Origin of the sequence: Agromyces sp. Marseille-P2726, assembly GCF_902809835.1 — a bacterium.
Taxonomy (GTDB): Bacteria; Actinomycetota; Actinomycetes; order Actinomycetales; family Microbacteriaceae; genus Agromyces.
In genome coordinates, this window is sequence record NZ_CADDWM010000013.1 from 223,816 (window position 1) to 277,108 (window position 53,293).

Below are 53,293 nucleotides of genomic sequence, written 5' to 3' on the forward strand. Positions count from 1 at the left end.
GGTCATCGCGGGGGCCCGCCACCACCCCGAGAGGTCGAACCGGGGCCGCAACCGAATCGGCGGCGCCGCACCGCCGCGATGATCGGGGTCTTCGTCCTGGCGGGCATTCTCCTGTTGGGCGGTGGAGCGCTCCTCATCGGCCTGCTCGGACAGAACTCCGGCACCGCGAGCGACACCACGGCCGACGAGACGCGGGCGGCCACGCCGACGGCGACGGAGACGGCGACGGCGTCGCCGCCCGCCGAGACACCCGACGCCCAACCGGCGCCCGCCGTTCCGTCACCTCCGCAGGAGGCGCCGCCGCCGGCAGCGAGCGCCGAGCAACGGATCGTCGATGCCATCACGTCGTACTACGCCATGCTGCCGTCCGACCTCGACAGCGCCTGGCCGATGATGACGGCCGACTACCAGGTGAACCACGTCGGAGGTCGTGACGCCTACGGTGCCTTCTGGGGCGAGGTCGCCCAAGTGGAGATCGCGGACGTGACGCCGTCACCTCCCGACGCTGCTCAGGCGACGTTGACCTACCACTTCACCGACGGCAGCGTCGTGCAGGAGGTCACGGCGTACCGCCTGGTCGACGAGGGAGGCGTGCTCAAGATCGCGGCCACCGAGGTGCTCAGCAGCGTCGAGCTGTGACCGCCGGCGCCCGGCCTACGTGGTGCCGCCCGCGGCATCCGAGGCGACGTCGATGAGCACCTTGCCGACCGTGCCCGCCTCGACCGCATCGTGCGCCTCGGCCGTACGCTCGAGTGGGAAGCGCGTGATCGGCAGCCCGGCATCCTCGCCGACGGGAAGCGCCCCATCGTCGAGGGCGCGCGAGATGTCGTCGGCGGCGGCCGCGAGCGCCCCGTCGCCGACCGTGTAGAGCAGCAGGAACTGGTAGCGCACGTTGAGCGAGAAGTGCCGGCGCACGTCGAGCGTCATGTCGGCGCCGCCGTCGGTCGCGTACACCGAGATCGATCCGTGATTCGCGATGATGCGGGAATCGAGCTCCGCGTTCCGCGCGGGCGAGACCTCGACGATCTGGTCGACGCCGTCGGGTGCGATCGCGCGGATCGCCTTCGCCGCGTCATCCGCCCGGTAGTTCACGACGTGGTGGGCACCGGCGGAGTTCGCGAGGACTTCCTTCTCGGGTGAGCTCACGGTCGTGATGACGCTCGCACCGGCCCAGCGGGCGAGCTGGATCGCGGCGTGCCCGACCGCTCCGGCGCCGCCGGCGACGAGCACCGTGCGTCCGTCGAGTGCGCCCGGTGCCAGTCGCGTGGGCCCGCCCTCGTGCACGGTCAGCGCTCGGTGCGCGGTCATCGCGGGGACGCCGAGGGATGCCCCGAGGTCGAAGCTCGCGGCATGCGGCAGGTGCACGACCCGGGTGGCCGGCAGCACGGTGAGCTCTTGGGCGGTGCCGGACGGACGCTCGTGAGCGGCGAGGAAGACCCACACGCGGTCGCCGATCTCGAACCCGGTCACCCCGTCGCCGACGGCGTCGACGACGCCTGCTCCGTCCTGGTTCGGCACGACCTCGGGGAAGGGAGTTGGGCGTCCGGCGCGTGCGCCCGCTCGCGCCTTCCAGTCGGTCGGGTTCACCCCCGACACGACGACGCGCACGCGCACTTCGCCCGCCCCGGGATCGGGAACGTCCCGGTCGACGAGTCGGAGGACCGAGGACGGGCCGGTTCGGGAGTACGCGATCGCTCTCATGATTGTGGCAACGCGAGGCGGGCGACGGTTCTTCCGTCGAAGCTCAACCGAGCCAGCTGGGCTCGGCGACCAGCCCACGGATGTCGCCGATGAGCCGTGCCGTGTGGAACCCGTCGGCCGATGCGTGGTGGATCTGCACGCCGAGGGGCATGAACGTGCGCCCGTCGCGTTCGACGTACCGGCCGAGCGTGAAGATCGGCAGCAGGTGGCGGCTGCCACCGTCGATCTGCAGCGAGAACCCGGTGAAGCTCGTCCACGGCAGGCTCGACACGTCGAAGACGTCGGGTGGCAGCTCACCCAGCGGGAACATCGTGGTCGCGGATGCCGCATCCGCGAGCAGTTCGGCCGCACGATCGTGGAACGCGCCGAAATCGGCGTCGTACGGCGTCCACACGGCTGCGAAGGTCTCGCGCGCCGGGTTGAACACGGTGAACGCCGGATGCACGACGGGCCAGGTCGCCGGTGCTCCGGCGTCGGTGACCGCCATCCGGAACTCCGGTCGTCGGTTCACGGCGTCGGCGATCGCCCAGATCTGGGCGACGTACGTCTTCCGGCCCGTGCGCCGCAGCGCCGCGACGAGCTCGGTCACGTCGATCTCGACGGTGATCGCGTAGGTGCACGGCACGCGCTCGCGGTAGTGCTCGAACGTCTCGCGGCGCGGCCAGGTGCTGAGGTCGATGGGTACGGGCGTCGTCATCCGTCGATCCTCTCAGCCGTGGATGCGGGATGCCGCGACGCGGGCGGCGCACGGGCGGAATGCCCGATCGGGCAGCAGCCCCTGCCCGCAAGGGCAGCCGTCGCGCGAGTCGTCGGTACGCGCGGTAGCGTCCGAACATGCGTGATGCGGCGGGCGCGAGGCTCGGCGCGGCTCCCGGTCGCTCCAACCCGAGTCGGGCGGCGGGCGCAGCCCTGGCGCTGCACTCCGCCGCGGGCGGGCGAGTCGCCGCGCGTTCCGCGTCGACGGGGCTGCCCAGGATCGCGAGGGATGCCGCGCTCGGCGTCATGCGCATGCCGGGGACCGAGCTGCTCGCCCTGCAGCGTGCGGGAGGGAACGCCGCTACGGCGCGGGTCGTGGCATCCGCCCACCGCTTCGTCGATGGGATGACCCCGCCGGTCGTCGCGCGCCAGGCGACGCTCACCATCCCGCCCGAGCTGACGCTGAGGCCGGCGACGCCCGCGAATCCGAACATGAGCATGGCGCCCTGGGCCACCGCGCCCGCGTCCGGGACCTCGGGCGCGGGCACCGCCAGCACGCCACGACCCGCGCCGGTCGGCGCCGATGGGATGCCGCTTCCCGATCGCTACTCGTCACTGCTGCGCCCGGCGCTCGACGAGGCCGACTCGAACCGGCTGCGGCAGGCCACGGGCGGCAGTGAACTCGTCGCCATGATCGAGCGCCGCGACGCCGCACGCCGGTCGCTCGCCGACATGGAGGCCCGGGCGCGCACGCCGGGCGGCGACCAGGGCGGCCTCTTCGAGGAATACGACCGGGCGCACAGCTACGAGGCGCAGCTCACGCAGCAGATCCAAGCGCGACTCGCGAAGCTCGGCGTGGCCGACGAGGCGGCACTGCTGCGGCTGGTGAACGAGGAGTTCCCCCGGATGTTCCTTCGTGAGGCACGACTCGTGGCCGACGGCATGCTGACCGCCAACGAACAGCAGGCCCGCGCTGAACAGGAGCGGTACTCGCAGAACGTGTGCAGCCCCGACATCGACGGGCTCTTCGACGCCGACCGCACGCTCGCCGAGCTCGATCCGCATCCGGTCGAACTGTCGATCCGAGTCGCCGAGGACGCGATGCGCCGATTCGCTCCCGCCGCCGGCGTTCCGACGCCCGAGGAGTTCGAGGCGATGATCCCCGAGCACGAGCGCAGCGTGCTCGTCGACATCGCGAACCTCGAGAAGAACCGCAAACTCGCGCCGCAGCGGCGCGCGGTCTACGACGCGGCGCGCTTCGGGTTCGGCCGTGACTACCCGATCCTGCTGCACTCCACGTACCGGCCCGGCATGTTCTCGATGGCCTCGTACGAGCAGCTCAGCGAGGTCGTGCGCGGGCCGGTTACCGAGATCCTCGAGAACATCACCCGCGTGCGCCGCGCCATCGCCGACGACGAGCTCAAGGTGTGGAACCTGCGCAACGTGCTCCAGATCACCCTGCAGCGGCTCGGCGTCGAGGATCCGGTGCTCATCGGGGCGGTGCAGCGGCGCATCGCCGAGATCGAGTCCGACGAGACGTTCCTCAGCTGGGTCAAGGTCGCGCTCGCGATCGTGACGTCGGTGGTCGCGGGTCTCGTGTTCACGCCGGCCGCCGGCATGGCGGTCGCCGCCGCCTGGGGTGTCGGCAACCTCGCCGGCAGCATCACGGAGTACCGCAACGAGACCGCGGCCGAGAACGTCGCGCTCGAGGAATCCGAGGCCGACATCTCCCTGAAGGAACCCACGCTCACCTGGGTCATGATCGACGCCCTGACGCTCGGACTGGAACTCGGGCCGCTCGCGCGGGCGATCCGTCCGAGCGCGCGGGCGCTCGCCGCGTTGCGGAGCCCGGAGGCGCTCGTGGCGTTCCGGGCTCGGGCCGCCGCCGTGGTCGGCGATGACGCGGCTGCCGAGCTCAGCCGCAAGGCCGCGACGCGATTCGGGGTCACGGGGGAGGCCGCGGCATCCGCCGACACTGCTGCCGCCGGCGCTGCTGGAGACGTCGCCAAGGCCGACGAGCTCGCACGGTTCCACAAGCCCTCCGTCACGGGCGACGTGTCGAAGCAGGCCGGAACCGGCGGCACGAATCGGTACGGCGACTACTGGTATTCGACGCAGGGCACCGTCACCGAGCAGAACCTCGCCAAGTACCACGAGCAGGTGCACTCGATCCTCAGTCCGAAGCTGCTGGCGTTCCGCGAGTTCCGGGCCAGCGTTCGCATGACGCTGTACCAGAAGTCGTTCATCATGCGCGGACTCGAGGAGGCGCTCGCCGAGACGGTCGCGCAGCTGCGGGTCCGTGGCCTCAAGGGCCTGCCGACGGGCCTCATGTTCCCGATCAACAACGGGTACCTGACCGTGTCGACGCTCGGCCAAGCCGCCCAGTTCGGCGGCGAGATCGTGCTCGGCACGATCATCGTCTCGGGTTACACGTACACGGTCTACTGGATCGCGACCCGCGACACCTCGTCGGGCGAGGACTGAGGCGATCTCGTCGGATCAGGCGCTGAACCGCCGCGGGTCGAGGAATGCGGCATCCGTGAAGTGCGGCTCGCCCACGACCGATTGCGCGACGAGCTCGCCGAGCGCCGATGCGTGCTTGAAGGAGTGCCCCGAGCAGCCGCCGCCGACGAAGACCCGAGGATGCTCGGTCGCGCCGATGAGGAACTGCCCGTCAGGGGTGTGCGCCATGATGCAGGTCGTCACGTCGGACGGCTCGGGCTCGAGGTCGGGGAACGTCGCGGCGACGAGATCGCGGATCTCATCGGTCTCGCCCGGATGCACGACCCGGTCGATCGCGTCGGGGTCGTCGGCGGTGAACGGGCCGTCGAACTCGGGACCGACCTTCGCGTCGAAGCCGCCGAACTCCCTGGGCGTCTTCGCGCCGTCGGCGGGTACCACGCCGTGCCCCCAGATCCACGTGTCGTGCCCGGGCACGCTGCGGATGAACACGGGCAGCCGGTCGAGATCGGCGGAGTGACCGTCGCGGGCACGGAACCACGTCATGATCACGCGGTGCGGGGTGAGCGGCAGTTCGGGCAGGAAGTGGCCGATCCACGGGCCCGAGGTCACGGCGACCTGCCGCACGCGGTACTCGGCGGCATCCGTTCGCACGGTGATGCCCTCGGCGTCGGGCTCGATGGCGACGACCCTCGTGCCGGTGAGGATCCGCGCCCCGGCTGCCCGCGCGGCGGCGGCCGCGGCGACGATCGCCGCCTCGGGGCGCAGGATTCCCGCCTCGGGATCCCACACGCCGACATCGCCCGGGTTCATGAGTGCGTGGGCGGGGAATCGCCTCGCGATCTCGTCGGCATCGAGTCGCTCGACGGGCAGGTCGTGCGCGGCGGCCGCCGCGAGCGTGCCCTCGATGATGTGGGAATCGGGCGGGCCGATCATGAGTCCGCCCGTCTCGAGGAACAGGCGCTCGCCAGCGGATGCCTCGAGCTCGCGCCAGAGGTCACGCGCACGCCGCGCGATGGGCGGTAGGCCCGGATGCTCGAGGCACGCGACCCGGAACAGGCGCGTCTTGCCGGTGGATCCGCCCCACGCGTTGCCCGGCTCGAACTGCTCGAACCCGATGACGTCGACCCCGCGCGTGGCGAGCCGCCACGCGGCGCTCGACCCGATCGCGCCGAGGCCGATCACCGCGACATCCGCGTCGAAGCCGCCCTGCTCGTCGGTCGTGTTCATCGTTCGATCTCTCCTCCCTCGATTCTCCCCCCGCGGGCCAGGCGGCGGTGGTTGCCGTGGACGCACCGTTCCCACTGCCGCCACGCGGCGTCGGCGTCGACGACCGCCCGGTTCCCGCCCGATGGATGCCGCGGCCAGTGCGCCCTGACGCTGTGCCTGCCGCCCTCGAGTGCTCGTCCGACGGCATTCGCCGGCATCTCGATGTGGAGCACGCCGTCGTCTTCGACCGGCTCGCCATGGAAGCGCAGCGCACTCGCACACGCCAGACGCCCGCCGAAGCGGCACGCCCGAATGGCGTCGGGATCGGCGTGCGGGAGCGCATACCAACCCTGACGGACCCGAACGACGCTGCCGTAGGCGACCAGCATGCGGACCATCTCGTCGTCGAGACCCATTCGCCGCAGATCGGATCTCGTCGCGATGCCACCGAGTTCTGCCATCTCGCGCCGGTATCTCACTGTTCGAGTCTCGACGTGGGCGAGTATGCGGTCACCCGACCAGCGCTGAATGAAGGAACCCGGAACCAGCATCCCCCTGTGGAGGCCGGGTCGACTCGCGGAAGCGCGGGCTGCCCGGTGGCTGCGCGGGCTGCCCGCCGGTGGCTGCGCCGGCTGCCCGGTGGTTGCGGAAACGGTTCGGCCTCTCGGCGACTCCTGAAATGAAGGACATTCTGAAGCGTCCTTCATTTCAGGAGTCCACGAGACCGAAGCAAATCCCTCAGCTCGGAGAAGCCGGCTTCGGCGTCCCGTGGGAGGTACGCTGGCCCCCGTGGCAGAGCCGTCGGTCAAGCGAGTCGCGATCCTCGACGATTACCAGGGCGTCGCACTCGATTCCGCCGACTGGTCGACGCTGCCGGGCGAGATCACGGTGTTCCGCGAGCCCCTCGGCGACGCGACCGCCGTCGTGCAGGCGCTGGCCGGATTCGACGTCATCGTCGCGATGCGCGAGCGCACGCCGTTCCCTCGCGCGGTGCTCGAAGCCCTGCCCGCGCTGCGGCTCCTCGTGACGACCGGCATGCGCAACGCGTCCATCGACCTCGCCGCCGCGCGCGACCTCGGCATCACCGTGTGCGGGACACGCGGTGGGACGACGCCGACGGTCGAACTCACCTGGGCGCTCATCCTGGGGCTGGTTCGCGACGTGGCATCCGATGATGCGGTCGTTCGCGACGGCGGATGGCAGACCGCGCTTCCCGGAGACCTCGACGGTGCGACGCTCGGGTTGGTCGGACTCGGGCGGCTCGGCCAGCGCGTCGCCGCGATCGGTCGCGCGTTCGGCATGCAGGTGATCGCGTGGAGTCCGCACCTCACCCCCGAGCGGGCGAAGGCGGCCGACGTCGGCGCCGTCGCCGTCGCGCGCGCCGAGCTCTTCGAGCGCGCCGACATCGTCTCGGTGCACATGGTGCTGAGCGACTCGACCCGCGGGCTCATCGGCGCCGATGACCTTCGGCGGATGCAGCCCGGAGCGCTCCTCGTGAACACGTCGCGGGGGCCGATCATCGACGAGGTCGCGCTTCGGCGGGCGATCGAGGAGGGCTGGATCGCGGGCGTCGGGCTCGACGTCTACGAGATCGAGCCGCTGCCCCCCGACCATTGGGTCCGCCGAGCGGATGCCCCGGGGCAGGCGCGCGTGCTGCGGTCGCCGCATATGGGCTACGTGACCCGCGGCAACTTCCGCACCTTCTATGGCGACGCCGTCGAGGACATCCTCGCGTTCGCGGCCGGCACCCCGGTCAGGGAACTCTCCGCCTGACTTCGGGCCAGACGACCGAGAACCGCTCGAAGAGGATCTCGTGCGTTTCGGACCATTCGAGTCCGATGGCCGCCGCCGCCCGCCGCCAGTAGCGGCTGTGGTTCTCACGCCATGACTCCAGCGACCGATCGTCTTCGCCCTCATCGAAGGCGAATGCCGCATCCACGCTCGAGAACGGACCGAGGCGAAGTTCGGTGCTCCGGAGCACGGCGCGGGGCGCACCGGTCGAGTCGCAGGCGATCCAGTGGCTGCCGACGCGGGGGAGCGGTTGCCCCTCGGCCTCGAACTCGGCGACGAGAGTCGCGGTCGCACGCTTGGTGCCGTCGAGCACGAGTGCGAGCAGCGCGTCGGTCAGTTCGGGGTGGTCGCCGAAGAACTCGGCCGTCGGCGGTTCGGGGTCGGTGGCATCGCCGGGATATGCGGCTCGGTATTCATTCCACATCGCGTCGGCGGCGGCTCGGTCGATCGGTGCGTTGCCCATGGCCTCAAGTCTCGCAGCGCCACCCCTCGGAGGTCCGATCCGAGGGACTACGCCAACTCGACCGCGGTACCCGTCGCCCGCAGCAACTCGATCTCCGCGGCATCCGCTCGTGCGCTGGTGATCACGACGTCGACGTCGGTGACGGAGCCGTATCGCCAGAGCGACACCGTGCCGAGCTTGCTCCGATCGGCGAGGAGCACCGTGTGGCCGCTGATGCGAAGCATCTCGCGCTTCACGTCGGCCTCTGATTGGTCAGGTGTGGTGAGGCCGTGCTCGACCGAGAGGCCGTTCGTCCCGAGAAAGGCGGTATCGACGTGGATGTCGCGAAGGCTGCGCAGGGCGAAGCTGTCCACTTCTCCCAGCGTGACGGGACGGACGCGGCCACCGAGGGTGATGACGGTGGCATTGGGCCGCTGTGCCAGGAGGACCGCGACCGGCAGCGAGTTCGTGAACACCGTCAGCGGCACATCGTCGGGGAGCGACTCCGCGAGCAGCAGCGACGTGGATCCCGATTCGATGAAGATGGATCCTCCCGGGGGCACGTGGGCCACCGCCGCCCCGGCGATCGCTCGCTTCTCGGCGGAGAAGGTGGTGCGCTCGGTCACCCGCGGTTCGATGAGTGTTCGATCCACTGGAACCGCCCCGCCGTGCGTCCTGCGGATTACGCCCGACTCCTGGAGCGAGTTCAGGTCCTGACGGATGGTCTCGGTGCTCACTCCGTACTCGGTGGCGAGCGACGACACCTCGACGCGTCCCGCCGCCCGCACCCGTTGCAGGATCTCGTAACGACGCTCATCGGCGAACACCTTCTCGTCGGTCACCGTGCCTCCGCTCTGGGTTTGCTTGGGTTTCCGCCACAGTATCACTGCCGTTGATTGGGGTCACTTGTGATTGGCCGCGTTGACAACTTGCGGTCACCTGTGTTTGGCTGTGATTCCCTTCCATTCAAAGGTGAACCATGAGACATGAAGCTGTCGTGATCGGACTCGGTGCCGCCGGTGCCGGCGCCCTTTGGGCGCTTGCGCGCCGCGGGGTCAGCGTGGTCGGCATCGAGCAGTTCGACATCGCACACGACCGCGGATCTTCGCATGGCCGATCCCGCCTGTTCCGCGGCGGCGCCGCCGAAGGCGTCGCCTACGTCGACCTGGCACGCCGATCGCTCGAGATCTGGCGCGATCTCGAGGCCAGCGCCGGGGTCGAGCTCGTCAGCCTCGTCGGCGGCGTCACCATCGCGACCGCCGAATCCGAGCTCCTGCGCCGCACTGAAACGGCCATGCGCGAACGGGAACTGCCGGTCGATGTCTTCGATGCCGATGAACTCCGCCGGCAATTCCCGCAGCACCGCATCCGCGATGAGGATCGCGGTCTCTTGGATGCCGCCACGGGCGTCGTCCGGCCTGAGCTCGCCATCACGACCGCCATCGATGCCGCCGTCGCTGCGGGAGCCGTGGTGCACGGAGGCATCCGAGTCGATCGCATCGAACAGCTGGCAGGTGGCGGACACCGGATCATGCTCGACGATGGCGATGAGATCGAGACCAGCCGCGTGATCGTGGCGGGCGGAGCCTGGACGGGCCGGTTGGTTCCCGAGCTTTCGAGTGACTTCATCGTGCGACGCGCCGTGCTCAGCTGGTTCCAGCCGAAGCCGGGTCGCGAGTCCGAGTTCCTGCCCGACCGCTTCCCCGTCTTCACCCGCGAAGACCAGTCGGTGACCGGCTGGGGCGCACCGACGATCGACGACTACGGCGTGAAGATCGGGCTGCACGATCAGGCGGGGTACGAGATCGACGACCCCGCGGCGAACCGTGCCGACGTTGCAGCGTGGGAACTCGAGGGCGTCGAGGCGTTCTGCGCTCGGCAGTTCGACGGCCTCGAGCCGGTGGCGCGGCATCCGCGCGGCTGCATGATCACGGTCACGCGCGACGAGCACTTCTCGATCGGCACGCTCGAGTCCGGTGTCGTGCTCCTCGCTGCGTGCTCAGGGCACGGGTTCAAGCACTCGGCCGCAGTCGGCGACCTGGGTGCCCGACTCGCCATCGACGAGGACCCCGAGCTCGACCTCAGCCTGTTCGACCCGTATCGATTCCGCACGACCCAGCAGTAGCCCAACCAACCACAACCATTGGAGTAGAAACACATGAAGCGCAAGCACTTGCTGTCGACCGCCGTCGCGGGCCTCGCCGCGGTCGGCCTCCTCGCCGGATGCGCCGGGCAGCCGGCGGAAGCCGACGGCGACGCCGCCGTGGCCGACGCCGGCTACGAACTCGCCGGCGGGGACAACACCCTGCAGCTGCTCGTCATCGGAGACGCCGCGCCGTTCGCGTCGGTCAACGACGACGGCGACTACGAGGGATTCGATGTCGCGCTGCTCACGGAGGTCACCGAGCGCCTCGATCTCGACCTCGAGATCCGGTCGCAGGAGTTCGACACGATCCTGCCGACCGTGGCCATCGGGCAGGCGGATGCCGCGGCATCCTCGATCGCCGACACCGATGAGCGGCGCGAGACCGTCACATTCTCCCTGCCCACGTACACCGGCGTGATGTCGGTCACCGTTCGGGAGGACTCCGACATCGCCGACGAGAACGACCTTCCCGGCCGCAAGGTCGGCGTCATCTCGGGAAGCCGCAACGCCGAGTACGCCGAGCAGTACTTCACCGAGTCGGAGCTCATCTACTTCCCGGCTGAGTCGCCGCTGTTCAACGCCCTGCAGTCGTCGACGATCGATGCCGCATTCTTCGACGGCCAGGTCGCCGACAAGTACGTCCAGCAGTACGACGTGAAGATCGTCTTCTCGGGCGTCAACGACGACAACCGCGGTGCGGCCATCGTGCTGAACCAGGATGCCGAGAAGCTCCGTCAGGACATCAACGCGACGCTGCGCGAAATCCTGGACGACGGCACCTACCAGGAGATCTTCGAGACGTGGGTGACGACGGAGTCGGTCGAGCCGCAGCTCGACTTCCTCACGAAGTACTACGCCGAGCACCCGAGCGACGACTACCCCAACGAGTGATCGGGAGCGGCTGGGCCGGCAACGTCGGCCCAGCCGCACCCCTGACGGAACGGAGCGGACATGGGCGATTTCCTCGGCATGTTCTTCAATTGGGAGTACATCTTCAAGGTGCTCCCCGACCTGGTGCTCGTCGGCCTGGTGAACACGCTCATGCTTGCCGCGGCCGCGACCATCATCGCGCTGTTCATCGGCATGCTGGTGTCGATGGCGCTGCTCTCCAAGCGACGGTGGCTCCGGGTCCCGGCGCAGGTCTACGTCGACGTCCTTCGCGGGCTCCCGACGATCCTCACCATCTTCCTCATCGGGCAAGGACTGCCCTACGCCGGGTTCACGTTCCTCGGTACGAGCGCATACCCGTACGGCATCGCCGCCCTCGGGCTCATCGCCTCGGCCTACACCGCGGAGATCTTCCGCTCCGGGATCCAGGCCGTGCACCATGGCCAACTCGAAGCCGCTCGAGCTCTCGGCATGCCGTACGGCACCGCCATGAGCCTGATCGTCGTACCTCAGGGCGTACGCAATGTACTGCCCGCCCTCACGAACCAGTTCATCAGCATCGTGAAGGATACGAGCCTCGTCTACGTCCTGGGCCTCGGAATCGGCGAGCGCGAGCTCTACCGCATCGGCCAGGACATGTCGCAGCGGGTCGGCAACCTGTCACCGCTCGTCGCGGCCGGAATCATCTACCTGCTCATCACCGTGCCGCTCACGCACCTCGTCAACTGGCTCGACCGGCGCCTCCGTTCCGGCAAGGTTCCCGTCGTGGTCGAGCAACCCGCCGATGCCGAGCCCACCGCCCAGAGGACGTTCGCATGACCACCACCATTGCGCCAGGCACGACCGCCGTCAGCGTGCGGAACCTCCGGAAGAGCTTCGGCCAGAACGAGGTGCTGAAGGGCATCGATCTCGATATCCGCCAGGGCGAGGTCGTGTGCATCATCGGCCCATCGGGTTCGGGCAAGTCGACGTTGCTCCGGAGCCTCAACCTTCTGGAGGAGCCGACCGCGGGCACGGTGCTCATCGGCGAGACCGACCTCACCGCGAAGGGCACCGACATCAACGAGGTGCGCCGACGCGTCGGCATGGTCTTCCAGAGCTTTAACCTCTTCCCGCATCTCACGGTCGAGCGCAACATCACCATCGCGCTCGAGCGAGTTCGCGGCATCAAGGGTGCCGAGGCCCGGCGAATCGCGGGCGAACGGCTGGCAGACGTCGGCCTCGCCCAGAAGGCGACTGCACGCCCCGCAAGCCTCTCGGGTGGGCAGCAGCAGCGCGTCGCGATCGCGCGTGCGCTCGCGATGGCCCCGGAGATCATGCTCTTCGACGAGGTCACGAGCGCACTCGACCCCGAGCTCGTCAAGGGCGTCCTGAACATCATGACCAAGCTCGCCGAGGGCGGCATGACCATGATCGTCGTGACCCACGAGATGGGCTTCGCACGGCAGGTGGCCGACCGCGTCATCTTCATGGACCGGGGTCAGGTCGTCGAGTCGGGAACCCCCGATGCGATCTTCAACAGACCCGAGTCGCCCCGACTGCAGGCATTCCTCTCCGAGGTGCTCACATGAGCGGCGCGAACGTGCCGGTCACGCCGAGCGCCTGGCCGAGGCCGCTGCCGACGGTCAGAGTCGTGGGGCCCAACCCCGCCATGGATCGACTGCAGGTCGTCGACACGCTGAAGCCCGGGGCCGTCCACCGGGCGACGGAGGTTGCCGCACGGGCCGGCGGCAAGTCGTTCATCGTGGCTCGCACGCTTCGCCGGCGCGGCGTCGGCGTCGCGATGTACGGATTCCTCGGCGGAGTCATCGTCGACCTGGCCGCGGCGGAGTGCCGCGCGCTCGGCATCGACGACCGGCACACGAGGGTGAAGGAGTCCACTCGGATCACTCCGGTGATCGTGGAGGCCTCCACTGGGCGATCCACCGTCATCAACGAGCCGGGGCCCAGGATCGAGCCGGCGGAGGACGCCGTGTTCCGTGAGTCCCTCGTCGCCGACCTTTGCGCCGGCGACGTGATCGTGTGCACCGGCAGCTTGCCGCCGGGGGTCGACACGGGCCTGTACGCGACGATTGCGCGGGAGGCCGCCGCACGTGGAGCCTACGTGGGCGTCGATGCGAGCGGCGACTCCCTCCGGCTCGCCCTCGAAGCGGCCCCGTGGCTGGTCAAGTGCAATCGTGCCGAGTTCACCACCGTGCACGGGCTTGCCGCGGATGCGGACGACGCGGAGGTCGTCGCCGCGATGTCGGCCCAAGTCGAGCGAGGCAGCACCCTCGTGATCGTGACCATGGGAGCGGCGTCGTTCCTCGCCGCCACGCACGACGGAATCTGGAGGGTCGGGGTCCCGGTGACCGAGGTTGTGAACGCCACGGGCTCGGGCGACACCTTCCTCGGCTGCTTCGTCGCAGCAGTGGCCCGCGGCGACGGATTCGCCGACGCCCTGCGCGACGCCACCGCCGGCGGGGTCGTGAACGCGGGTCAGCTCGAAGCGGGGCTGCAGCCCCATGCCGAGCTCGAGCCGTTCCGGTCGCAGGTGACGTTCGCGGTCGAGCCTGCTGTCGTGGGGGTTCCGTGACCATCACGCTCGGGCTGGACATCGGCACAACACGCATGAAGGCCGTGGTCTACGACGCGGCCGCGGGCATGGCCATGGCGAGCGTCTCGCTGGCGACGCCCGTGGTTCGGGATGCCGCGGGCGACCGCCGGGACCCCGAGGCGGTGTGGCTCAGCACGGTCGAGCTCTGCCATCGGCTCGCCCACGAGGGTGCGCCGCTCGATCGCATCGACGGCGTCTCGGTCGCTGCCGTCGGCGAGGAGATCGTGTTCCTCGACGAGCAAGGGCGGTCGACGGGTCCCGTGTCGTGCTGGTACGTCGACCATTCGTCCGACGTCGACGACGTGACGGCTCCGCCTCACGCACTCGCGAGCTGGTACGCCGTGCGGGCCGCGATTCGTGGAGAGGATCCTGCCGTCCGTTCGGCGGTCGCCTTCACCGACTTGGGCAGCTCGGTGCTCCTGCGCCTCGCCGGGGCCCGGCTGCCGATCATGGACCGCACGCATGCCTGCCGCACCGGGCTGCTCGACGCGGATCACGGTGGATGGTCGTCGGCTCGGCTCGCGTCATCCGGCATCGCGCACCTCCGCACACCCGAGCTCGTCGACAGCGGCGCGCGGATCGGGGTCGTCGATGCCGGCGCTGCCGAGGAGCTCGGCATCCCGGCGGACATTCCGGTGCGCGCCGGCGCACACGACCACCTCTGCGCCGCCCTCGCGGCAGGCGTGAGTGAGCCGGGTGACGTCCTCCTCTCCGTCGGCACGTCGGAGAGCCAGCTCATGCTCGTCGATGCCTCGTGGCCCGAGGTCGCAGCCCTCGAACGCCCGGGCCTGGAGGTCGGCTACTTCGTCGATGGCAGGCTCCGATACCTGCACGCGGCGCGTCCCTCGGGTCGCCGGGTCGCCGACCTCGTCGCTGCCGACCCGGCCGGGCGTGGCATCGCCGAGATGTACGCGGCGCTCAGCGCGATCATCGACCCCACGGCATCCGATGCGCCCGTGCTGCTCCAGAACGCCGAGGGGATCGACCCCTCAGCGGCGGCGTTGTTCCATGAGCTGCATCGCCAGGCGACGGATGCCGCGGAGCTGACCTCGATGCTGGAGCAGGCCGCCGGCCGACCGGCCGGTCGGATCCGCATCACCGGCTCGCCCGTGCAGCACGAGATCTGGCGGCGGCTGCGACGCTCGACCGCCGGGCGACCGGTCGAGTTCGTCGGCGTCGAGGAGCCCTCCGCCGTCGGCGCCGGCATCCTGGCCGCTTCCGCGGCATCCCGTCGCCCGGCATCCCGTTCCGCGGCATCCCGCCTCGAGGCGACGCGATGACGCGGGTCGGCACGCGCGCGCTCATCGACGCGTCGCGAACCGCGGGTATCGGCACCGCCGCGCTCAACGTCATCCAGATCGAGCACGCCGAAGCCATCGTCGAGGGCGCGGAGCGCGTCGGCGCCCCGGTCATCCTCCAGCTCAGCGAGAACGCCGTGCGCTACCACGGTGCGCTGGAGCCGATCGCCGCAGCCTGCAGGAACGTCGCGGAACAGGCATCCGTGCCCGTCGCCCTGCACCTCGACCACGCGACGACCGCCGAACTGTGCCATCGAGCCGCCGACGCCGGGTTCGACTCGGTGATGATCGACGCATCGGCAGCACCCTGGAGCGAGAACGTCGCGATCACGGCTGAGATCGCCGTGTGGGGCCACGACCGAGGGCTCTGGATCGAGGCGGAGATCGGCGAGGTCGGAGGAAAGGGCGCGCACGTCACCGGTGCGCGCACCGACCCGGTCCAGGCCGAGCGCTTCGTGGAGCAGACAGGGGTCGATGGCCTCGCCATCGCCATCGGATCGTCGCATGCCATGCGCACTCGAGACGCGACGCTCGACCTCGACCTACTCGCGCGAATCCGCGCTCGCGTCGCCGTTCCGCTCGTCCTGCACGGCTCGTCGGGGGTCTCCGATGCGGGGATCGCCGAGGCCATCGACGCCGGCATCACGAAGGTCAACGTGGCCACGCAGCTCAACATCGCCTTCACGGGAGCGGTGCGCACCCTGCTCACCGACGACGCCGGTCTGGTCGACCCGCGCACGTACCTCGGGGCCGGGCGCGACGCGGTCGCACGCCGGGCCGCCGAACTCATCACCACCATCAATCGCACGCACGCTCAGCAGGAAGAGAAAGTAGGAATCGCATGACGACGCTCACGACTCGCGCCTTCGGTCGGACCGGATGGCAGACCACCACCGTCGGACTCGGCGCCTTCGCCATCGGCGGACCCGCATGGTCGTACGGATGGGGCGCGCAGGACGATGACGAGTCGGTCGCCACCATCCGCTCGGCCGTCGAACAGGGAATCAACTGGATCGACACCGCAGCGGTGTACGGGCGCGGGCATTCGGAACGCGTCGTCGGTCGGGCGATCTCGGCGTTCAGCGCCGAGGAGCGGCCCCTCATCTTCACCAAGGGTGGCCTGGTCTGGTCGGACGACGACACGCTCGAAACCGGCGAACGGAAGGTCGGTCACCCGGCGAGCCTGCGGCGCGAGGTCGACGACTCGCTCGAACGTCTCGGTGTGGACGTCATCGACCTCTATCAGATGCACTGGCCGGCTCAGGACGGCACGTCGCTCGAGGACTACTGGGGGACGCTGGTCGAGCTTCGCGACGCCGGAAAGGTTCGCGCCATCGGACTCTCGAATCACGACGTCGACGAGCTCGAGCGTGCCGAGCGAATCGGCCACGTGGACTCGCTGCAGCCGCCGTTCTCGGCCATCCATCGTGGAGCGGCCGCCGACGTCATCCCGTGGTGTGCCGCCAACGGCACCGCCGTCATCGTCTACAGCCCCATGCAGTCGGGCCTGCTGACCGGGTCGATGACCGCCGAACGCGTCGCGGCGCTTCCGTCGAACGACTGGCGCTCCCGGCACGAGGACTTCCGTGGCGAAGGGCTGCGACGCAACCTGGCCGTCGCGGACGCCCTCGGCGAGATCGCCTCGTCGCGCGGCGTCACCACCGCGGAGGTCGCGATCGCCTGGACGCTTGGTTTCCCGGGGGTGACCGGGGCCATCGTCGGCGCACGCCGACCCGAGCAGATCCGTGGTTGGCGGTCGGCCGGTGACATCGAGCTGACCGAGGACGAGTACCGCGCGATCACCGACGTCATCGAGCGGGAGGGCTGCGGCGAGGGACCCTCGCTCCCCGCCGTCTCGCTCTCCGCGCGCTGAGCGGCGTCGTCGCCGGCGATCCGCATTCACCGCTCGCCGGCGGCGCCCGCTCCCGGTCGGTAACGACCTGCTGGTGCGCATGCCGCGGACGGCGTCCAAGGCAGCGTCGCTGCGTACGGTGCGCGAATGGCTCCCGCGGCTCGCGCCGGGCCTGAGCTTGCAGGTGCCCGACCCGGTCCACGCGGGTTCACCGTCGCCCGAGTACACGCTCGAGTGCGCGGTCTACCGTTGGATCGACGGATCCGCGCCCGACGCACGCAGTGTCGACGACTGGACGTCGTTCGGCGCCCACCTCGCGGGGTTCGTCGGCGAGCTTCACGGCCTCGACCTCATGGGCACCGCGTCTTGGGCATCCCGTACTACTGGCAGACCTTCCACGAGTTCGTCGCCGAGTGCCGGTCGAGACTCGAGGCCATCCTGACTTCTGCCAGCCCGGCGACCATCCCCGGGTTCTAATCGTCGAGGCTCTGCGCGACGCGAAGCCACGGCACGGAGGCATCAGGCCGCGCGGCCGGGCCCCGCGCCTCGCCGTCGCAGCGGACGACGACGGCCCAATCCTCGAGCGAGGTGCCGGCCGCCTCGAGCCGGTCGCGCACGCGGCGCACGGCCTTCGCCGACGGTTCGCCCCGAACAGACACGTGCGCCATGTGGGTCTCGGCGATCGCCGCAGCCGCGCGCACGAGCGGGTAGGGAAGGCTGAGTCGACGACCCATCGACCGGATCAGCTCGGCACCGCGCTGATCGTGGCCGTGGGAGCTGATGCGGCCGTTCCGGTGCCGCGTCGTGTCGGGTTTGCCGAGGTCGTGGAACAGCGACGCGAGCACGAGCAGTGCGCGCCGATCGGCATCGAAGCCCTGCTCGTCCGCATGGGCCGCGGCGAGGTCGGCGGCCCACAGCGAGTGCACGAGCACGTCGCCCTCGGGGTGCCAGTACGGGTCCTGCGGCGTCTCCGCGAGTGCGGCCAGCTCGGGAACGGCGTCGAGGATCGCGTCATCCCGGATCGCTTTCGACGGCACCGCGTCCTCACGCGCGATGCGAAGCAGTGCGGCTCCGACGTCTCGATCCGAACGGATGCCGCGACCAGCCATCTCAGCACTCTGCACGCTGGCGCGCCGACCCGCAACGGCCCGCCGCCGCGCGCGGCGGTGACATCCGTCGACTAAGCAGGCATGCTGGGCGAATGGGCACCGTGACGATCTCCTTCGAAATGACCCTCGACGGCGTGTTCGACCAGATGGAGCACTGGTTCAACGTCGATGATCCGGAACTCGTGCGGCACTCCGACGAGCTGGTCTTCGGTGCCGACGCGGTGCTGCTCGGGAGGGAGAGCTACGAGTTCTTCCGCGAGTACTGGCCCGCGCAGACCGACGACCGCGGCTTCGCCGCGCACTACAACGCGCTGCCGAAGTACGTCGCCTCGACGACGCTCGAGGGGCCGCTCGACTGGAACGCCACCCTCATCGAGGGCGACGTGGCCGAGGCAGTGCGGGGCCTTCGCGACCGGTACACGTCGATCATCTCGCACGGCTACGGAGGCTTGGCCGCCGAGCTCGTCGACGCCGGCCTGGTCGACGAGATCCACGCCGGCATCCATCCGTTCCTGGTCGGCAATGCCGAGCACCGGCTGCGCACGCCGCACCCCGTCGGCCTGCGACTGCTCGACCTGAAGGCGTACGAGTCGGGCATCATCGCCGCGAGGTACGCGCCGGCCTGACCGACGGACGGGTCAGGGCTGCGCCGTCAATCCGAGACGCGAGCGCTCACGACGCTGATCGTGTCGCCGTCGACGCGCACGACGCAGCGGAGTTGGGCGTGATCGGCGTCGCCGGAGTCGTCGACGGAGGTCACGGTGCCCGACACGCGGTGGCCGTCGTCGGCCTCGGTGACCCGCAAGGACTGCGCGACGTCGATCTCGGAGTGCCCGCGGGACTCGAGCAGGCTCTCGATGGCCGGCCTGCACATCGATTCCACGGTCGCGGGTGACTGCGAGCCCGCCATGACGACGCCGGCGATCACCGCCGCCCCGCCGACGACGACCACGACGGGCACGGCGATGCGCATCCACAGGGGCACTCGCGCGAGCCGAGCGGACTGCTTCTCGGGAGCCTTTGTCGCGGGCTCGCCTGTTTCAGGTGTCATGGGAGGAAGCTACGCCGCACGCGGCCTCGCGGCATCCGTATGCTGCACGGATATCCGTCGACGTCAAGGCCGGTCTGCATCTCTGGCATGCTTCGTAGCATCGAGGAATGTTCTTCTTCATCGGCGTCTTCCCGCGTGAGCGCGAGGTTGCGTCCGCGAGGTTCCGCTGCGACCACTGCCATGAGGATGTCGCCCAGCACTTCGTCGAGAGCGGAAGCCGTCTCTGGCTGTTCTTCATCCCGCTGTTCACCTTCGGCCGCCGCTACGTCATGATCTGCTCGAACTGCGGATGGACCACCGAGGTCAGTCCCGACATGGCGAAGCGCGTCACCGACCTCGCGGCGCACAACCGGTAACCGCCTCTGGTGGTCGAGTCGTGCGTTCGGATGACACGGGCGAACGGATGCCGCGAGCCGACGTCGTCGGGCTGCGGATCCCGCGGCCCGACGGCGCGGTGATCGCGGCGGAGCTCATCGGCCCGGCGGGGCATCCGCTCGTGCTGCTGGTCGCCGGCGGCGAGTCGTCGATGGACTGGTGGCGCCCCGAATTCTGCGACCTGCTCGTGGACCGCGGGCTTCGGGTCGCGCGGTACGACCAGCGCGGCTTGGGGGAGACGACGCTCGGGCCGATGGGCACGCGGCATGACGGGCTGGCCGTTGCGGTCGGTGATGCGCTCGCCGTGCTCGACGCGGCCGGCGCGGGCGAGGCGCACTGGCTGGGGTTCTCGGCGGGCGGGTGGGTGTGCCAGCTGGCCGCGCTCGACCACCCCGACCGGGTGCGTGCCCTGACGCTCGTGTCGACGACGCCGACCATGTTCGGGGGCGACGCCGACCTGCCCGGACCGGTCGCACGGCTGCGTGAGGCGTGGGCGAACCCGCCTCCCGATCCTGATTGGAACGATGCCGACGCGGTGATCGAGCACCATGTCGAGATCGATCGCGACTACGCGGGCGACGAGTTCGACGAGGCCCACGACCGGGGGATCTGGACCGACACGGTGCGCCGGTCGCCGGGCATGCACCGCGACGAGGACGGAACGGTCGAGTTCGAGGATGCCCCCCGCTGGCGGGAGCGGCTGAGCGAGATCCGCCTGCCGACGACGGTCGTGCACGGCACCACCGATCCGATGTTCCCGATCGGCAACGGCGAGGCGCTGGCGCGCGACATCCCGGGCGCCCGGCTCGTGGCGATACCGGGCGGCGGGCACGAGTTGCCACCGAGCGCGTGGCCGTTCGTGGTGGACGCGGTCGCCGGCCTGTGAGGCCGCCTCCGATCCGCACAGGAACCCCGGTGCACTCCGAACGGGGGCCTGCGCAGAGCCGAGGATTCATCGAGAATCGGAATGTCGGCCCCGCGTTTCCGACCGACGTGGGCGGCCACGTGATACCAGGACACGGATCATGACCATGGGAGTGCAGCGGAACACGACGGACGACCAGCCTGCGCTCACGCGAGGACCGACGGGCCGCGCGGCTCCGCGGCATCCGGTCACTGCTGTCGTCGCCGTCGTCGGGATCGGAATGCTGACCCTGGCCGGATGCACCGCCGGCACGCCGGCCGAGGATGCCGCCGAGACCGGCACTGGCACCGACATCTCGACGCCGGCCGCGTTCGACGCTGACACGGTTGCGCAGTTCGACGCACTCGTCCGCGAGTTCCAAGACGTCAACCAGACCCCCGGCGTGCTGGTCGGCGTGTGGAGCCCGCAGGGAACGTACGTGTCGGCGACCGGCACATCCGACCTCGCAACCGGAACCCCGCTCGAACCCGACATGCAGTTCAAGATCGCCAGCCAGACGAAGACGTTCACCGGCAACCTCATCCTGCAGCTCGTCAGCGAGGGCGAGGTCGACTTCGACGACCACATCTCGGAGTGGGTCGAGGGCGTGCCGAACGGCGACGAGATCACGATTCGTCAGCTGCTCAACCACACAAGCGGGCTCGCCAACGGCTTCACGGCCCCGACGATCCAGGCGAAGACGCCCGAGGGATGCACCGTGGAGGAACTCCTCACGCTCGAGGCCGAGTTCCCGCCGATCGCCGAGCCCGGTGAGGAGTGGTCGTACAGCAACTACGGCTTCAACCTGCTCGGGCGCGTGGTGGAGGTGGTCGAGGGCGAGGACCTGAGCACGGTGCTCGAGCGGCGCATCACCGAGCCGCTGGGGATGACCCGCACATCCCTGGTGACGTCGGGCAACGGGCTGACCGAGCCGTTCACCCGCGGCTACGGCGCGGGCGAGCTCGGCCCCACCCAGGCGGCGACGGCCGAGAACGATGCGACCTGGGTGCCGCTGTCGTGCCTGTGGGCCCACGGGGGCATGGTCTCGACGCTCGAGGATCTGCACGTCTGGCTGAGCTCGATGTCGACGCTGGTCTCGCCCGAGGTGTGGGAGGAGGCGAACGCCGAACCGGTGCCCTTCGTGTTCGAGGGCGACTACAACGGCCCGGGTGAGTGGTTCAACGCGCTCGGCTTCGTCGTGACCGGCGGGTTCGTCGTCGCCGAGGGCAGTTTCGCCGGGTACGAGTCGTCGACGATGTACTCGCCCGAGCTCGATACGACGATCGCCGTGGTGACGACGAAGATCTGGAACGCCATCACGCCGCCGCCCATGATGCAGGCCCTCGCCATGACGCTCTACGGCGACGAGGTCGACTTCGGGCTCACCATCGAGCAGGCGATGGAGCCGAACCTCTCGATCGGCACGGCGGCCGAGTAGATCGGCAGTGGCCGCTGTGCCCGAATGGGTCACACTGGAGAGGTGACCTTGGAGGAGCGTCGCGACGGAGCGGTCGTCATCGACCGGCTCGTGGCGGCGATGAATGATCACGACCTGGATCGGATGGTCGCGCTCTTCCACCCTGCGTACGACAGCCGGCAGCCGGCTCACCCCGGCCGAGCGTTCGTCGGACGCGAGCAGGTTCGGGCGAACTGGGCTGCGATGTTCGGCGGCATTCCCGACTTCAGGGCGGAGGTGGTTCGCTCGGTGCAGGACGGCGACCTGAACTGGAGCGAGTGGGTCTGGCGTGGCATCCGATCGGATGGGCAGCCGTTCGAGGTTCGCGGTGTCACCCTCTTCGAGATCCGCGACGGACTCATCGTCGCGGGGACGCTGTACGTGGAGGACGTGGAGCGCGCGCCGCTGGGGATCGAGGACGCGGTCGAGGGCATGTCGGGCGCCCGCCCTGAGTGAGGTCGGATCGGCATGGTCGAGCTCTCCGACGACGACTTCGAGCGAATGGTCGGCGAGGTGTTCGACGCTCCGGTTTGCTGCGAGATCGCGTTGTGCGGGGCGACTGCAGCCAGCGGCATCCGTGAGCCCCGCACTCCTGAAAACTAGGACGTTCGGGAATGGAACGCCGGGCAGCGAATGGGCCGGGCCGCTGGTATCATGCTGATACCAGCGCGCTGGACTGGGCCCCGACGGGAGGAACTGCCATGGCGATGACGCTGCGTCTTGACGAGCACCACGACCGCCTGCTCGAGGCTCTCGCCGCGAAGCTCGGGCGCTCGAAGACCGAGGTCGTCGAGATCGCCCTCGATGAGCTCGCGGCTCGAGCCGACAAGTCGGCTCGTACGCGGGCCGCCTTCGACCGCATTCGTGCCCGCGACGCGGAGCTCCTCGACCGCCTCGCTCAGTGACGGAGTTCCTCGATCCTGAAGACGTGGAGGCTCTCCTCGAGGAGGAGGGCTTCCACTTCAAGGACGGCGGGCGCGGCCGAAATCTGCTGCTCTCGGCGCTTGCCGCACCGATGCCGGTGTTCGGCGAAGACGTACATCCGACCCTCGATGAGAAGGCAGCGACGCTCCTACTGGCGGTGATGCGCAATCACGCGCTCGCCGACGGCAACAAGCGCCTCGCGTGGCTGGTGACGGCCGCGTTCCTCGAGCTCAACGGCGTCGACCTGGTGGTCGACGACGTCGATGCAGCGGATCGGTTCCTGCGCTCGGTCGCGTCGGGAGACGTCGAACCGGCAGACGTCGCGGAGTGGGTTCGACAACGGATGAATCCGCTCGCGTAGCGGCGACACCACACCACCCCTGCCCTGAGGTTGGGTCACGCCTCGAGCTGATCGCGACGTCGGGAGAGGGTGGCGGCCTCGGCGGTGTTGCCGGCGAGGGCGATGGCCCGATCGAAGGCCTGCCGGGCATCCGCACGGCGACCCACGCGACGAAGCAGTTCTGCCCGAGTGGCGTGAAAGGCGTGGTAGGCGTCGAGTGCGGAGCCGAGGGGCTCGATGATCTCCAGCGCGGCATCCGCCCCCTCGACCTCGGCGACGGCGACCGCGCGGTTGAGGGCGACGATCGGCGAGGGATCGAGACGCACGAGCTGGTCGTAGAGCGCGAGCACCTGCGACCAGTCCGTGTCGTCGGCGGTCGGTGCGTCGGTGTGCACGGCGTTGATCGCCGCGAGCAGTTGGTAGCGGCCGGGCGCAGCTGCGGCATCCAGTCGCTCGCGCACCAGCCGATGTCCTTCGGTGATGAGTGAGGCGACCCACACCGTGCGGTCCTGCTCGGCGAGCGGCGCGAGCGACCCGTCGGCGGCGATGCGCGCCGGCCGACGCGCCTCGGTGAGCAGCATCAGGGCGAGCAGGCCCGCGACCTCGCCGTCGTCGGGGAGCAGCTCGCGGACGAGCCGGGTCAGCCGGATCGCCTCGGCGGTGAGGTCGGCTCGGAGCGGGTCGGTGTCGGCGCTGGTCGCGAGGTAGCCCTCGTTGAAGACGAGGTACAGCACGGCGAGCACTCCGGTCACGCGCCTCGGCAGGTCGGCGGATGCGGGGACGCGGTAGGGGATGCGCGCGGCCGCGATCTTGCCCTTCGCCCGCGTGATCCGCTGACCCATGGTGGTCTCCTGAACGAGGAAGGCGCGTGCGATCTCGGCGACGGTCAGGCCGCCGACCAGGCGCAGCGTGAGCGCGACGCGCGCCTCCATCGACAGGGCGGGGTGGCAGCAGGTGAAGACCAGTCGCAGCCGGTCGTCGTCGATGGCGCCGAGCGGCTCTGGCGGGTCGTCGTCGTGCAGCATCAGCGCCTCCCGGTGCTTGTCGGCGCGCCGCTGCTCGCGCCGGATGCGGTCGACCGCCTTGTGGTTCGCGGTGGTCGTGAGCCATCCGCCGGGGTTGGGCGGCACACCGTCGGCCGGCCAGCGCTCGACCGCGATCGCGAACGCCTCGGCCGCGGCATCCTCGGCCACATCGAGATCACCGAATCGCCGGGCGAGCGAGGCGACCACCCGGGCCCACTCCTCGGAGTATGCGCAGGCGAGGGCCGCCTGCGCGTCAGGGTCGCTGCCGCTCACGCCGTCGATCACGCCTCCGACGCCGGCGGCGGCAGCACCGGCCGCACCTCGAGGCGCCGATTGCAGGCCTTCGACCCCTCGGCCATGAGCTCGAGCGCGATGTCGAGGTCGGGCGCCTCGATGATCCAGAGGCCGGCCATGTGCTCCTTCGACTCGATGAACGGGCCGTCGGTGAAGATGGGCTGCTCGCCGCGGCCGTCGATGACCGTGGCGGTGCTGGGTGCGGCGAGGCCCGCCGCGAAGACCCAGTGCCCTCCGGCACGGAGCTTCTCGTTGAACGCGTCGATCGCGACCATCTCCTCGGGAGTGCCCGAGTTCGTGCGGTCGTCGATCACGGAGACCAGGTACTGCATGTCACACCTCCTGCATGTCTCGGCTGCGGCATCCGTTCATGCATACACGGGCCGACCGACCGGCCGGAAGGTCTGCGCGGTGATGCCGGCGGGGAACGTGCGCGACTCGAGCAGTTCGAGCGCGACGTCGGGCCCGTCGTCGGCGAACAGTCGGATGCCGCCGCCTCCCACCACCACCGGGAACACGATCAGCGTCAACTCGTCGACGAGGCCGCGCTCCAGCAGCCATCGGATGAGCTGTCCGCTGCCGTGCACCTGCAGCTCACCGCCGGGCTTCGCCTTCAGCTTGCGAACCGCCGACTCGAGGTCGTCTCCCGGCAGCACGGTGGTGCCGGCCCAGGTCGCGTCGCTCATGGTGTTCGACGCAACGTACTTCGGCCGCGAGTTCAGCGACGACACGAACGGGCTGTCGTCGGTGCGCACTCCCCAGTACCCAGCGAAGAGGTCGCAGGTTCGCCGGCCGAACAGGAACGCGTCGGCACGCAGGTAGGAGTCGCCGATGAACTGCTCCGCCTCAGGGTCGTCGATGCCCATCGCCCATCCGCCGCGTTCGAAGCCGGGGTCGAGCACCGGGTCGTTCCCGCCGTTCGCCTGCATCACGCCGTCGACGGTGACCTGGGTGTTGGTGACGAGTCGCATGATCGAATCCCTCCCGTGGCCACCCCTCGTGGGCGGCCTCTCATCACTGCCACGAACGGGGATGCCTCGATTCGACAGGTCGGCGAAAGATTTCGAGATCCGTCGTCGTGTCATGCCGCCTGCCCTTCGCGCAGGTCGAATCGCGCACGGCCGCCGAGTCGTGGGACTTGAGCCGGGTCGACGTGCGGCGGCGGAATGAACCACACTTCGCTCGGGCCCGCGTCGATTCCCCACCCCTCCCGGTGGATCATGTGGTGGCAGAAACTGCAGAGCAAGACTCCATTCGACAGGTCGGTCGGGCCGGTATCTCGCTCCCACCATCTGATGTGGTGCGCTTCGACGTAGGCGATGTTCTGGCCGCATGAGGCGCAGCCGCCGTCGCGCTCGCCGAGCGCGAGTCGTTGCGCTCGAGTGAAGAGTCGGGCTCCTCGTCCGAGATCGAGCGGGAGACTCTCGCCGCCGAGCACGGCCGGGATGAGCTCTGCGTCGGCCGCCATGCGGCGTGCCGTGCCTGCGGAGATCGGCTGATCGAGACCGTCGGTGCGGGCGTGCCCGAGCCCGCTGACGAGCGTGTCGAGGTCGACGCGGACGACCACGGTGGTCTTCGCGAGCGGCGTGATCGTCTGGGTGCAGCCGAGCGTGTGGCGGGCAAGTGCCGCGAGCGCGTCGGCCTGAATCTGCGGGATCGACCGTTGGTCATCGACGACGGCGGTTGGATCGCCGTCGGTGGTTTCGCGGCGGCGAAGCGCGTCGCTGACGAGCGCCCCGATCGCGGCCTTCACCGGGGCGGCGCTTTCGGGGTCGAGGCGCGCGTGCAGATGCACCATGCCCCGCCCGTCTTCGCGCATCGTCAGCGAGCGCTCGGTGCGGAGCAGGTCTTCGCGTGGCTCGACGCCGTCTGGGTCCAGCCTCGCCTCCGCTTCGCGCACTCCGCGAATGAGTGTCTCGAGCGAAACCCGCGTTGCCAAGTCGACGAGCGCCGCTTCGACGATGTCGACCCTGCCCGCCTCGGCCCTCGCCGAGGCCCGGTCGAGCATCGAGGTGATCGCCGATGCTGCCCCAATACTGATCGACGCGGCCTCGAGGGCCGCCGCCACGTGCGGATGCCGTGACGGCAGGCGCTCACCGCTGAATGACTGGCGCTGCGCGGTGGCAGTGCCGACCGCGATCAGCCGCTGCGCGTCGACGCGGGACCCTCCGGTGGATGCGGCGATCAGTCGCACCGGGTTGTGGAAACCCTGCGCCTTCGCCAATCCGGTATCACCGAACTCCTGTCCGGATCGCTTCGTCACCTCGGCGGCGACCTTGGCGAGCACGACCTCGATGTCGCGGCGCACCCTGGCGAGCGCGTCGGTGACCTGGATGAGCCCGGTGTCGCTCATCTGCTCCACCTCCACCTGCGCGGCCCCGCGTATGGCGCCGCCCGCCGGCATTGAGCCCGCCCACGCCTCGCACAGCGCCGCGAAGTCGCGCTCGAGCGCGGCGAGCGGCTGCGGCTGCGGCTGCGCCTGCGAACGCGAGGTCGTGCGCTGTTCCATGCTTCGATCCTGCACCCACCCGCTGACATCGGATGACGCGCAAAATCCAGCGTCATCAGGGATTTACCTGTGGAGAACTTCGACTGAGCGCCTCCTGTGGAGGACGAGTCGCTGGCCCGGTTCCCAGAGCCCGGCTGGCGTCAAGCGGACGCCGCATACCCGCGCCGAGCTTCAAGCGCCCAGTTGATCTAGCGGGGGCCGCCCTGAGCTCACGGATGCCGCCGGCCGGCGCCGCAGCCTGATGACCGCCCCCCTACGGTCGGCGAGCGCATCGAGGCGCTGCCGCAGCCGCGCGCCTCGCCAGGCTCGTGACCGCTTCGCCAGCATAGGGTTGTCCCGTGACGCGACCGACCGAAGCCATCCCAGGACAAATCGACGTTGCCTTACACGCTCGCCGCGGGATGAGCCTGTCGGTTTGGCTGGTACTGCTTGCTGTTGCGGTCGCCGGGATCGCCATGCTCGTGTGGGCGTTCCAGGTCATGTTCGACGATCTCGACGCCAGCACATGGGGCCCTCCGCTGGTCGCCGTGGGCGGCTTCATGCTCGTGCTCATGCCGATGATCTTCGCCGGGTTCGAGGTCGGTCGCGTCGTGCGATTGCACCGAGCCGAATCAATATGGCCGGGGTCATTCGTCATCCCGTTCGTCATCACCATGCAATTGCCCAACCAGGTGGATCGGGCTGCAGCTGCGTTGGGTCAGAGACTGTACATGCCCGGGAGAGGCTTCGGCCTGTTGGTTGGGGATGCGGGAGGCGTCCGGGTTCTGTCCGGTTGGGGGTTCGCGACGGACCTCATGATTCCGCAAGCGTCGTTGAGAACCGTCGAGCTCGGTTCAATCCCGTTCCCGTTCGGAAGCGCGATGTCTGTTGATGTCGTCCTCCATACTCCCGGCGAGGAGCGGATCTCGTTCATGCCGGTACGTACGAGTCGGCCCTTCTCTGGCAAGGAACGACCTGAGATCATCGGCCAGTACGTCGAGGGGCTGAGCAAGGTCCTCGAGCTAAGGGCCACCCCGGCTTAGCGGTCGTCCTTGCACGGTCACATGTCCTCGGCCATCCGACTCGCTAGCGCTCGAGCAGGCGTGCTGCGTACGCGTTGGAGGCTGGTGCCGTGCCTGACTGCTTCGGTCGCCAATGGCCGGTGGAGTGCGGGATCGACGCGGAGGTTCACGCGCCCGGAGTACGTGCGGTCGGCGAGTGGTTCGGGGACCTCTTCTCCGGAACCGACCATGTTCGCGATCACCGACCGCACCAGGTCTTCCAGACCGCGAAGTGCGTCAATCTGCGTGGAGGCCAACCACAACGCTGGGAACTCGGCAATGGTGGCGACGAACTCACCATCGGATGTGCTCCACTCCACAGGAATAGCGGTAGTGCTCGACTGCCGGACGTTCGATCGTCTTGGTGGCGATGGACTTCGGCGATCTTCGTGCCTATTGTTTGATCTTCTCCGCCGAGGTCACGACGCCATCGGGGGCCAGAAATGGCACGACTCCTCAACGCACGCCGGGGGCGGCCCTCGCTAGCGCGGCCCGCGCCGGCCGAACAGGCCCGCGAACACCGCGTGCAGGAACGGGATCACCGACAGCGCGATCAGGATGCCGCCCCACACCGGCTCGTCGACACGAAGCAGGATGCCGCCGAGGAACAGGCCGACGAACACGACCGCCGAGACGATCCGCCCCGCGGTTTTCTCGAGCCGCGTGACCCGCTGCTCGAGTTTCGGAGCGTTCGCAACCAGGCGCCCCTCCTCGATGCGGTCGGCCAGCGCGTCGAGGCGCTGCGGCAGCCGCGCCACCGTGCCCGCGACCGACAGCGCCTGACGCCCCACGGACTGCACGAAGTTGCCGCGCTCGTCGCGCAGGAGCTGCGTGGCGTAGGGCTCGACGGCGTCCCACATGTTGAAGTCGGGGTCGAGCGAGCTGCACATGCCCGAGGTGAGCGACATCGCCCGGATGATGAGTAGGAAGTTCTCGGGCAGCGTGAACGGCAGCGCCCGCGTCACCTCCCCGAACTCGATCGCGAAGCTGCGCAGCTCGCGCTCGTCGACCTGGCGCACCTCGGCCAGGCCCATGCCGCCGAAGCGTGCGAACAGCTCGGTCATCGCCCGCTCGAGTTCGGCCGTCTCGGCCGACGGCAGCAGGATGCCGACGCTGCGGATGCTCTCGACCAGCCGCTTTCCGTCGCGCGCGGCGACCGCGAGCATGAGCTGCTGCAGGCCGCGGCGCAGCGTGTCGGGCACCTCGCCCATCATGCCGAAGTCGATGAAAGTGAGCTGGTAGGACGGCGAAGCTGATGCCGCGGCATCCGTCATGTTCGAAGAAGCCGCGGCCGCGGCATCCGTCACCCGCTCGACCGGAGAGACGGGCGTGACGAAGATGTTGCCGGGGTGCGGGTCGGCGTGGAAGAAGCCGTCGCGGAAGAGCTGGTCGAACATGACGGTCGCGAACTGCTTGGCGACGGCCTTCGGGTCGATGCCCGCCGCCAGCAGGGCGTCGCGGTCGTTGATCTTGATCGCCGTCACGTCGGCGAGGGTCAGCACGCGGCGGGTGGTGCGCTCCCACACCACCTCGGGCGCGGCGACGCGCGGATCGCCGGCGAAGCTCGCGGCGAACCGCTCGGCGTTCTGCGCTTCGTGCAGGTAGTCGATCTCCTCGAGGCTCGTGGCCGCGAACTCCTCGACGAGCGCGGGAACGTCGACGTGCCGCGCGACGAACCCCACGCGGCTGAGCCATCCGGCGACGCGGCGCAGCGCCGACAGGTCGACGTCGACGATCGTCTCGATACCCGGTCGCTGCACCTTGACGACGGCCTCATCGTATCCCACGTCGGCGGCGTCGAGCGGCGAGAGCCTGGCGCGGTGTGCTTGGCCGAGGGATGCCGCGGCCAACGGTGTCGGATCGAACTCCGCGTACGCCCGCTCGAGCCGCACGCCCAGCTCGGCCTCGGCGAGCCGCCGGATCGCGTCGAACGGCACCGGCGGCACCTCGTCTTGCAGGCCGGCGAGCTCGCGCGTGATCTCGGGCGGCAGCACGTCGAGGCGCGACGAGAGGTACTGGCCGACCTTGATCATGAGGCCGCCGAGGTCGACCGCGAGCGCGTGGAAGCGCCGCGCGATCCGCGTCAGTCGCGCCGTGCGCCCCCGCTCGGCGACCGCCCGGAACCCGATGCGCGGCAGCAGGAGCTCGTACCACCACGTCTGCGCGATGACTCGCGCGGCGAACCACAGGATCCGCCGGTAGCGGGCGCGCGTGTTCCCCACATCGGGCATCCTGCCTGCTGGATGCCGACGTGTCGAGGGCACCGGGTTCAGTCCTGGGCGAGGATCGAGTACAGCTTGCGCCGCGCGTCCTCGAGCACCTCGACTGCCTGCTTGACCTGTTCGGGTGTGCCCGTGCGGCCGACCTGGGCCGCCGCCTGCGCGAGCTCCATGCCGGCCCTCGGCAGCTCACCCGACATCCAGTGGTCGCGCGTGCCGCCGCCGCTCGCCGTGGGCCACGGTGCCGGACGATCAGCGGATGCCTCGGCCTCGGCTCTGCCCGCCTGGGTCAACGAGTAGGTCTTGCGGCCGCCCTCCTCCTCGGCGGTGATCAGCCCCTCGTCGGCGAGCAGCTGCAGGGTCGGATACACCGAGCCCGCGCTCGGCTTCCAGGCGCCGCCGCTGCGCTCGGCGATCTCGCTGATGATCTGGTAGCCGTGCATCGGCTTCTCGGCGAGCAGCGCGAGCACCGCCGCGCGCACGTCGCCGCGGGCCATCCGCGGCCCGGCCTTCTGCTCGAACATGCCGCGAAGTTGATTCAGGGCATCCCAGAGGTTCGGGCCCGGGCCGCCGCCTTGCCCCCAGTTGCCGGATGCGCCGGTGAAGCCGCCGCCGCCCATGTACGAACCGTTCATGATGACCTCCCGTGTGCGGGGCCCTGCTCGGGTCTCGACGATATATCAACGATATATCGGTTCATCGGCCGAGTGGTCGTGAGTTCTCTGTGAAGCTCGCTTCTACGATCTGCCCGACGTGCGCCACCCGCACGTCGACTCCGCGGAGCGCATCATGCCGCCCGGTCTTCGCGCAGCTCGAAGCGGGCTCGGCCGCCCAGTCGTGGGATCTGTGCCGGGTCGATGTGGGGTGGTGGGACGAACCACACCTCTCGCAGACTCGCGCGGATCTGCCATCCGTCGCGGTGGATCATGTGGTGGCAGAAGCTGCACATGAGGACTCCATTGGCGAGGTCGGTCGGACCGGTATCTCGTTCCCACCAGTCGATGTGGTGGGCTTCGACGTACCCGATGTTCTGGCCGCAGGAGGCGCAACCGCCGTCGCGTTCGCCGAGCGCGAGTCGCTGAGCCTTGGTGAACAGGCGGGCGGCTCGTCCGAGGTCGAGCGGCAGGCTGTCGCCGCCGAGCACAGCGGGAATGAGCTCGGCGTCGGCGGCCATGCGGCGGGCGGTGCCCGCTGAGACGGGCTGTTCGAGACCGTCGATGCGGGCGTGCCCGAGTCCGGTGCGCAGCGTGTCGAGATCGACCCGGACGATCACGGTGGTCTTCGCGAGCGGGGTGAGGGTCTGGGTGCAGCCGAGCGTGTGGCGTGCAAGTGCGGCGAGTGCGTCGGCTTGAAGCTGCGGAATCGTACGGTGGTCATCGATGACCGGGCGCGGCTGGCCCGCGCCCGCCGGGGCCTCGCCGGGTTCGCGTCGCCGCAGCACGTCGCTGACGAGCGCTTCGATCGCCGCCTTCACTGGTGCGGCGCTCTCGGGGTCGAGTCGCGCATGCAGGTGCACCACACCGCGGCCGTCTTCACGGATGGTCAGCGAGCGCTCCATGCGGAGCTCGTCTTCGCGGGGTTCGACGCCGTCGGGATCGAGCCGCGCTTCGGCTTCGCGCACTCCACGCAGGAGGGTCTCGAGCGGAACCTGCCCCGCGAGGTCGACCAGCGCGGCTTCGACGACCTCGGCGCGGCTCGAATCCACGCGCATCGACGCCCGGTCGAGCATCGTGGCGATCGCGGAGGCCGCCTCGATGCTGATCGCGGCCGACTCGAGGGCACTGGCGATATGCCGATGCCGCGATGGGAGCCGCTCGCCGGTGAAGATCTGCCGTTCTGCGGTGGCGGTGCCGACTGCGACCAGCCGACGCGCGTCGGCGCGCGATCCTCCGGTAGCCGCGGCCACGAGGCGGATCGGGTTATGGAACCCCTGTGTCTTGGCGAACCCAGTGTCGCCGAACTCGGGCCCGGACCGTTTCGACACCTCGGCGGCGACTCTGGCGAGCACCGCATCGACATCACGTCGCACCCTCGCCAGCGCATCGGTGACGTGCATGAGCCCGGCATCGCTGAGCTGCTCGACCTCGACCTGCGCGCCCGCGCGAACGGCGGCCCCCACCGGCGACCCGCCAGCCCACACGTCGCGCAGCACGGCGACATCTCGCTCGAGCGCAGCCAGCGCAGCGAGCTGGTGCTGCGAGACCGGGGGCTGTTCCATGCTTCGATCCTGCACCCACCCACCGACATTCAGGCGTGCCAGAAATCATCGCTGATCGGCCCGTTTCCCTGTGGAGAAGCCCTCCGCAAGGCTGCCTGTGGAGGACGAGTCGCTGGGAAGGGGGGGGGCGCCCGCGTCATCCGTCTCGCTCCACCTCCCCGGGGCCCGCCTCATCCGTCTCGCTCCACCACGCCGGGGCCCGCGTCATCCGTTTCAGGGTCACCTGGGCCGGGCCCCGACCGTCTCCAACCCGGATGCCTCCGCAACCGTCGCCCGCCGCCGCCCCGGCGCATTTGCAACGAACACCCCGGCCACGAGCACCGCCCCGCCGACCGTCTCCCACACGTTCGGCACTTGCCCGAGCAACAGCGCCGCCGACACCATCGCGACGACCGGCGCAAGCAGCACCCACGGCACCACCGACGCCGACCGGTTTCGCGCGAGCAGCCCGTGGAAGATCGCGTAGCCGACGAGCGTGCACAGCCCCGCGGTGTACAGCGTCGAGAGCAGGGGCCGCCACCCGAACGCGGCGATGCCGGCAGCGATGGCATCTGGCCCCTCGATGAGCGCCGACAGTCCGAGCGCGGGCAGCGGCACGACGAGCGACGACCACACCGTGAGCGACAGCGCGCCGAACCGCCGCGCCGGCGCGACCGGCCCGGCCCGGCGCGCCACCATGTTTCCAAGAGCCCACGACAGCGCAGCGAGCAGGCACAGCACGACCGCCAGCGCAGGCGCGTCGCCACCGCGGCCGAGGGCGACGACGCCGAGCCCCACCGTCCCGAGCAGCACCCCCGCGACCTGCAGCCGCGTCGGCCGCTCGCGCAGCGCGAGCGCCGCGACCAGGATCGTCAGCACCACCTGCGCCTGCAGCAGCAGCGCCGCGATGCCGGGCTGCAGCCCGAGCGCGATCGACGTGTAGAGCAACGCGAACTGGCCGAGGCACATGAAGAGGCCGACGCCGACGACGGTCTTCCAGCTCGCGAGCGGCCGCGGCACGACCACGACGGCGAGCGCAACCACCGCGAAGCGCACGGCGACGAAGAACAGCGGCGGGATGCCATCCATGCCCCAGTCGATGACGACGAAGTTGAAGCCCCACATCGTCGCCACCAGGGCGGCCAGCAGCATGTCGCGTCTCGTCATGTGCATTACTCTGCGCCCGCGGCATCCGGAACCACCAGCGACCATTACTGCGCCTGAATCGGTAGCATCGCTGCATGATCGATCTCGAAGCCGTGGTCGCGCTCCGGGCGGTGGCCACCAACGGCAGCGTCGCGGCAGCGGCGGACGCGCTCGGCTTCACGCCGTCGGCGGTGTCGCAGCAGATCAAGCGCCTCGAGCGCGGCACGCGGGTCGCGCTGCTCGAGCGGGCGGGTCGCGGTGTGGTGTTGACGGATGCCGGTCGCCAGCTGGTCACGTCGTCGGCGACGGTGCTCGCCGACCTCGAGCGCATCGAGGCCGACCTGCATCTCACAGGCCAGACGATGGGCCCGGATGGCGCGCCGGCGCGCCGCATCACGGGCGAGGTGCGCATCGGCGCGTTCTCGACCGCGGTGCGGGGCCTGCTGGTCGACGTGCTGCCGCGGCTGCGGGAGGAGCATCCGGAGCTACGGGTGCCGCTGCGCGAGAGCGAGCCGTGGGAGACGATCGCGCTCGTCGCGTCGGGTCAGCGGGATCTCGGCATCGTGCATCGGTGGGGTGGCGTCGCGCTCGCCATGCCCGATCACCTGGTCGAGACGCCCCTGTTCACGGATGTCGCGGACGTGATCCTGCGCCGCGAGCACCCGCTCGCGGGCCGCACCGAGCTCACCCCGGCCGACCTCGCCGAGCAGCAGTGGATCGCGACGTTCGACTCGACGATCTGCCGGCAGTGGCTGCGGCGCCTCTTCGACGGCGTCTCGAACGCGCCGCGCATCGTGCACGAGTCGATGGAGTTCGAGAACCACCTCGAGCTCGTGCGCGCCGGGCTCGGGGTGGCGCTGGTGCCGCGGATGGGGCGTCCGCCGCTGCCCGACGACCTCGTGGCGATCCCGACCGTGCGGCCGGCATCGACCCGCGGGGTGTCGGCCGTGCACCGCCGCAGCCAGGCGGACTCGCCGGCGCTGCAGGCGGTGCTGGACGCGGTGCGGGCGGGTTCGGCTGGGCCGCACGCGCCCTGAATCGGCCGGTCGTCGACGGTATTCGAGGCCCCGGACAACGCAGCGGGGCGCGTGTCCTCGTCGGGACGCCGGGCGCCTGCATGACGCCGTCGAGCGTGACGCTCTCGAACACGGTGATGGTGGCCATCGTTCGCTCCGTTGTCCGGCCGCGCGGTGCGGCCTGTCATGGGATGAACGATCGAGGGGCGGCCGAATGGACATCCGGAGGAGGAGGAGGCGGACTGCGGCGCCGCGAGGTCGCCGGAGACGGCGGTTCACCCGTCTCCAACCGCCCGCGGGTCGGCCCCGTCGCGCGCGTCGGCATAGGGCTCCCGCCGGTCGGCGTCCCACTGTGCAGCGATGCCCGCCGCCTCCGCCTCCCGCTGAGGATCGACGATGAGCACGAGCCGGTTGTCGTGGTCGCTGTACTGTACGCGGATGTCGATGCCGGCGGCGGCCAGCCGCCGGGCGAATGCCCCCAGTTGCCCGGGGCGGCCCTGATCGAGTCGAAGCATGACCACGTCGCTGATGGCGACGGGCCGGATGCCCGCCGCCTCGAGCGCGATGCGTGCGCCCTCGGCACCGGCGACGAGGAAGTGGGCGACCGCGACGCCGCCCGCCGAGAAGACTCCGCCGCCCTCCAGACTGATGCCCGCGGCGCCGAGGATCTCGGCGAAGTCGGCGAGCGAGCCCGTGCGCGGATCGAGCTCGACCGAGACATCCTGCATCGCCGCCCTCATCGTTCGGTCACCGTCTCGGTCACCGTCTCGGTCACCGTCGCGTCGATCGTGATCTCGGAGGTGAGCGAGTTCGCGATGAAGCATCGCTCGTGTGCCGTCTCGAGAGCGTGGAGCACCGCCTCGCGATCGGTGCCCGCGGGAACGCCGATGATCGGCGACAGGACGATACGGCCCACGCGAGCGGGGCTGTCGGTAAGGTCCATCGTGCCGATCGCGCGGTCTTCATAGCTGCGGATGTCGATGCCGGCTGCCGCCGCGACGGCGAGGAACGACAGCAGCTGGCACGAGCTGGCGGCCGCGACGAGCAACTGCTCGGGGTTGAGCCGTGCGTCGTCGCCGCGGAAGCGCGCATCGGCGCTGAGGTGCAGCGACGCCTCGGCCGGCGTGGCGTAGACCGTGTGGGCGCGGTCGTAGGCGCGGTAGCCCGCGCCGGTCGACCCCGACCAGGCGAGGTTGGTGAGGTGGTCGTGTCTCATGGATGCGACGCTACGCAGGAACGTTTCGGCACGCGCCGAAGTGTTCCCGAGTACCGTCGAGGCATGCCGCGGGACTTCACCACGATCGGGCGCGCGCTGTCGGCGCCGGCCCGCTCGGACATCGTCAACATCCTTATGGACGGTTCGTCCCGCCCGGCGGGCGAACTGGCGTCCGTCGCCGCCGTGAGTGCCTCGACCGCGAGCGAGCACCTGGCGGTGCTCGTCGAGGCCGGCATCCTCGTCGTGGAGACGAACGGCCGTCGACGCCTGTACCGCATCGCCGACGGCGGCATCGCCGCCGCGCTCGAGCAACTCGGCCTGCTATGCCCGCCCACCGAGGACCTCACGTACTACCGGGCGAGGGACGCGCGTCGACTCGCGGACGCCCGATTCTGCTACGACCACCTGGCCGGTCGACTGGGCGTCGCGGTGACCGACTCGATGAGCGATGCCGGATGGCTCGGGGGCGACCTCGCACTCACTGCCCGCGGCGAGACCGCCCTCGCCGAGCGCGGCATCGACCTCGCCGCGCTGCGCTCGGGACGGCGACGGCTCACCCGCGCGTGCGCGGATTGGACGGAACGGCGACCGCACCTGGCGGGGTCGCTGGGTTCGGCCGTGGCCGCGCACTTCCTCGCGCAGCAGTGGATCGAACGCGAAGTGCCGCGGGCCGTGCGCATCACCCGGGCGGGCCGCACTGCCCTGCCGAAGGAGTGGGGCGTGCCCGCGGACGCGCTGCCCGTGGCGCGCTGAATCGCGCTGCCGCGCTGAGGGCTTCCGCTTGCGAACACACCGGCGCCGCGGTGCAGTCTGCTCCGCTTATGATATGGTTTACCGGAGCATAGGAGTCGTAGTGACTGACATCGCCACGCTGGTCCGTTCGGCGCGCCGATCGCGCCGTCTGACCCAGCGCGAGCTCGCACGACGCGCCGGGCTGCCGCAGAGCCGGGTCGCCGTCGCCGAGAATGCGCACGAAGATCCGCGCTTCGACACGGCGAGCCGCCTCCTCGCGGGGGCAGGGCACCGGCTCTACGCCGCGGCGACCACGCGCGACGACGTCGCGACGATCGCAGCAGAGATCCGCTACGCGCTCGGGCGCGATGACCGGGCGCTGGCGTTCCGGTTCTTCATCCAGATGAACGACCATCTGGTGGCTGAGCGCGGGCTGCTCCGCGGCATCCTCGCCGTCACCGAGCCCGAACTGACCGGTTCGAAGACGTGGGATGCCGCGATCGCGGCGCTCGTCGAGTACCGGCTCAATCAGGAGGGCGTACCGAGCCCATCTTGGACGAGCGCGTCGACCCGGCACCTCGAGCGCGCCCGGCCCCTGATCGTCGACCCGGCCGACCCGGTGCCGCCGCCCGCTGACGTTCCGGCCGAATTCCTCGACCACGGCGTGCTCCTCTGGCGCGACTCCCTGGAGAGCGTGTGATCCTCCTCGACCGAGACGACCTCATCGACGGGCTGCGCGAACTCGTCGCAGAACTGCACGCCGCCGGCGAGCCGGTCGGCCTGCGCATCGTCGGAGGCGGAGCGTTGGCGCTGCGTCACTTCGATCGCCGCACGACGGTCGACATCGACGCGGTTCAGGTGAGCCCGGGCGACGAGGGCTCGGTCCTGGCCGCCGCCGAACGCGTGGCGGAACGCCGGGGGTGGCAGCTCGACTGGCTGAACTTCAAGGCTGCCCAGCTTGCGCCGTGGTGGGGTCGTGACATCCGCTGGGAACCGATCCACCACGACGACCTCGTGACGATCGAGGTCGCCCCGGCCGATGCCCTGCTGGCGATGAAGCTGAAGGCGAGCCGCCCCGGCCGCGACACCGACGACATTCGGCAGCTTCTGGCCGTGTGCGGCATCGACTCCGTCGAGGCGGCCGACGCGTTGTTCAGCGAGTTCTTCCCGGGCGACTCGCTGACCGACCGTGCGTGGCTCATGGTCGAGCGCATCCTTACTGGCGGGCCGCTCGTGCCTCCCGACGTGCCGCCGCCGGCCGATCTCGGGTCCGCGAACTAGTCGCCGGGTCTCGCTGGCAGCGTCGCTCAGGCCGTCGCCGCGAGCGCGCGCACGGCACGCTCGACCGCGGGGCGGACGTCGAGTTCGGGGTCGACCGTGAGTCGGTGCAGGGCCAGCCCGTCGCTCAGCGCCATGAGGGCGCGTGCGGCCGGCACGGGGTCGGGGATGCCGGCTGCGGCGATGAGCCGGTCGGTCCACTGTTCGAACTCGCGACGCTGGCGGCGCAGTGGTTCGAGGAGTTCGGGGTCGGCGGCGAGTTCGACGAAGAGTGCGTAGCGCGCCCGGGTGCGGGTCGCGGCCGGGCCGGTCTGCACGAGCAGCACGGCGCAGAGTCCCTCGGCGATCGAGTCGGGCGTCGGCTGCTCGAGCAGCTCGGGCGTGAAGTCGGCTCGCTCGAGTTCGGCCATCCAGTCGATGATGCCGGCCAGCAGGGCCCGCCGGGTGCGGAACCAGTTCGACGTCGACCCGGCGGGCAGTCCGGCCCGTTGATCGACGCGCGCATGACTGAGTGCACGCACGCCGTCGGTGCCGAGGACCTCGACCGCCGCCTCGAGGGCTCGCTCCCTGGTTGCTGCAGCCATCGGCGCCTTTCACGTCGCGTACGTCGATGAGTCTCGCACGGGCGCGCGTGACGCCGTGGCATCCGCTCGCCGTGGCATTCGCAGACCGGGTCGCTGTCGGCGGGCCGTCTCAGTCGGCTCGCCGGATCCAATCGAGCGTGAGGTTCGCGACCGCCTCGGGTGCTTCGGCGGGGAGGAGCTTGCCCCCGTCGTCGACGAACGCGAACTCGACGTCGTCGGCGAATCGCTCGGGGTTCGCGCAGAGGCGGCGGATGAGCTCCTCGTCGAACCTGGTGTTGACCCGGCCGAACGCGAAGAGCGTCGGGACGGTCAGGCGCATCCGCTTGTACACACCACGGCTCAGCCGCATCGACTCGGGGATCACCATGCCTCGGTAGAGCGCACGGACCGCCTGGTCGATGGCGGGCCGCTGCATGGGCGCGAGGTGCGCGTCGATCTCCTCCTCCGGCGTCCGTCTCGCGTTGTACTGATCGGCCCACACACCGCGGAGCGAGCTGCCGGGGCGATGCCAGAGCAGCTTCGGCATGTGCCGGAAGGCGGCGACGAGCCTGGGGCTGAACGAGATGAATCCGGGCGGCACCGAGAGCTGAACCGCCCTCCCCACGCGCTCGGGGTGGGCGTAGGCGAGCTGCATCGCGGTGATCGCCCCCATATCGTGACTGACGAGGTGCGCACGTTCGACGCCGAGCGCATCGAAGAGGGCGAGCAGGTCATGCAGTCGCGTCTCGCGCTCGATGCCGGGGTCGTCGGCTTCGGTCCAGCCGGCACCGCGAAGGTCGGGACAGATCACGCGGTAGCCCTGCTCGGCGATCAGCGGCGCGACCTGGTGCCACTGCCACCAATGCAGCGGGAAGCCGTGGAGCATGACGACGGGCTCACCGTCGCCGATGGTGGCGAGGTGGGTGCGCAGGCCCGGGGTCTCGACGATGAGGTGTTCGAACCCGGATGCCTCGGGCAGCGGCCGTGCGAGATCCGCCGGTGCGGCGATCGGTTGGGGACGAGGTTCAGGTGCACGCATGACGACTCCTTCGTCGATGCGGATTACTACGTTAGCGCGCGCCTGCCACACCCTGCGATTCGGAGTTGCGGGGTTTCCGTTCGACCTGCATCGCGGCGACCGGATCATGGTGCTCGGCTCGCGCGGTCGGGCAAGTCGACGCTGCTCGACGTGCTGACCGGTCAGACCGAAGCGGATGCCGGGACCATCCGTTGGGCGAAGGGCGTCAGGTCCGTCTCGTACAACCGGGATTGCGCCGAACTGGACCTCGATGACACCGTCGGCCACGCGGTGAACGCCTACCCGGATTCGCTGGCGTTCACGGCGACGAAGAAGCGCGTGAACCGGTTCCTGTCGATGCTGCAGTCCTCGGGGGCCGACCTGCAGCAGAAGTCGGCACCCCCTCTGGCGGCCAGCGCCCGCGTCGCGATCGCCCCATGCCTGTTCTCGGGCGCAGCCGTGATCGTGCTCGACGAGCCCACCAACCACTTCGACATCAACTCGACCCAAGTTGATGGAGCGCGCGCTCACGCATTTGCCCGGCGCGGTGATCGTGGTCTCGCACGACCGCTTCTTCGTCGACAAGCTCGCCGACCGGCTCGGGTCGAGCTGGACCGGGTCATTGCCGAAGATTAGGCAAGAGTCGCGTTGAGCAACTCGAACAGCTTCTCGAAGTGCTTCACGGATTCAGCCTTGACCGACGTGAAGAACTCCTCTTGTCGCGAAGTCAGCATGTGCGCCGGGAGTGCGTGGTTGAACTTGCCCTCGACCTCTTCGATCCGGCCTATTATCCGCCCGTGCGTTTCAGCGAGATCTGCCTCGGCGAGGTTCTTGGAGAACGTCAAATTGTACAGCCGCAGATAGTCGCTAAGCGCAAAGAGATCCTCGATATCCGAACTGTTCGGCAGCGCTTTGGCAACGTCGGACACCGCGACGATGCGCGTCTCGGAAACGCCATTTGCGCGCGCGGCAGCTTTAGTCCGATCCAGTACGGAAGCGGTCTTCTCGCCGTCAACCAGGACCGACACCTCAAGACGGCGACCCATCAGCGCGACGAATGCCGGCATGTTCGTAACACCGCCGACGGGAATAATAGACAAGCGGGAGTCGAGCGAGGTCTTCCCAATGGAAGCGAGGTGCGCGCTCATTCGCATGAGGTAGACAAAGTCCGAACTGCCTTCGACGAGCAAGTGCTGACCCCCACCTAGGAACAGATGCTGGCTGATTGTATAGCCCAGCGCGGATTCAACGGGCAGGACTGTCGCGCGGTCGGCCTTGAGGTTGACTGGCGTGACTTCGACACCGGCCCCCTGATCCTCCCTTGTGGCACGGTCGTGCACGGCACGCAGTTTCTCGTAGGCCGCGGGGTCGACCATGAACTGCGAGTGCGTCGTGTAGATCGTCTGCTTGGAGGCTCCGAGTTCGTTGAAGATGAAGTTGATGAAGTCTTTTTGAGCCTCTCCGTGCAGGCTCGTGCCGGGTTCGTCCAGAAGTACGATTACAGGATCGTCGCTGTGCTGATGGGCGCTGAACGCTGCGAAGAACGAGAAGAACCACTGGAAACCGGTCGATCGTGTCGAGAAGTTCGTTTCGACATCCCCGTGGCGGGCGTCGCGAAGCTCAATCTTGAGAATGCGGTGGTTCACGACATTCCCGTTGGGCAGCGTGTCGACCTGCACGTTGTCATCGCCGAAGACCACCGCAAGGTCTGTATTGGCCTTCCAATACTTGAACACCTCTCGGCTCAAAGTCTGAGCCTGCGGCCTGAAGTTGAGCCTTACGGCTGTCGTAATTCGTGTCGAGGAAGTCCTCCGGCTCGACCTGAGCGTGGCTCAGCAGAGATAGTACTGTTCGCTCTTCCTCCGACAGTGCGTCGGAACGCCCCGCCTTGCTTGCCAGTTCTGTCAGGTCGGTCTCGCCGGGAAGCAGGCTGTAGTTCGAGAAGTAGAAGAATTTCGGAACTCGCGCGGCGAGAGCGTTCGAGGCTTCCTGCTCCAACTCTCCCGTGAGCAGGTACCGGTGCTTTTCCGCGACAGCGGGGAACGATGACAAGGACTTTGCACGAGGAGGGGCCGACTCCTTGAGCGATTTGGCAAGCTGCTTCGCCCGCGCGATGGCGTCATCGATAGTCGCCGACCCCACCAGTTCATCAATGTCGTCCTCATCGACGGAGGCAGTGGTTCCGGCCTGTCGGATCACCGCTTCGAGGGGCGCTTCGGGGGTGACGTAGTACTTGTTGTCGTAGCTGCGCGAAACGCGTATCACGACATCGGCCGGAAGCGGCGCGGGCAACGCCTCGCGAAGAGCATCGATGTCTGCGTCCTCGACGGCGAATTCTGCGACGACAGGGCGCACCTTCTCGAGATCGTCTTTCCGCTGGTCGGCGATGAGCCTCCAGCGCGGGTACTCGGTGATGACGTCGAACGTCCGGGCGTCTCCGTTCGCCGGGTTCAATCTGTGGAGCGCCTTGAGAATTGTCGTCTTACCCGACTCGTTCTTCCCGACCAGTGCGGTGACGTCATCCTCAATCTCAATGCATTGCGGTTCGACAAAGTTCCGAAACCGCTGAATCGTCACCGCACGAAGCTTCACTGGACTATTCCCTCCGGTCCGATCTCGTACTCCAGATACTAGGGCTGGCATACGAAACGCCAGTCGCTGCCGTCGGTATGCCGATGACTTGCCTAGCCAGTTCGACGTCGCCCTTCCGCGACTGTCGAGCCATCCGGGAGTTCGGATAGACGTCGTCTTGCTAGGGACCGGGCCGAGGCCGCGCTTCGTCGTCCCAGCCGTCCCCCGGTGCAGCGAGGAATATTGCGGCCGTCCTCGCGTTAAACTTGAGCGTACCCAACTCAAGTTCCCCCAGGAGGACCTAGGTGCCCGACAACTTCAACCCCGAGGCAGGCGCGAGCTCGTTCGACGAGTTCCTCGCCCGATACCTCGCGGGTGAGCAGGCGCGGCAGGCGCGGTCGATCGACCTCAGCCGCTTCCTGACCGCCCGCACCCAGAGCATCCTGCAGCAGGCAGGGCGCTTCGCGCTCGAGCGCGGCCAGACCGAGCTCGACGCGCTGCACATCCTGCGCGTCATCGTCGAAGACGAGGCGGTCCGGCAGGCTATTCAGCGCATCGGGGTCGACCCCGAGCGCATCATCACGGCGACCGAGGCGCGTCTGCCCGCGGCCCTTGATTTCGACGAGCTCAATCGGCGGGAAGCCGTCAACGCGGCCACGATCACGCCGAGCGCGTCCCGCGCGCTGTTCCACGCGTACCAGGTGGCGCGCTCGAGCGGCTCGACGTACATCGATCCTGAGCACCTCTTCTTCGCCCTCGTGCTGGGGCAGGATGCCCCCGCCGGCCAGGTGCTGGCACGCGCCGGCGTCACCGCTGAGGCGCTGACGCAGCAGGTGCGTGAGAGCGTCATTGGCGAGGGTGACGAGGGTTTCGATACGCGGTCGACTTCGTCGAGCGCTACTCAACCCACGAGCACGCCGATGCTCGACAAGTTCGGCACCGATCTCACCGAGATGGCCCGCGAGGGTGACCTCGACCCCGTGATCGGGCGCGCCGACGAGATCGAGCAGACGATCGAGATCCTGAGCCGCCGCACGAAGAACAACCCCGTGCTGGTCGGCGAGGCCGGCGTCGGCAAGACCGCGATCGTCGAGGGACTGGCCCGCGCGATCGTCGAGGAGTCGGTGCCCGAGGCACTGCTCGGCAAGCGCGTCATCGCCCTCGACCTGCCCGGCATGCTGGCCGGCACGCGCTACCGCGGCGACTTCGAGGAGCGCCTCACCAAGACCATGGAGGAGATCGCCGACCACAAGGGCGAGCTCATCATCTTCGTCGACGAGGTGCACACCGTCGTCGGCGCGGGCGGTAGTGGCGGCGGCGAAGGCATGGACGCGGGCAACATCCTGAAGCCGCGCCTCGCGCGCGGTGAGCTGCACCTCGTCGGTGCGACCACGCTCAACGAGTACCGCCAGATCGAGAAGGATGCCGCGCTCGAGCGCCGGTTCCAGCCCGTTCGGGTTGGCGAGCCCTCGATCGAGGACTCGGTGCTGATCCTGCACGGCCTGAAGCCCGCGTATGAGGAGCACCACGGTGTCGAGTACACGGATGCCGCGCTGCGGGCGTCCGTCGAACTGAGTGCGCGCTACCTCACCGACCGCGTTCTGCCCGACAAGGCGATCGACCTGATCGACCAGGCCGGCGCGCGACTGCGCCTGAAGCTCGGCGTGAAGGTCGACGTGTCGGAGCTCATCGAGCGTCTCGCGACGCTCGAGGCCGACAAGAACGCTGCGGTCACGGCCGAGCACTACGAGGAGGCGTCGCGCATCCGCGACGAGATCTCGAAGGTGCAGGCGAAGCTCGATGAGGCGACCGCCACCGTGGGTCGAGGAGCGCCGCGAAGCGACGCGTCTCGAGACGGTGAGGGTGTGGGTCTCGATACGGCCGCTGACGCTGCCTACTCGACCAACGTCATCGACGAGGCGCAGATCGCCGCCGTGATCTCGCGGGCGACCGGCATCCCGGTGAACCGCCTCACCGAGAGCGAGCGCGAGCGCCTGGCCGACCTCGAGGGCGAGCTGCACGAGCGCGTCATCGGACAGGACGACGCCGTCACCGCCGTCGCGCGCGCCGTGCGCCGCAACCGCACGGGCATGGGCGACGCGAAGCGTCCGGTGGGATCGTTCCTGTTCCTCGGACCGACCGGCGTCGGCAAGACCGAGCTGGCGCGTGCGCTGGCCGACCGGCTGTTCGACGACGAGGGCGCGATCATCCGCTTCGACATGAGCGAGTTCGGCGAGCGGCACACCGTGTCGCGACTCGTCGGAGCTCCTCCCGGCTACGTCGGCTACGACGAGGCCGGACAGCTCACCGAGCGCGTGCGGCGCAACCCGTACTCGATCGTGCTGTTCGACGAGATCGAGAAGGCGCACCCCGACGTGTTCAACCTGCTGCTGCAGGTGCTCGACGACGGACGTCTCACCGACGGCCAGGGTCGCACGGTCGACTTCCGCAACACGGTGGTCGTGATGACCTCGAACCTCGGTTCGGAGTTCCTGGCGTCGCGGTCGGGTGCGCTCGGCTTCGTGGCATCCGCTGATGGCTCTGGTTTCTCGTCGCAGGAGGACGTGCGCCAGCGCGTCATGGGCAAGGTGCGCGAGGCCATGCGGCCCGAGTTCCTGAACCGCATCGACGAGATCGTGCTGTTCCAGAAGCTCACGCAGGACGAGCTCGCGCAGATCGTGCGCCTGATGCTGGCTGCGACCGAGAAGCGGCTCGCGGCGCGTGAGGTCACCATCGAGGTGACGGATGCCGCGGTGGCGCTCCTCGCGGAGCGCGGCTACGAGCCCGAGTACGGTGCCCGCCCGCTGCGCCGCCTGATCCAGCGCGAGATCGACGACCGCATCGCCGACCTCTTCGTCACCGGCCAGCTCGGCGACGGCGAGGGCGTGACCGTGGATGCCGCCGACGGCGAGTTCGCGGTGGCCCCCGTGCCCCGCGCCGTGCTCGCGGCGTAACCCCGCTCGGGTCGTCGAGTAGCGCCGCCGCCGGCGACGCGTATCGAGACGCACTACCAACCGAACGCCCGGTCCCAACACGAGGACCGGGCGTTCGTCGTGCAGGCCATCAGATACCTGGCCGCTCGCGGCCCGGCCGGAATCGTGGAAGACTGCGCCGCGGGAGCAAGGTGGCTCCCAATGATGCAGTTCTTGGGGGGAACATGTACTGCGCACGCGTGATGTACCGCACGACCGACGAGCCGTTCGATCACGAGTACTACGTGTCGAAGCACGTGCCGCGCTTCGTCGAGTTGCTCGGCGACCGCTGCCTGCGCCTGGAGGTGCAAACACCGACCCAGACTCCGGAATCGGCGCCCGCCGAATACGCCGCTGTTGCGTACGTCTGGCTCGACTCCCCGGATGCGATCGGACAGACGTTGGCCGAACACGGCGACGAGATCCTCGGCGACATCCCGAATTTCACCCAGTCGACCCCTGAGGTCGATTACTGGAATGTGACCGCCGCTCGCTGATCGCGACGACGGCTCGGCCTGACTACGCTGGCTCGGTCTCCATGCCCATCGCGGTCGTGCCGTCGGAGAGTACCGGCGAAATGAGGCCGAAGACGTTGTGGTCGGGGTCGAGCAGGTACCCGCCCCGGCCGATTCCAGGCCAGTCAGTAGCGGGAAGCGCCTCGGTGGCGCCCAGTTCGATGCCTCGCCGCATCAGGCCGTCGACGTCGTCGACTCCGATCACGATGTTGCAACCGTTCACTGGCGCACCGACCTCGGGCGCGGGGCCCTCGCGCTTGGTGAGCCCTCCGTTGATGCCCATGCCCGGTTGGCCGGCATTGTCGATGGCGCCCTCGCCCGTTTCGATCACCCAATAGGTGTCGCCGTACTGCGTGAACTTCCAGCCGAGCAGCTCGCTGTAGAAGTCGACGAGCCGCTGCGGCTCGGATGCGTGGATCTCGAAGTGCACGACGAGGTTCGCCATGGTGATTCCTCCCTGGTCACGGATGCCGCACACGGTACGCCGCCCCGGCGACATTCGCGACCCGCGAGCCGGCGCCCGCGCCGGAGAAGTTCGCGTCGCGGCATGGAGTGCCGAAGTGCCGAAGTGCCGAAGTACCGCGACCTCGAGAACGGAACTGCAGCTCGCCGACCGCGAGGAGGCGCTCACTGAACCCGACGGGCGAGCAGCGTCGAGTCCTCGATCTCGACCGTTGTGCCGTCGCGAACCACCGTGCGCGGACGCTGCTCGATCACGAGCGCCTCGAAGTCGTCGGGTAGGGCGGGCAACAGCTCCGCGGCGAGGAACAGCGCGTTGTGACGGCTCGCGGCGAGATGCGAGAACGCCTCCGAGGGCGCGTGGCCGACCACGAGGAGATGGCCGCCCGGCGCGACGGCCGAGGCCAGTCGGCGGGTCACATCGACCATTCCGCCGCCGGGCGGATGCAGGAAGTGCGTCGTCACGAGGTCGTACGAACGCCCCTCGGCGGCGAAGGTACGCGCGTCGACCTGCCACCATTCGGTGCGATCGGCGACCCCCGCCGCTTCCGCGTTGCGGGCTGCCCGGGCGAGACCGTTGGCGGAGAAGTCGGCACCCGTCACCCGCCAGCCGTGGCGGGCCAGCCAGATCACGTCGCCACCCTCGCCGCATCCGACGTCGAGCGCCGTGCCAGGTCTCAGCCGGGATGCCTCCGCCACGAGCTGCGGATTCGGCTTGCCGCTCCACACCGTCTCCTCGCCCGAGTACCGCTCGTCCCACGCCGGTGGCTCGAACAGATCCGTGGAAGCGGCATCCGTTTCGCTGGGCCGGTGTTCGTGATGAGCCATCGAGGTGCTTCCTTTCCGCCGGTCGATGACGACGGTACGGATGCCGCGCGCCATCCGCACACTCGATTGCCGTTTCGGCAATGGGCTCGGCGCTCGCAAGGTTCAGGGCTGCCACGGAGAACACGAGAACTCCTCAGGTCTAGCATCGAGGCGGAACCGTGAGGTGCAGGCCATGTCAGCAGGACGAGGCGAGCGCGAGCAGCCGAACGACACCGGCGGGAGGACGAACCCGCGACCCCCGGTCTGGCGCCGAGCCGGTGTGTGGGCCGGAGGCGTGGCGGCGGCGGCGCTCGCGACGGTCCTGGCCGGAACCGTCACTCAGGGCTTCGGATTGCTCCACGATCTGGTGATCATTCAGGGCGATCCCGTCAAGGTCCGGATCGACGCCGAGAACCCCGTGGAGGACGTGGTCCTCTCGTCGAATGCGACGCTGTCGGCCGACGAACTCGCCAGGCTCGCCGACCTGCCCGTGGAGGAGCAGGTCGCGTGGCTCCAGGACCAGAAGCAGGCCACCGTCGCTGGGACGCGCACGTTCACGCTGTACCTGAAGGGCAACCGTGCCGGCACGGTTCGCGTCACCGACCTGACATCTTCGGAGGAGTGCGTCCCGATCCCCGGCGGCACGCTGGTGCGGATGGTGCCCGGCCGTGGCGCCGGCGTCGATTCCGACATCGTGCATATCGATGTCGGCGAAGGCTCCTCCGATGCCTACCAGGCCGATGCAAGCGGCACGAAGAAGAACTACTTCCCCGACCGCACGATCACCCTCGCTCGCGACGAGGAGTTTCCGCTGGTCGTTCACCTCGTTCCCGATTTCAGCGGGTCGATCTGCAACGTGCGGCTGAAGATGACGGTTTGGGACGGGAATGTCGAACACCACCAGTCCGTCCCCGACGAGGGCGACGACCCGTTCGTCGTCATGTCGATCGAGCTCGAGGAGAACGAGAGCAAGTACGGCGCCGTCTACCTGGGCGGCGCGATCTGCCGTCAGTACGTGCGCGCGACGCCGAACTGGAGCATGAGCCCGCCCTGCGGCGACGGCAACTTCGCCGAGTGGTGAGACGGCGCTCCCGGACTGGTGGCCGAGGCTGATCGCTCGACCACATCGAGCAGGCATCGAGCAGGAATCGAGAAGCGGGCGTCGGCGCACGTCAATAGCGTGGGGGTCATGAACGCAAGCGACCTGAAGACCATCACGTCCATCGACTCCATCACCCTCGAGGCAGACGACCCCGAGGCTGCGCAGCGGTTCTACTCCGAGGCGTTCGGGCTCGACTCACGGGTGCGAACGGTGGCGACGGATGCCCCGAGCTCCGGATTCCGGGGCTACACCGTGTCGCTCGTCACCTCGCAACCGGCCAACGTGCGGGCGCTGTTCGACGCGGCCGTCGCCGCCGGTGCCTCCGTCGTGAAGCCTGTCGAGAAGTCCCTCTGGGGTGCCGGAGGCGTCGTGCAGGCGCCCGACGGCGCCATCTGGCAGCTGGCGACCTCGTCGAAGAAGGACACCGCCGAGGCATCCCGCGACTTCGACGACATCGTGGTGCTGCTGGCGGCCGAAGACGTCGGCGCGAGCAAGAAGTTCTACGGCCAGCGTGGCCTCGCCGTCGCGAAGGGCTTCGGCAGCTACGTCGACTTCGCGACCCCCTCGAGCCCCATCGGCCTCGGCCTGTACAAGCGGCGCGCGCTCGCCAAGGCTGCGGGTGTCCCGCCCGAGGGCAGCGGCTCCCACCGGATCCGGATCAACTCGGATGGCGGGACGTTCACCGATCCTGATGGGTTCGAGTGGTCTCGATACGCGTCGCCCTCGGGGGCGCTCCTCGACCAGCGGAGTGCAGTTACACGGGCGGGGTGCCGCCGGCCGCCGGGCCCGCGATCGTGTCGGCGTGCCGGTGCACGACGCGCCACGCGCCGTCGTCGCGCCGGTACACCTGCGTGGCGCGCAACGTGAACGTGCGCGGCTCGCCGTCGATCGACGCCGAGACGCGTTCGTAGCCCACGGTGTACGCGAGGTCGCCGACGACGTCGAACGAGATGAGCTCGAACGCATAGTCGGTGCACTCCGAGAAGCTTGTGACGAGCACCTCGAACGCCTCCACGAGCTCGGCTCGGCCCACCGCGTTCCGCCAGGCGCCGAGCACGCTCACGGGCTCGGCCTGCGCCCAGATCTCGCGGCGCGGGCCGTCGTCGCCGTCGAACATCGCACGCTCGGCCTCGACGAGATCGCTCTCGACCCAGGCCAGGAACTCCTCACGGTCACTCATGCGTTCAGGATGCCGCGGGACGGCGTCGGCCACAATCGCAACCTTGCCGCGGTCGATGCCCGGGGGGCGCTGCTACCATCCGCTGGTGCGCACTCTCCGCCGGACGATCGCCGTCGTCGCCGTCCTCGTCCTCGTGCTCATCGCGGCGTTCACCGGCGTGTACCTGCAGCAGCAGCCGATCCTGCTCACCGGAACCGGATACGCCGCCCACAATGCGTGCGCCGTCACCGAGGTCGCCGGGCGCGACGACCCCGCGTCCGATCTGCCGTCGAACCCGCTCGTGCCCTACCTCCGGGTCGATGGTGCGGGCGATCCGACGACCGCGAGCCTGCTCGGGGCGCTCGCGCGCCAGCGGGCGTGGTTCACCGAGGGGTTCGGGTGCACGCTCGCCCGTGAGCGTCCCGACCTCGGCGCGGCATCCGTCATCGAAGCCGGAGCCAACCCGCTCACCGACGCACCCCCGCCATCACCGAACCCCGCCCTCCAGGCGGCGATGGCGGGCGCCTTCGGCGACAACCTGCCCGAAGGACGTGCCGAGAACCTCGGCACGCGCGCGGTCGTGATCCTCGAAGACGGCGAGCTCGTCGCCGAACGATACGCCGATGGCTTCGACGCCGAGACACCCCAGCTCGGCTGGTCGATGTCGAAGAGCGTCGCCAACCTGCTGACCGGCGTGCTCGTCGAGCAGGGTGTCGTGTCGCTCGACGATGATCACCTGCGTCCCGAGTGGACCGATGATCGCGCCGACATCACCGTCGAGCAGCTGCTGCGCATGACGAGCGGCCTGGAATGGGACGAGACGTACGACCTCGGCACGCCGATCACGCGGATGCTCTACCTCGAGGAGGACATGGGTTCCTACGTCGCGAGCCTCCCGCTCGAGCATGAGCCCGGCACGGCGCAGGAGTACTCGAGCGGCAACACGAACCTGCTCTGCTCCGTGCTCGCCGAGCGCACCGGTCTCGGCGCCGACCTGCCCCGGCAGCTGCTGCTCGAGCCGCTCGGGCTCACGTCGGCCACGTTCGAACCGGATGCCGCGGGCACGCCGGTCTGCTCGTCGTACCTGTGGGCGACTCCGCGTGACTGGGCCGCGATCGGGCAGTTCGCCCTGCAGGACGGCGAGTGGCGCGGCGAGCAGCTGCTGCCCGCCGACTGGATGGACCGTTCCGTCGAGATCCTGCCCGACATCGAGCCGACCGACGTGCCCGGCTACGGCATGGGCTGGCGCGGCAACCTGCTCCCCGACGGCAACCTGCGCTGGCCCGAGCTCCCCGAGGACACCTTCGACGCCAGCGGACACGACGGGCAGAAGATGCTCGTGGTGCCGTCCGAAGGTCTCGTCGTCGTGCGCATGGGGTTCACGCCGGCCGAGAATGCCGACGCGTCGATCGTGCAGCTCGTGGAGGACGCCATCGCCGCGCTCGGCTGAGCGTGCGCCGGTTCACCCGCCGTGACGACCCTTTGACGGCTCACGGCCGTTTGCGCGCGTCCTCCACCCGGCAAAAGGTCGTCACGCTGGGCCGAGATCGCCAGATTGCCGTAGTCTCACGTGATGGCGGCCCCAGCGAGCGAGAAGTACGACCTCAAGCGCGCCCACCGCGCGCTGTACGCGCCATCGGCCCGCGACTTCACCATCGTCGAGGTGCCGCCGATGCGGTACCTCGCGATCGACGGGCACGGCGACCCGAACACGTCGCGCGACTATGCGGCCGCGCTGGAGGCGCTCTTCGGCGTGGCGCACACCCTGAAGTTCCGGAGCAAGAAGGAACTCGGTCGCGACTTCGTGGTCGCGCCGCTCGAGGCGCTCTGGCGGGCCGACGATCCCGTCGTGTTCGCGACGGGGGAGAAGAGCGCCTGGAGCTGGACCGCCCTCATCGCGCAGCCCGAGTGGATCGACGAGCCGCTCGTCGCCGACGCGGTGGCCGCCGTGCGCGCCAAGGGCGAGAACCCCGCGCTCGAGCTGCTGCGCCTCCACGAGCTGCACGAGGGGACCTCCGCGCAGATCCTGCACGTCGGCTCATACGACGACGAGGCTCCCACCCTGGCCCGCCTTCACCACGAATGGATGCCGCAGCACGGCCTCACGTTCAACGGCGCCCATCACGAGATCTACCTGAACGACGCGCGCCGCACCGCGCCCGAGAAGCTCCGCACCGTGCTGCGACAGCCGGTGCGACCCGCCTGATCGCGCCGCTCAGCGATCGCTGCCCGACGCGGGGTCCTCGTCGGTGATGACGCCCGTCGGCGGGCTCTCGCGAACGGTGTGCGTCGAGCCGAGCGACGCGGCCAGTTCGCGACCCGCGTCGATCGCCTCCTCGCGGCTCGCGTAGCTCTGCGACAGTCCGGGCGCGCCTTCGACTCGGTTCTCCCACTGTCCGCGGTTCGATCGGGTCTCCACGTCGTTGTCGGCCATGTGCGCTGCCTTCCGTTCGCTGCGTCTCGGGTCCGCTCGCGACGATACGCCGCCGTGCCGAGTCGCCGCACCCGGTTGACCTGCAGGGCCTCAGCGGCGGCTCGCGGCATCCGACAGCCGAGCATCGTGGCGAGCGCGCTCGAGCGTCGTCGCGATGCCCTCGGCGTACGGCGTCGGCGAAAGGCCGAACGTGCGCTCGAACGCCGAGGAATCGAACACGTACGGAGCCATGTACTGGTAGGCCAGCTCGAGGCTCTCGCGGGCGGCCGGCACGAAGATCGCACCGATCCGCATCATCGCCATCGACATGGTGCGGGTGCGGCCCGCGCCGCCGCCGGTCGCGAGCTCGAGGTACTCCTCACCCGTGAGCGCCGGGGCCGCCGTCGGCAGGTGCCAGGTGCGTCCCTTCGCGCGGTCGTCGGTGCCGAGCACGGCGAGCGCCGCGCCGATGTCGGGCGTGTAGGTCATGGAGTGCGGTTGCCCGGCATCGAACAGCCAGGTCGGCGGCTTGCCGCGCGCGACCGGATCGATCGCGAACATGTTGAACGCGCTCGTCGACGCGCCGGGTCCGTAGAAGTCGGCGCTGCGGGCGATCGTCACCGTGAGGCCGCGATCCCGTTCGGCGTCGGCGAGCAGCTGGAGCAGCCCGGCGCGGATTCGACCCTTGCGGCTGCTCGGCCGGATGGGCGTCGACTCGGTCATCGGCCGGCCGTGCAGGTCGCCGTAGGCGTAGACGTTGTCGAAGTACACGAGGTGCGTGCCCGAGGCGGTGCACGCGTCGATGACATTGCGGATGACGCGTGGCCAGTCACGCTGCCAGACGCGCGTCGAGTAGGGCAGTCCGACCGTCAGGTAGGCGACGTCGGCGCCCTCGACGGCGTGCATCGCCGGGCCGGCCTCACGGAGGTCGGCGGTGCGGTGCTCGGCACCGGGTCGCTCCGGATCCGCGGCGGCGCGCGAGACGGTGCGAACGGTCTGCCCTGCGTTTCGGAGCGCCGTCACGGTCTCGCGGCCGACGACTCCGGTGCTTCCCAGTACGGCATGGAGGGTCATTTCGGGTCCCTTCGCTGTGGCTGTCGGGCGCCGGAAGGTCGGGCGTCGGCGCGCGGTTCGGCGACCGGGAACAGTTCCTCGGTCGCGGACTCCTGGGCGAGACGCCTGAGCCCGGCGATGAGGGCGTCGCCGAGCACGGTGCCCACGATCATGAGCTCGGCGATGAGGTCTGCGCTCTCGCGATCGCGCAGGGCCCCGAGGTCGGCGTGGGCGATGGTGTCGGCCGCCGCGGCATAGGCCGCGAGATAGGCGTCGGATGGCTCGTAGCCGATTGCCGCCAGGTCGTCGAGCACGCGCGCGCTGATCTCGAACCCGGGGTTCTCGGGTGACGTGTGCCACGAGTTGCGGGCCGCAACTCGGGCGATCCGCTCGCGAGCTGCCTCGGATGCCGCGGCCCGCGACGAGCCATCGCGGCCGACGCCGAGCGCGTGCTGTGCGGCCTCGAAGGTGTGCGCGAGCGAGCTGTTCTCGTCGTCGAGCGTCGCGAGCACCCGCTTCGCCGCGGCGATCGAGAGACCGCCGGTGTCGAGCAGGGCGCGCACGAGTCGAACGCGCTGCACGTGCGAGTCGTCGTACGACGTCTGGTTGCCGCTCAGTCGCTCGCCCTCGCGCAACAGGCCCTCCCTGAGGAAGTACTTCAGGGTCGAGACGGGAGCGCCGCTGCGTCGGCTCAGCTCGGAGATCCGCACGCACTGATAGTAACACTATCGATAGTACGAGTACCAGTGCG

Annotated in this window: 61 protein-coding genes (1 of these 61 cut by a window edge); 32 read left to right on the plus strand and 29 right to left on the minus strand. The window is 69.5% G+C overall.

Going from position 1 to position 53,293, the window contains the following annotated elements; genetic code table 11:
• Nucleotides 1-639: the end of a serine/threonine-protein kinase gene (locus tag HUS56_RS09135; protein ID WP_173923091.1), read on the plus strand. 1,161 nt of this gene lie to the left of the window's left edge; 639 of the gene's 1,800 nt are visible here — the last part of the coding sequence; its start codon lies off the left edge, out of view; it ends in the stop codon at nucleotides 637-639.
• 15 nt (nucleotides 640-654) lie between these two features.
• Here the strand turns inward: HUS56_RS09135 and HUS56_RS09140 are convergent, their stop codons facing one another.
• The gene (locus HUS56_RS09140) at nucleotides 655-1,701 is read right to left on the minus strand and encodes an NADPH:quinone reductase (protein WP_173923092.1); all 1,047 of its coding nucleotides are present in this window, start codon (nucleotides 1,699-1,701) and stop codon (nucleotides 655-657) included.
• Nucleotides 1,702-1,744: 43 nt separating this feature from the next.
• Nucleotides 1,745-2,398 (minus strand): CatA-like O-acetyltransferase, encoded by a 654-nt coding sequence (locus tag HUS56_RS09145; protein ID WP_173923093.1) that lies wholly within the window; start codon nucleotides 2,396-2,398, stop codon nucleotides 1,745-1,747.
• A 137-nt stretch (nucleotides 2,399-2,535) separates the two neighbouring features.
• On the opposite strand from HUS56_RS09145, the gene HUS56_RS09150 reads away from it, so the two are divergent.
• Entirely contained in the window at nucleotides 2,536-4,881 is a 2,346-nt protein-coding gene (locus HUS56_RS09150) for a hypothetical protein (protein WP_173923094.1), read from the plus strand.
• Nucleotides 4,882-4,896: 15 nt separating this feature from the next.
• Here the strand turns inward: HUS56_RS09150 and solA (HUS56_RS09155) are convergent, their stop codons facing one another.
• Both solA (HUS56_RS09155) and HUS56_RS09160 read right to left on the minus strand, forming a co-directional pair.
• On the minus strand, nucleotides 4,897-6,087 hold the full coding sequence (gene solA / locus HUS56_RS09155) for an N-methyl-L-tryptophan oxidase (protein ID WP_173923095.1): 1,191 nt from the start codon (nucleotides 6,085-6,087) through the stop codon (nucleotides 4,897-4,899).
• On the minus strand, nucleotides 6,084-6,527 hold the full coding sequence (locus tag HUS56_RS09160) for a type IV toxin-antitoxin system AbiEi family antitoxin domain-containing protein (RefSeq protein ID WP_173923096.1): 444 nt from the start codon (nucleotides 6,525-6,527) through the stop codon (nucleotides 6,084-6,086). Before HUS56_RS09160 ends, solA (HUS56_RS09155) begins: the two co-directional genes overlap by 4 nt.
• Nucleotides 6,528-6,855: 328 nt before the next feature.
• On the opposite strand from HUS56_RS09160, the gene HUS56_RS09165 reads away from it, so the two are divergent.
• Entirely contained in the window at nucleotides 6,856-7,839 is a 984-nt protein-coding gene (locus HUS56_RS09165; RefSeq protein ID WP_173923097.1) for a D-2-hydroxyacid dehydrogenase family protein, read from the plus strand.
• On the opposite strand, the gene HUS56_RS09170 is transcribed toward HUS56_RS09165, so the two are convergent.
• Nucleotides 7,820-8,320 (minus strand): ASCH domain-containing protein, encoded by a 501-nt coding sequence (locus HUS56_RS09170; RefSeq protein WP_254431375.1) that lies wholly within the window; start codon nucleotides 8,318-8,320, stop codon nucleotides 7,820-7,822. The genes HUS56_RS09165 and HUS56_RS09170 overlap by 20 nt on opposite strands.
• 47 nt (nucleotides 8,321-8,367) lie before the next feature.
• Nucleotides 8,368-9,141: a DeoR/GlpR family DNA-binding transcription regulator gene (locus HUS56_RS09175; RefSeq protein ID WP_173923098.1), complete on the minus strand. Its 774-nt coding sequence runs from the start codon at nucleotides 9,139-9,141 to the stop codon at nucleotides 8,368-8,370.
• A gap of 137 nt (nucleotides 9,142-9,278) precedes the next feature.
• On the opposite strand from HUS56_RS09175, the gene solA (HUS56_RS09180) reads away from it, so the two are divergent.
• The 9 genes from solA (HUS56_RS09180) to HUS56_RS17485 all read left to right on the plus strand — a co-directional run bounded on the left by solA (HUS56_RS09180) (nucleotide 9,279) and on the right by HUS56_RS17485 (nucleotide 17,521).
• Nucleotides 9,279-10,424 (plus strand): N-methyl-L-tryptophan oxidase, encoded by a 1,146-nt coding sequence (gene solA, locus HUS56_RS09180; protein ID WP_173923099.1) that lies wholly within the window; start codon nucleotides 9,279-9,281, stop codon nucleotides 10,422-10,424.
• Between the two features lie 33 nt (nucleotides 10,425-10,457).
• Nucleotides 10,458-11,336 carry an ABC transporter substrate-binding protein gene (locus tag HUS56_RS09185; RefSeq protein WP_173923100.1) on the plus strand — a complete coding sequence of 293 codons (879 nt, stop codon included), beginning with the start codon at nucleotides 10,458-10,460 and terminating at the stop codon, nucleotides 11,334-11,336.
• A gap of 60 nt (nucleotides 11,337-11,396) precedes the next feature.
• Nucleotides 11,397-12,152: an amino acid ABC transporter permease gene (locus tag HUS56_RS09190; RefSeq protein ID WP_173923101.1), complete on the plus strand. Its 756-nt coding sequence runs from the start codon at nucleotides 11,397-11,399 to the stop codon at nucleotides 12,150-12,152.
• The gene (locus HUS56_RS09195) at nucleotides 12,149-12,904 is read left to right on the plus strand and encodes an amino acid ABC transporter ATP-binding protein (protein ID WP_173923102.1); all 756 of its coding nucleotides are present in this window, start codon (nucleotides 12,149-12,151) and stop codon (nucleotides 12,902-12,904) included. Before HUS56_RS09190 ends, HUS56_RS09195 begins: the two co-directional genes overlap by 4 nt.
• The gene (locus HUS56_RS09200) at nucleotides 12,901-13,908 is read left to right on the plus strand and encodes a 1-phosphofructokinase family hexose kinase (protein WP_173923103.1); all 1,008 of its coding nucleotides are present in this window, start codon (nucleotides 12,901-12,903) and stop codon (nucleotides 13,906-13,908) included. The genes HUS56_RS09195 and HUS56_RS09200 overlap by 4 nt, the downstream gene beginning before the upstream one ends.
• The gene (locus HUS56_RS09205) at nucleotides 13,905-15,209 is read left to right on the plus strand and encodes an FGGY family carbohydrate kinase (protein WP_173923104.1); all 1,305 of its coding nucleotides are present in this window, start codon (nucleotides 13,905-13,907) and stop codon (nucleotides 15,207-15,209) included. The genes HUS56_RS09200 and HUS56_RS09205 overlap by 4 nt, the downstream gene beginning before the upstream one ends.
• Nucleotides 15,206-16,072, plus strand: a complete 867-nt coding sequence (locus HUS56_RS09210) for a class II fructose-bisphosphate aldolase (RefSeq protein WP_173923105.1) — start codon at nucleotides 15,206-15,208, stop codon at nucleotides 16,070-16,072. Before HUS56_RS09205 ends, HUS56_RS09210 begins: the two co-directional genes overlap by 4 nt.
• The gene (locus HUS56_RS09215; RefSeq protein ID WP_173923106.1) at nucleotides 16,069-17,100 is read left to right on the plus strand and encodes an aldo/keto reductase; all 1,032 of its coding nucleotides are present in this window, start codon (nucleotides 16,069-16,071) and stop codon (nucleotides 17,098-17,100) included. The genes HUS56_RS09210 and HUS56_RS09215 overlap by 4 nt, the downstream gene beginning before the upstream one ends.
• 73 nt (nucleotides 17,101-17,173) lie before the next feature.
• A complete protein-coding gene (locus tag HUS56_RS17485) occupies nucleotides 17,174-17,521 on the plus strand; it encodes a phosphotransferase (protein ID WP_371808302.1) in 348 nt (115 codons plus the stop codon).
• A gap of 31 nt (nucleotides 17,522-17,552) precedes the next feature.
• Here HUS56_RS17485 and HUS56_RS09220 read toward each other — a convergent pair whose 3' ends face one another.
• Nucleotides 17,553-18,188: an HDIG domain-containing metalloprotein gene (locus tag HUS56_RS09220; RefSeq protein ID WP_173923107.1), complete on the minus strand. Its 636-nt coding sequence runs from the start codon at nucleotides 18,186-18,188 to the stop codon at nucleotides 17,553-17,555.
• A gap of 92 nt (nucleotides 18,189-18,280) precedes the next feature.
• Between HUS56_RS09220 and HUS56_RS09225 the strand changes: the two genes are divergently transcribed.
• The gene (locus HUS56_RS09225) at nucleotides 18,281-18,814 is read left to right on the plus strand and encodes a dihydrofolate reductase family protein (RefSeq protein WP_173923108.1); all 534 of its coding nucleotides are present in this window, start codon (nucleotides 18,281-18,283) and stop codon (nucleotides 18,812-18,814) included.
• A 26-nt stretch (nucleotides 18,815-18,840) separates the two neighbouring features.
• Here HUS56_RS09225 and HUS56_RS09230 read toward each other — a convergent pair whose 3' ends face one another.
• Nucleotides 18,841-19,239, minus strand: a complete 399-nt coding sequence (locus tag HUS56_RS09230) for a hypothetical protein (protein ID WP_173923109.1) — start codon at nucleotides 19,237-19,239, stop codon at nucleotides 18,841-18,843.
• Nucleotides 19,240-19,346: 107 nt separating this feature from the next.
• Here HUS56_RS09230 and HUS56_RS09235 point away from each other — a divergent pair, with 107 nt between their 5' ends.
• From HUS56_RS09235 to HUS56_RS09260, 7 genes are all read left to right on the plus strand, one after another.
• Entirely contained in the window at nucleotides 19,347-19,595 is a 249-nt protein-coding gene (locus tag HUS56_RS09235) for a zinc-ribbon domain-containing protein (RefSeq protein ID WP_173923110.1), read from the plus strand.
• Between the two features lie 47 nt (nucleotides 19,596-19,642).
• Complete coding sequence (locus HUS56_RS09240) at nucleotides 19,643-20,500, plus strand: alpha/beta fold hydrolase (RefSeq protein WP_173923111.1); 858 nt, start codon at nucleotides 19,643-19,645, stop codon at nucleotides 20,498-20,500.
• Nucleotides 20,501-20,639: 139 nt separating this feature from the next.
• On the plus strand, nucleotides 20,640-21,956 hold the full coding sequence (locus tag HUS56_RS09245) for a serine hydrolase (RefSeq protein ID WP_173923112.1): 1,317 nt from the start codon (nucleotides 20,640-20,642) through the stop codon (nucleotides 21,954-21,956).
• A gap of 42 nt (nucleotides 21,957-21,998) precedes the next feature.
• Entirely contained in the window at nucleotides 21,999-22,430 is a 432-nt protein-coding gene (locus HUS56_RS09250) for a nuclear transport factor 2 family protein (RefSeq protein ID WP_173923113.1), read from the plus strand.
• A gap of 12 nt (nucleotides 22,431-22,442) precedes the next feature.
• On the plus strand, nucleotides 22,443-22,577 hold the full coding sequence (locus HUS56_RS17415) for a hypothetical protein (RefSeq protein ID WP_256368798.1): 135 nt from the start codon (nucleotides 22,443-22,445) through the stop codon (nucleotides 22,575-22,577).
• Nucleotides 22,578-22,681: 104 nt separating this feature from the next.
• The gene (locus HUS56_RS09255; protein WP_217423968.1) at nucleotides 22,682-22,879 is read left to right on the plus strand and encodes a ribbon-helix-helix protein, CopG family; all 198 of its coding nucleotides are present in this window, start codon (nucleotides 22,682-22,684) and stop codon (nucleotides 22,877-22,879) included.
• Nucleotides 22,876-23,259, plus strand: coding sequence for a type II toxin-antitoxin system death-on-curing family toxin (locus tag HUS56_RS09260; protein WP_173923115.1), 384 nt, complete (start codon nucleotides 22,876-22,878; stop codon nucleotides 23,257-23,259). Before HUS56_RS09255 ends, HUS56_RS09260 begins: the two co-directional genes overlap by 4 nt.
• A 35-nt stretch (nucleotides 23,260-23,294) precedes the next feature.
• On the opposite strand, the gene HUS56_RS09265 is transcribed toward HUS56_RS09260, so the two are convergent.
• The 4 genes from HUS56_RS09265 to HUS56_RS09280 all read right to left on the minus strand — a co-directional run bounded on the left by HUS56_RS09265 (nucleotide 23,295) and on the right by HUS56_RS09280 (nucleotide 27,066).
• Nucleotides 23,295-24,536, minus strand: coding sequence for an RNA polymerase sigma factor (locus tag HUS56_RS09265; protein WP_173923116.1), 1,242 nt, complete (start codon nucleotides 24,534-24,536; stop codon nucleotides 23,295-23,297).
• Between the two features lie 8 nt (nucleotides 24,537-24,544).
• Entirely contained in the window at nucleotides 24,545-24,889 is a 345-nt protein-coding gene (locus HUS56_RS09270) for a YciI family protein (protein ID WP_173923117.1), read from the minus strand.
• A gap of 36 nt (nucleotides 24,890-24,925) precedes the next feature.
• On the minus strand, nucleotides 24,926-25,528 hold the full coding sequence (locus HUS56_RS09275) for a dihydrofolate reductase family protein (protein ID WP_173923118.1): 603 nt from the start codon (nucleotides 25,526-25,528) through the stop codon (nucleotides 24,926-24,928).
• Nucleotides 25,529-25,638: 110 nt separating this feature from the next.
• A complete protein-coding gene (locus tag HUS56_RS09280) occupies nucleotides 25,639-27,066 on the minus strand; it encodes an HNH endonuclease signature motif containing protein (RefSeq protein WP_173923119.1) in 1,428 nt (475 codons plus the stop codon).
• 338 nt (nucleotides 27,067-27,404) lie between these two features.
• Between HUS56_RS09280 and HUS56_RS09285 the strand changes: the two genes are divergently transcribed.
• Nucleotides 27,405-28,088, plus strand: a complete 684-nt coding sequence (locus HUS56_RS09285) for a hypothetical protein (RefSeq protein ID WP_173923120.1) — start codon at nucleotides 27,405-27,407, stop codon at nucleotides 28,086-28,088.
• Nucleotides 28,089-28,105: 17 nt separating this feature from the next.
• Here HUS56_RS09285 and HUS56_RS17275 read toward each other — a convergent pair whose 3' ends face one another.
• The 5 genes from HUS56_RS17275 to HUS56_RS09310 form a co-directional block, all read right to left on the minus strand.
• Nucleotides 28,106-28,297, minus strand: a complete 192-nt coding sequence (locus HUS56_RS17275; RefSeq protein WP_254431385.1) for a toxin-antitoxin system HicB family antitoxin — start codon at nucleotides 28,295-28,297, stop codon at nucleotides 28,106-28,108.
• Between the two features lie 291 nt (nucleotides 28,298-28,588).
• Nucleotides 28,589-30,337, minus strand: coding sequence for an AarF/ABC1/UbiB kinase family protein (locus HUS56_RS09295; protein ID WP_173923122.1), 1,749 nt, complete (start codon nucleotides 30,335-30,337; stop codon nucleotides 28,589-28,591).
• A gap of 38 nt (nucleotides 30,338-30,375) precedes the next feature.
• A complete protein-coding gene (locus tag HUS56_RS09300; protein WP_173923123.1) occupies nucleotides 30,376-30,960 on the minus strand; it encodes a PadR family transcriptional regulator in 585 nt (194 codons plus the stop codon).
• Between the two features lie 152 nt (nucleotides 30,961-31,112).
• Entirely contained in the window at nucleotides 31,113-32,543 is a 1,431-nt protein-coding gene (locus HUS56_RS09305) for a DUF222 domain-containing protein (RefSeq protein WP_173923124.1), read from the minus strand.
• 219 nt (nucleotides 32,544-32,762) lie between these two features.
• Nucleotides 32,763-33,689 (minus strand): EamA family transporter, encoded by a 927-nt coding sequence (locus tag HUS56_RS09310; protein WP_173923125.1) that lies wholly within the window; start codon nucleotides 33,687-33,689, stop codon nucleotides 32,763-32,765.
• A gap of 74 nt (nucleotides 33,690-33,763) precedes the next feature.
• Here HUS56_RS09310 and HUS56_RS09315 point away from each other — a divergent pair, with 74 nt between their 5' ends.
• A complete protein-coding gene (locus HUS56_RS09315; RefSeq protein ID WP_173923126.1) occupies nucleotides 33,764-34,705 on the plus strand; it encodes a LysR family transcriptional regulator in 942 nt (313 codons plus the stop codon).
• Between the two features lie 254 nt (nucleotides 34,706-34,959).
• Here the strand turns inward: HUS56_RS09315 and HUS56_RS09320 are convergent, their stop codons facing one another.
• Both HUS56_RS09320 and HUS56_RS09325 read right to left on the minus strand, forming a co-directional pair.
• Nucleotides 34,960-35,412 (minus strand): hypothetical protein, encoded by a 453-nt coding sequence (locus tag HUS56_RS09320; RefSeq protein WP_173923127.1) that lies wholly within the window; start codon nucleotides 35,410-35,412, stop codon nucleotides 34,960-34,962.
• 8 nt (nucleotides 35,413-35,420) lie between these two features.
• Complete coding sequence (locus HUS56_RS09325) at nucleotides 35,421-35,900, minus strand: OsmC family protein (protein ID WP_173923128.1); 480 nt, start codon at nucleotides 35,898-35,900, stop codon at nucleotides 35,421-35,423.
• A 63-nt stretch (nucleotides 35,901-35,963) separates the two neighbouring features.
• Between HUS56_RS09325 and HUS56_RS09330 the strand changes: the two genes are divergently transcribed.
• From HUS56_RS09330 to HUS56_RS09340, 3 genes are all read left to right on the plus strand, one after another.
• Nucleotides 35,964-36,653: a helix-turn-helix transcriptional regulator gene (locus HUS56_RS09330; RefSeq protein ID WP_173923129.1), complete on the plus strand. Its 690-nt coding sequence runs from the start codon at nucleotides 35,964-35,966 to the stop codon at nucleotides 36,651-36,653.
• A 100-nt stretch (nucleotides 36,654-36,753) separates the two neighbouring features.
• Nucleotides 36,754-37,332, plus strand: coding sequence for a helix-turn-helix domain-containing protein (locus tag HUS56_RS09335; RefSeq protein ID WP_217423969.1), 579 nt, complete (start codon nucleotides 36,754-36,756; stop codon nucleotides 37,330-37,332).
• Nucleotides 37,329-37,913, plus strand: coding sequence for a DUF6036 family nucleotidyltransferase (locus HUS56_RS09340; RefSeq protein ID WP_173923131.1), 585 nt, complete (start codon nucleotides 37,329-37,331; stop codon nucleotides 37,911-37,913). Before HUS56_RS09335 ends, HUS56_RS09340 begins: the two co-directional genes overlap by 4 nt.
• A 26-nt stretch (nucleotides 37,914-37,939) precedes the next feature.
• Here the strand turns inward: HUS56_RS09340 and HUS56_RS09345 are convergent, their stop codons facing one another.
• Both HUS56_RS09345 and HUS56_RS09350 read right to left on the minus strand, forming a co-directional pair.
• Nucleotides 37,940-38,494 (minus strand): TetR/AcrR family transcriptional regulator, encoded by a 555-nt coding sequence (locus HUS56_RS09345; protein ID WP_173923132.1) that lies wholly within the window; start codon nucleotides 38,492-38,494, stop codon nucleotides 37,940-37,942.
• Nucleotides 38,495-38,603: 109 nt separating this feature from the next.
• The gene (locus HUS56_RS09350) at nucleotides 38,604-39,512 is read right to left on the minus strand and encodes an alpha/beta fold hydrolase (RefSeq protein WP_173923133.1); all 909 of its coding nucleotides are present in this window, start codon (nucleotides 39,510-39,512) and stop codon (nucleotides 38,604-38,606) included.
• A gap of 150 nt (nucleotides 39,513-39,662) precedes the next feature.
• On the opposite strand from HUS56_RS09350, the gene HUS56_RS09355 reads away from it, so the two are divergent.
• Nucleotides 39,663-40,127, plus strand: coding sequence for a hypothetical protein (locus tag HUS56_RS09355; protein WP_173922898.1), 465 nt, complete (start codon nucleotides 39,663-39,665; stop codon nucleotides 40,125-40,127).
• Here the strand turns inward: HUS56_RS09355 and HUS56_RS09360 are convergent.
• Together HUS56_RS09360 and HUS56_RS09365 are read right to left on the minus strand one after the other, a co-directional pair.
• Nucleotides 40,124-41,191, minus strand: coding sequence for an ATP-dependent endonuclease (locus tag HUS56_RS09360; RefSeq protein WP_173923134.1), 1,068 nt, complete (start codon nucleotides 41,189-41,191; stop codon nucleotides 40,124-40,126). The two genes, HUS56_RS09355 and HUS56_RS09360, sit on opposite strands and share 4 nt — an antisense overlap.
• Nucleotides 41,175-42,068 carry an AAA family ATPase gene (locus HUS56_RS09365; protein WP_217423970.1) on the minus strand — a complete coding sequence of 298 codons (894 nt, stop codon included), beginning with the start codon at nucleotides 42,066-42,068 and terminating at the stop codon, nucleotides 41,175-41,177. Before HUS56_RS09365 ends, HUS56_RS09360 begins: the two co-directional genes overlap by 17 nt.
• A gap of 299 nt (nucleotides 42,069-42,367) precedes the next feature.
• Between HUS56_RS09365 and HUS56_RS09370 the strand changes: the two genes are divergently transcribed.
• Nucleotides 42,368-45,016 carry an ATP-dependent Clp protease ATP-binding subunit gene (locus tag HUS56_RS09370; protein ID WP_173923136.1) on the plus strand — a complete coding sequence of 883 codons (2,649 nt, stop codon included), beginning with the start codon at nucleotides 42,368-42,370 and terminating at the stop codon, nucleotides 45,014-45,016.
• 203 nt (nucleotides 45,017-45,219) lie between these two features.
• A complete protein-coding gene (locus HUS56_RS09375) occupies nucleotides 45,220-45,531 on the plus strand; it encodes an EthD family reductase (RefSeq protein ID WP_173923137.1) in 312 nt (103 codons plus the stop codon).
• Nucleotides 45,532-45,553: 22 nt separating this feature from the next.
• Here HUS56_RS09375 and HUS56_RS09380 read toward each other — a convergent pair whose 3' ends face one another.
• Nucleotides 45,554-45,994, minus strand: a complete 441-nt coding sequence (locus HUS56_RS09380; RefSeq protein WP_173923138.1) for a VOC family protein — start codon at nucleotides 45,992-45,994, stop codon at nucleotides 45,554-45,556.
• Nucleotides 45,995-46,176: 182 nt separating this feature from the next.
• On the minus strand, nucleotides 46,177-46,836 hold the full coding sequence (locus tag HUS56_RS09385; RefSeq protein ID WP_173923139.1) for a bifunctional 2-polyprenyl-6-hydroxyphenol methylase/3-demethylubiquinol 3-O-methyltransferase UbiG: 660 nt from the start codon (nucleotides 46,834-46,836) through the stop codon (nucleotides 46,177-46,179).
• A 172-nt stretch (nucleotides 46,837-47,008) separates the two neighbouring features.
• Here HUS56_RS09385 and HUS56_RS09390 point away from each other — a divergent pair, with 172 nt between their 5' ends.
• Together HUS56_RS09390 and HUS56_RS09395 are read left to right on the plus strand one after the other, a co-directional pair.
• Nucleotides 47,009-47,896: a hypothetical protein gene (locus tag HUS56_RS09390; protein ID WP_173923140.1), complete on the plus strand. Its 888-nt coding sequence runs from the start codon at nucleotides 47,009-47,011 to the stop codon at nucleotides 47,894-47,896.
• A gap of 108 nt (nucleotides 47,897-48,004) precedes the next feature.
• Complete coding sequence (locus HUS56_RS09395) at nucleotides 48,005-48,784, plus strand: VOC family protein (protein WP_254431377.1); 780 nt, start codon at nucleotides 48,005-48,007, stop codon at nucleotides 48,782-48,784.
• On the opposite strand, the gene HUS56_RS09400 is transcribed toward HUS56_RS09395, so the two are convergent.
• The gene (locus HUS56_RS09400; RefSeq protein ID WP_173923141.1) at nucleotides 48,672-49,097 is read right to left on the minus strand and encodes a nuclear transport factor 2 family protein; all 426 of its coding nucleotides are present in this window, start codon (nucleotides 49,095-49,097) and stop codon (nucleotides 48,672-48,674) included. The two genes, HUS56_RS09395 and HUS56_RS09400, sit on opposite strands and share 113 nt — an antisense overlap.
• A gap of 85 nt (nucleotides 49,098-49,182) precedes the next feature.
• Here HUS56_RS09400 and HUS56_RS09405 point away from each other — a divergent pair, with 85 nt between their 5' ends.
• Together HUS56_RS09405 and HUS56_RS09410 are read left to right on the plus strand one after the other, a co-directional pair.
• Nucleotides 49,183-50,526, plus strand: coding sequence for a serine hydrolase (locus HUS56_RS09405; RefSeq protein ID WP_254431378.1), 1,344 nt, complete (start codon nucleotides 49,183-49,185; stop codon nucleotides 50,524-50,526).
• A 123-nt stretch (nucleotides 50,527-50,649) separates the two neighbouring features.
• Entirely contained in the window at nucleotides 50,650-51,282 is a 633-nt protein-coding gene (locus HUS56_RS09410) for a GyrI-like domain-containing protein (RefSeq protein ID WP_173923142.1), read from the plus strand.
• 9 nt (nucleotides 51,283-51,291) lie between these two features.
• On the opposite strand, the gene HUS56_RS09415 is transcribed toward HUS56_RS09410, so the two are convergent.
• From HUS56_RS09415 to HUS56_RS09425, 3 genes are all read right to left on the minus strand, one after another.
• Complete coding sequence (locus tag HUS56_RS09415; RefSeq protein ID WP_173923143.1) at nucleotides 51,292-51,510, minus strand: DUF2188 domain-containing protein; 219 nt, start codon at nucleotides 51,508-51,510, stop codon at nucleotides 51,292-51,294.
• 90 nt (nucleotides 51,511-51,600) lie between these two features.
• Nucleotides 51,601-52,563, minus strand: a complete 963-nt coding sequence (locus tag HUS56_RS09420) for an NAD-dependent epimerase/dehydratase family protein (RefSeq protein WP_173923144.1) — start codon at nucleotides 52,561-52,563, stop codon at nucleotides 51,601-51,603.
• Nucleotides 52,560-53,252 (minus strand): MerR family transcriptional regulator, encoded by a 693-nt coding sequence (locus tag HUS56_RS09425; RefSeq protein ID WP_173923145.1) that lies wholly within the window; start codon nucleotides 53,250-53,252, stop codon nucleotides 52,560-52,562. Before HUS56_RS09425 ends, HUS56_RS09420 begins: the two co-directional genes overlap by 4 nt.
• Nucleotides 53,253-53,293 lie beyond the last annotated feature (41 nt).

Excerpts from the sequence above, each read along its gene's own strand:
- HUS56_RS09345 (WP_173923132.1), bottom strand. The coding sequence starts at position 38,494 with ATGGCTGCAGCAACCAGGGAGCGAGCCCTCGAGGCGGCGGTCGAGGTC.
- HUS56_RS09225 (WP_173923108.1), top strand. The coding sequence starts at position 18,281 with ATGGGCACCGTGACGATCTCCTTCGAAATGACCCTCGACGGCGTGTTC.
- HUS56_RS09300 (WP_173923123.1), bottom strand. The coding sequence starts at position 30,960 with ATGAACGGTTCGTACATGGGCGGCGGCGGCTTCACCGGCGCATCCGGC.
- HUS56_RS09195 (WP_173923102.1), top strand. The coding sequence starts at position 12,149 with ATGACCACCACCATTGCGCCAGGCACGACCGCCGTCAGCGTGCGGAAC.
- HUS56_RS09230 (WP_173923109.1), bottom strand. The coding sequence starts at position 19,239 with ATGACACCTGAAACAGGCGAGCCCGCGACAAAGGCTCCCGAGAAGCAG.
- HUS56_RS09410 (WP_173923142.1), top strand. The coding sequence starts at position 50,650 with ATGGCGGCCCCAGCGAGCGAGAAGTACGACCTCAAGCGCGCCCACCGC.
- HUS56_RS09190 (WP_173923101.1), top strand. The coding sequence starts at position 11,397 with ATGGGCGATTTCCTCGGCATGTTCTTCAATTGGGAGTACATCTTCAAG.
- HUS56_RS09210 (WP_173923105.1), top strand. The coding sequence starts at position 15,206 with ATGACGCGGGTCGGCACGCGCGCGCTCATCGACGCGTCGCGAACCGCG.
- HUS56_RS09295 (WP_173923122.1), bottom strand. The coding sequence starts at position 30,337 with ATGCCCGATGTGGGGAACACGCGCGCCCGCTACCGGCGGATCCTGTGG.
- HUS56_RS09310 (WP_173923125.1), bottom strand. The coding sequence starts at position 33,689 with ATGACGAGACGCGACATGCTGCTGGCCGCCCTGGTGGCGACGATGTGG.
- HUS56_RS09220 (WP_173923107.1), bottom strand. The coding sequence starts at position 18,188 with ATGGCTGGTCGCGGCATCCGTTCGGATCGAGACGTCGGAGCCGCACTG.
- HUS56_RS09400 (WP_173923141.1), bottom strand. The coding sequence starts at position 49,097 with ATGAGTGACCGTGAGGAGTTCCTGGCCTGGGTCGAGAGCGATCTCGTC.
- HUS56_RS09380 (WP_173923138.1), bottom strand. The coding sequence starts at position 45,994 with ATGGCGAACCTCGTCGTGCACTTCGAGATCCACGCATCCGAGCCGCAG.
- HUS56_RS09145 (WP_173923093.1), bottom strand. The coding sequence starts at position 2,398 with ATGACGACGCCCGTACCCATCGACCTCAGCACCTGGCCGCGCCGCGAG.
- solA (WP_173923095.1), bottom strand. The coding sequence starts at position 6,087 with ATGAACACGACCGACGAGCAGGGCGGCTTCGACGCGGATGTCGCGGTG.
- HUS56_RS09330 (WP_173923129.1), top strand. The coding sequence starts at position 35,964 with ATGCCGCGGGACTTCACCACGATCGGGCGCGCGCTGTCGGCGCCGGCC.
- HUS56_RS09315 (WP_173923126.1), top strand. The coding sequence starts at position 33,764 with ATGATCGATCTCGAAGCCGTGGTCGCGCTCCGGGCGGTGGCCACCAAC.
- HUS56_RS09385 (WP_173923139.1), bottom strand. The coding sequence starts at position 46,836 with ATGGCTCATCACGAACACCGGCCCAGCGAAACGGATGCCGCTTCCACG.
- HUS56_RS09420 (WP_173923144.1), bottom strand. The coding sequence starts at position 52,563 with ATGACCCTCCATGCCGTACTGGGAAGCACCGGAGTCGTCGGCCGCGAG.
- HUS56_RS09395 (WP_254431377.1), top strand. The coding sequence starts at position 48,005 with ATGAACGCAAGCGACCTGAAGACCATCACGTCCATCGACTCCATCACC.
- HUS56_RS09170 (WP_254431375.1), bottom strand. The coding sequence starts at position 8,320 with ATGGGCAACGCACCGATCGACCGAGCCGCCGCCGACGCGATGTGGAAT.
- HUS56_RS09245 (WP_173923112.1), top strand. The coding sequence starts at position 20,640 with ATGACCATGGGAGTGCAGCGGAACACGACGGACGACCAGCCTGCGCTC.
- HUS56_RS09140 (WP_173923092.1), bottom strand. The coding sequence starts at position 1,701 with ATGAGAGCGATCGCGTACTCCCGAACCGGCCCGTCCTCGGTCCTCCGA.
- HUS56_RS09185 (WP_173923100.1), top strand. The coding sequence starts at position 10,458 with ATGAAGCGCAAGCACTTGCTGTCGACCGCCGTCGCGGGCCTCGCCGCG.
- HUS56_RS09255 (WP_217423968.1), top strand. The coding sequence starts at position 22,682 with ATGACGCTGCGTCTTGACGAGCACCACGACCGCCTGCTCGAGGCTCTC.
- HUS56_RS09280 (WP_173923119.1), bottom strand. The coding sequence starts at position 27,066 with ATGGAACAGCGCACGACCTCGCGTTCGCAGGCGCAGCCGCAGCCGCAG.
- HUS56_RS09305 (WP_173923124.1), bottom strand. The coding sequence starts at position 32,543 with ATGGAACAGCCCCCGGTCTCGCAGCACCAGCTCGCTGCGCTGGCTGCG.
- HUS56_RS09320 (WP_173923127.1), bottom strand. The coding sequence starts at position 35,412 with ATGCAGGATGTCTCGGTCGAGCTCGATCCGCGCACGGGCTCGCTCGCC.
- HUS56_RS09200 (WP_173923103.1), top strand. The coding sequence starts at position 12,901 with ATGAGCGGCGCGAACGTGCCGGTCACGCCGAGCGCCTGGCCGAGGCCG.
- HUS56_RS09390 (WP_173923140.1), top strand. The coding sequence starts at position 47,009 with ATGTCAGCAGGACGAGGCGAGCGCGAGCAGCCGAACGACACCGGCGGG.
- HUS56_RS09150 (WP_173923094.1), top strand. The coding sequence starts at position 2,536 with ATGCGTGATGCGGCGGGCGCGAGGCTCGGCGCGGCTCCCGGTCGCTCC.
- HUS56_RS09215 (WP_173923106.1), top strand. The coding sequence starts at position 16,069 with ATGACGACGCTCACGACTCGCGCCTTCGGTCGGACCGGATGGCAGACC.
- solA (WP_173923099.1), top strand. The coding sequence starts at position 9,279 with ATGAGACATGAAGCTGTCGTGATCGGACTCGGTGCCGCCGGTGCCGGC.
- HUS56_RS09240 (WP_173923111.1), top strand. The coding sequence starts at position 19,643 with ATGCCGCGAGCCGACGTCGTCGGGCTGCGGATCCCGCGGCCCGACGGC.
- HUS56_RS09275 (WP_173923118.1), bottom strand. The coding sequence starts at position 25,528 with ATGCGACTCGTCACCAACACCCAGGTCACCGTCGACGGCGTGATGCAG.
- HUS56_RS09235 (WP_173923110.1), top strand. The coding sequence starts at position 19,347 with ATGTTCTTCTTCATCGGCGTCTTCCCGCGTGAGCGCGAGGTTGCGTCC.
- HUS56_RS09325 (WP_173923128.1), bottom strand. The coding sequence starts at position 35,900 with ATGAGACACGACCACCTCACCAACCTCGCCTGGTCGGGGTCGACCGGC.
- HUS56_RS09160 (WP_173923096.1), bottom strand. The coding sequence starts at position 6,527 with ATGGCAGAACTCGGTGGCATCGCGACGAGATCCGATCTGCGGCGAATG.
- HUS56_RS09350 (WP_173923133.1), bottom strand. The coding sequence starts at position 39,512 with ATGCGTGCACCTGAACCTCGTCCCCAACCGATCGCCGCACCGGCGGAT.
- HUS56_RS09375 (WP_173923137.1), top strand. The coding sequence starts at position 45,220 with ATGTACTGCGCACGCGTGATGTACCGCACGACCGACGAGCCGTTCGAT.
- HUS56_RS17275 (WP_254431385.1), bottom strand. The coding sequence starts at position 28,297 with ATGGTCGGTTCCGGAGAAGAGGTCCCCGAACCACTCGCCGACCGCACG.
- HUS56_RS09415 (WP_173923143.1), bottom strand. The coding sequence starts at position 51,510 with ATGGCCGACAACGACGTGGAGACCCGATCGAACCGCGGACAGTGGGAG.
- HUS56_RS09270 (WP_173923117.1), bottom strand. The coding sequence starts at position 24,889 with ATGCAGTACCTGGTCTCCGTGATCGACGACCGCACGAACTCGGGCACT.
- HUS56_RS17415 (WP_256368798.1), top strand. The coding sequence starts at position 22,443 with ATGGTCGAGCTCTCCGACGACGACTTCGAGCGAATGGTCGGCGAGGTG.